The sequence below is a fragment of the Ruminococcus sp. 1001713B170207_170306_F1 genome (assembly GCF_015668065.1).
Lineage (GTDB): Bacteria > Bacillota > Clostridia > Lachnospirales > Lachnospiraceae > Blautia_A > Blautia_A faecis.
The window spans coordinates 1-57,671 of sequence record NZ_JADPEX010000008.1; the positions used below are offsets into that span (position 1 = coordinate 1).

Here is a 57,671-nt window from a genome sequence, read left to right on the forward strand (position 1 = left end):
ATTGTGGACAGGTTATGTTCCTGGCATAAAGTGTCGCTGAGATTTCGTATTTTCCAGTAATTCTTTTTACAGTCATGATAATGAGAAAAAGTGATATTATCTGCAGAACAGAAAATTAAATGGTTATGTACATGACCTTTATCAATATGTGTTGTCAGGACATAGGAGTATTTTCCATCCAGTAAGCGATCCGCAAGTTCTTTGCCTATTTGATGGGCTTCCTCATAGGAAACTTCATCAGGGGAAAATGCCTGAATCAGATGAAATGCCTTATTTGTATTGTGCGGATCTCTGCAATCATGTGTATGATCCAAAGTGTATTTAAAATCAAGAGCGGCTGTTTCGGGAGAGCAGGCAAAGGAAGAAATATATAGATTCTGGTCTGTTTTATCTGGATTACAGATGTATTCTATTGCTTTATCAACGGTTGTTTTGATACCATGGATTTTTGTAACTGCCATATTTTTTCCATTAACTCCTTTATATCGTCCAGGTCCTTTGGGTAAACTGTATTGGTACTGTTTATACGATGGGTGATCTGATTCAAATTGCTGCTGATATTGCCCAGCAGGGTATTCATTTTTCGGATATGAGAGTAGTCTACTTCATATACAAATCCATATAAGATCATTTTCCGTAGAAAGGCAGATTTGCTTTTCATCCTGGAAAGACGATATTTTTCTTCTAAAATGTATTGTTCGTCATCATTCAAATAAAATTGTACGGGATGAATTCTGGTACGTTTGCTCATTGAAATCCTCCAATTCGTTTTTTCTATAAAAAAGAGTACAAAAAAACTGTCTAACCAGTTCGGCTATGACAGTTATGGTACTTGGTTTTTTGTTGGTTTGGACAGATGTATCTGTAAGTTATTTTAACAGGACTGGGTGAAAGCGTCAAATTAAGAAATTATAAAATATGAGAGGGCCAGGGATACTCCCTGATACATTTTGGTAGAATGAACCGGAAAGGGAATTTGACAAAATGAGCCAGTTGTCATGACACTGGCAGTGCTTGCTTCTTTTGGGGTGTAGCCTGCAAAGCAGGCTATGCAAAAGCTATAAAACATAAATGGAACTGTGAGAAGTGGTTGAGAATATAATCCTGATAGCGTATAATCAGAGCAAGAAATCGTAAGTGAGGGATAAATTTGAAACGTGAGGAAATTTTTCAATATGTGAAAGAGCAATATGGAACGGAACCGGAATATTTATGGAAAAAAGATCCTGATTCTGCGGTGCTTCGACATAAAAATGGAAAATGGTATGCTATAATTATGGCAGTGGAAAAGAAAATACTGGGATTAGAAGAAGATGGAAACATTGACATCCTGGATGTAAAATGTGATCCTGATCTGGTTGGGATGATTATTCAAACGTATGGATTTTTACCGGGGTATCATATGAATAAGCAACACTGGATTACGATTCTTTTGGATGAATCTGTTAGTGAAGCTAAGACGCTAGATTTTCTGGATATGAGTTATGATTTAATTGACAGTGGGAAGTAATTAAAATTAAAAAGGAAGCCTTTCAGAAAAATCTCTGATCGGCTCCCAGGTATTCATTCTGGATATGTATAAGTTGATCTTTGCAACAGGATATTTTCCCAATCTCGTTCATGGCGCAACACTCGGAGAATATGAATCTCTTTTGTTTCTTCCATTATAATATAAAAAATAATAGATGGCGGAAAAGATCTTTTATGTATGGAATATCCTCTGTACAGAATTTGAGTTCGGGGAAAGGCAGTACTGAACTGGCCTAAATTCTGCATTTGTTCTTTCAGATCAGATTGAAAACGGTCAGCACGTTGCTGGCCGAATTCTTCTTCAATATAATCTGCAATGTCTGTGACATCGTAAATTGCTTCCCAGGTTAAAATAATTTTATATTCTTGCATTTCTTCGTGCATCCCTTAATTCTGTGATTTTGCGAAAAGCATCTTCCAGTGGCAATTCACGACCAGCTTCCATATCATCAATTCCCCGGTCTAACATGCGGAGAAGATGATTGTTTTCCTGGTTTTTATCGGTTGTAGGGACTTTTTTTGTTAATTCCATGAAATCACTCCAATCATACGGTTTATAAATAGTGTATGTTGTTCAGAAGTATCTATCCATAGTTTAGCATAGAATGGGCAGCAATACAATTGAATTATTTTGCAGGAGCGTCCGTCAGACCAAGAAGATATTCACAGGAAACATTAAATACTTCGGCCAGTGCGACAACTTCGTAGTCGGGAACGAAACGTGTGCCTTGTTCAATTCGCAGGATTGCCAGATCATTAAAATCATATCCTGCAAGTTGTAATTTGGCAGCGAGTGTTTTCTGAGTAAGATTATGAGCCTTTCGTAATTCTTTTACCCGTTGTCCTATTCTGTTTTTACTGTTCGTTTTTTTATCCCAATAAATAATCATTCTGATCCTCAAAAGTTTCTAAAGATGAAGTATTATTATTGATTTTAAGGAAAAATATTGTTACTATACTTCTAAAGATGAAGTTTTTGGAAAGTTTATTTGATTTTTGAAATAAGAAAATGATAATGCTGCCTGTAATGAGAAATAATTCTAATGAGAGGTGGAAAGAAGATGAATGAATTTTATGAAGCAGTATCGAATTTATTTGAGGAATTGCGCTGTGACTCCGGAGAAAGAGAATATACAGTACAGCCGGAAGAATGGAAAGAAGCAGAGAAGAATTTGAAACAAATACAAAAGAAGCTGCCACTACATCTGGAAAAAATCCCAGAGCGTGAGCAGAATTTCTGGAATAAATATCTGGATCAGTTAGAACATTTCCATTATGAAGAGGAGCAGCGGGCTTATTACCAGGGAATGATGGATGTAGTTGAGTTTCTTATTAATATAGGGGCAATAAAGAAATCCACGAATGTTAAGAGAATGATAGAAAAATATGCACGTTAAGAGTGGCGGTATGGGAAACCATACCGCTTCTTCAGAATAATTCAGATAGAATTCAAATGAATTTCAGGGATCTTGTTTATCGTGGTCTGTAGGAATTTTGTATGTGCGCAGGTATGCTTCTACGATGGCAAGGATAGCGGTAATTTGCTCATCGTTGCATTTTGACAGGTACATGAGCAGGCGTTGATAATCAAGATTATCTGTATGATTGTTTGGATAAAACAATGGTTCAGGAGGAACATTTAAAGCGCGTACCAGTTTTCTGATTTTATGAAAACTGGGAACTCGGCCCCCATTTTCAATTTCCTTTAAATATCGGCTGGACATTTCTGCTTTTTCAGCTAATTCTTCATAAGTCAATTTTTGCTCGTGTCGGGCGTTCTTAAAAAACAATCCCAGTTCTTTATCTGTTTGTTTTGGCATATGATACACCTCCATGTTTAGTGTATAGTTCCCTTTATTGAAAGAAAATGAACTAATATTTCACTAAAAAAGAGGGTGATATTTCACTTTTTAAAAGACATATAAAATTCTAAATTTCCGTAAAACAGATCCGGAGTATTGGAAAAATTAAGAATTATATTGTCTGGTATCATATCCGTCATTACGTGACGGATTGATTGCTGAAGCACTGCAGACACTTACTGAAAAGAAAAGGAATGTTGTGTTATTATCATATTTTATGGATATGAGTGATGCAGACATTGCCAGAGAAATGAATCTTGTACGCAGCACAATTAATGAGCATCGTAGACGATCACTGGAACTGATGAGAAAAAATATGGAGGAATCTGCAAATGAAAAAAAGTAAAAAACAGAAATGCACATTTGATTTGCTGCCATTCCATGTTATTGAGGCAGCATCAACTGGTGATACTGAGGCAATCCAGGCAGTGTTGAAGCATTATGAAGGGTACATAACAGTTTTGGCTACCAGAAAAATGTTTGACGAATTTGGACAGGTGCATTACTGTGTAGATGAAACTCTGCGTCAACGCCTGGAAGCAAAACTGATTACTAAGACCTTGGGATTTGATACGAAATCATATGTAAGGAAAAGTAATCAGTAAAGGGAGTATTTAATATAGATTCCTTTTCCCCTTCAGGAATTTTTGTACCTTGAAAATTGTATATTGTTTTACATACAGGACGTGAAGATATGTAGAGCCACTAGGTAAATCCGCCATGATATATCTGCTCTGTTAATGGAGTAAATACGAGGAAATGCTGAAATATAACATTGAAGTAAAGGTATGGAGCGAGAAGAATTTGACAAAATGTGTAGCAGCTGCACAGGGCGACGAAGCATATCTGTGATAATGATACTTCCAGAAAAAATCTGGTCATATTTAATGACGGTGCAAAACCGATGTGGGCAGAGTACTGAACTGCCACCTGTATTGTAATTTTATCTGCCGATGACAGTGTATAAAATTGTAAATTGTCATGGGCAGATAAAAATGTTTTGTCCAAAGAGAAAAGGAGGAGAGAAGAGTGGCGATTAAAATTGAAAAAGGTAAGATTCCAATTTGGGAAAAATATATGCTTACGGTGGATGAAGCAGTGCAATATTTTGGAATAGGTGAAAAGAAAATAAGGATGCTTATTTCGGAACATCTAAATTCAGAATGTTGCTTTACAGTCCAGGTGGGGTGTAAGTCGTTGATTAACCGTAAGAAATTTGAGGCCTTTCTGGATCAGACTACGTCTTTGTAAAAAATATACGAATAATTTAGTGCTTTAAAGTGGAAATGTTAGCCCTGGTATGATATAATTCCTATATCGTGCTAGAGCCTGTTTGAAAAATCATTCCCGCAATCTGCACGCCCCACTTTGCGGGAGATTTCACCCGAATTCGGTTGCCGTAGCCCGCTACGGCGCCCTCATCCGAGCGAAATCTCCCACAAATTGTGACGCACATCTTGCAGAAAGCCTTTTTCAAACACGCTCTAGGAAGAGATGAATAGGATTGCAAAACCGGCATAGTATGATAAAATAATAGAAAAAAATTAAAAATAATCTGATTATAAGGTTCTTAGGAAGCCTGTTTTCCAGGCTGGTTATTACTAAGAAGTTACTAAATTTGGATAAGAAAATATACGAATTTATGCTGTGATATACAGGAAAATGACAGGATTGAAGATTATCGGAAAATGCCTGTAAACAGCGTGAATACAGCATTTCAAGGAGTTTTAAGCAATGATAAGAGTGTTATTTGTCTGCCACGGCAATATCTGCCGCAGCCCAATTTCTGAATTCGTTATGAAGGATATGGTTACGAAACGAGGCATCAAGGCTAAATTTTACATTGCGTCTGCAGCCACTAGTACAGAGGAAATCTGGAATGGAATCGGGAATCCGGTTTATCCGCCGGCAAAGCGGGAATTGGCAAAGCATGGGATTTCCTGCGAGGGGAAAAGAGCGGTACAGATCACCAAAGCAGATTATGGAAAATATGATTATATTCTGGGAATGGAAGAGAGAAACATTCGGAATATCTTGCGAATTGTAGGAAAGGATCCGGAAGGGAAAGTGAAGCTCTTACTGGATTATTCAGATAATCCCAGAGATATTGCTGATCCGTGGTATACGCGGGATTTTGAATCTACTTATAGAGATGTAGTAGAAGGCTGCGAAGGATTTCTTGCGTATCTGGAGAAAAATGAGAAGATATAGGTTGGAAGAGTATACGCAATATGATAAACGTAATGATGAAATAAAAATAGTAAAAACAAAAAAACAATGCAAAAATGTGCGTTTTGAACATTTTCTATTCCCTATTCTAGTGACAATTTATTCAACAGGACTACAATAACCTCAATCTAAGAATTTCGCAATGACGCTCTAATGCAATAAAAATATCATTAGAAAACACGTCTCATAAAATGTCAGAGGCGTGTTTTCTATATGATAAAACTTTAACAAAAATACAAAAAAACGGAAAATTGTGTTGATTTTATCCCTCAGATATGTATAATATAGGATAAGGAAAAAGGGAATCAATCCGGTTCCATTCCTTTGGTTTTGTACCATAGAGGCTGTGACCGCAGGTAATATTCTTTGATATGTATTACGGTGAGATGCGGACTGAAGCTATAAATCTGCATTCGCAGATGAATTCCATTTTAGAGAAAAGAGGTTAAGTGTAAGATGGCAAAAATCGATTTAACAAAGTATGGTATTACCGGAACTACAGAAATTGTTTACAACCCCTCTTATGAAATGTTATTTGAAGAGGAGACCAAACCAGGTCTTGAGGGCTTTGAAAAAGGACGGGTCAGCGAGCTTGGCGCTGTTAACGTTATGACAGGTATTTATACCGGACGTTCTCCTAAAGACAAATATATCGTAATGGATGAGAATTCTAAAGACACCGTATGGTGGACATCTGACGAATATAAGAATGATAACCATCCTGCATCACAGGAAGCATGGGAAGCAGTGAAAGAGATCGCTAAGAAAGAGCTCTCCGACAAGAGACTTTTCGTAGTTGATGCATTCTGCGGTGCTAACAAAGATACCCGTATGGCAATCCGTTTCATCGTTGAGGTTGCTTGGCAGGCACACTTTGTAACAAACATGTTCATCCAGCCTACAGAAGAAGAACTGAAAGACTTCGAGCCAGATTTCGTTGTTTACAACGCTTCCAAGGCTAAAGTAGAGAACTACAAAGAATTAGGTCTTAACTCTGAGACAGCTGTAATGTTCAACATTACAAGCCGTGAGCAGGTTATCGTCAATACATGGTATGGCGGAGAGATGAAGAAGGGTATGTTCTCCATGATGAACTACTATCTGCCGCTTAAGGGCATCGCTTCCATGCACTGCTCTGCAAATACAGATATGAACGGTGAGAACACCGCTATCTTCTTCGGCCTTTCAGGAACAGGTAAGACTACACTTTCCACAGATCCTAAGAGACTCCTTATCGGTGATGATGAGCACGGCTGGGACGACAATGGAGTGTTCAACTTCGAGGGCGGTTGCTATGCTAAGGTTATCAACCTTGACAAGGATTCTGAGCCGGATATTTACAATGCAATCAAGAGAAATGCTCTTCTTGAGAACGTTACACTTGACGCAGAAGGAAAGATTGATTTCGCTGATAAGAGCGTTACAGAGAACACTCGTGTATCTTATCCAATCAACCACATTGAGAAAATCGTTCGCCCGATTTCTTCCGCACCGGCTGCTAAGAATGTTATCTTCCTTTCCGCAGATGCATTCGGAGTACTTCCTCCAGTATCTATCCTGACACCAGAGCAGACTCAGTACTACTTCCTGTCTGGATTCACAGCTAAACTTGCTGGTACAGAGCGTGGAATCACAGAGCCTACACCTACATTCTCAGCTTGCTTCGGACAGGCATTCCTTGAACTGCATCCGACAAAATACGCTGAAGAGTTGGTTAAGAAAATGGAGAAGAGCGGAGCAAAAGCATACCTGGTTAATACAGGATGGAATGGAACCGGAAAACGTATCTCCATCAAAGATACTCGTGGTATTATCGATGCAATCCTCAGTGGCGCTATCTTAACAGCACCGACTAAGAAGATTCCATTCTTTAACTTTGAGGTTCCTACAGAGCTTACAGGCGTTGACACAGGTATCCTTGATCCTCGTGACACATACGCTGATGCTTCTGAGTGGGAAGTTAAAGCAAAAGATCTTGCAGATCGTTTCGTTAAGAACTTCAAGAAATATGAAGGAAATGCAGCTGGTAAAGCACTTGTTGCAGCTGGTCCTCAGGCATAATCATTTAAGATTATTTATGGGTCTGCCGTATTTACGGCAGGCCCTTTGTTGTTTATACTGGCAATATTTATAAAATGTTTTCCATGAATGAAGAAAACAACCACCACAGCTTGTTGCTATTCACTGTTAACGTCCCGCGAGGCGTTTTTTTGGTGAACAAAGTTTAAAGCAAATACGAGAATTACAGCGCGAAATCATGTGAACATGATTTCTGTGCATCGCGAAGCGTGCTGCTGTGAAGGTCGTGAACAGTAATAACAGCTTTTATTGCAAGGGAAAATTGTCGATAGAAAATCCTTTACAAACACATTCATATCTTATATACTATCCATACAGCAACTCAAATGGAAGCCTTATCTATTTCTAAATATCTGCTTCCATCTTTTATTTCAAATACGGATCATTTGCAGTGCACAGCAAGGTCAGTATTCGTTAGGGCATTTCGCCCGTTTTTATCAAGAAAGGAATTATATATGAGCAGAGAGTATGAGGTATTTGTGGAGAGTCTGCGCCAATCTCTAATGGAACGGCTTGGACTTAATGAGAAACAGATTTACTTTGAAGAACGGGACGAAAATGGCATGACACCAAACGGCGACCGGCTGTTTGTAGAGTGCAATGCGTCTTCAGTGGGAAAAGAAGTCTGCGGAATTCACACGGAAGAGCTTTTTGAGGATTATGAGGATGGTGTTTCACTGGAACAGATTGCAAAAACAGTGGAAAGTGAAATACGTAAATTAAAAACAGCTGGATTTTTTGAGAAAACCAAAAATCTGAATAACTACGAAAAGGTGAAAAATGATCTTTTTATCCGGGCACTTAATGTAGAACGCCATGAACGGGAACTGTCGAAGGCAGTATACCGTGTAGTGGGCGATATTGCACTTGTGCTATACATGCAGGTGGGAAATTTGGATGGCCGGATCAGCAGCATGAAAATACGCACGGATAACATAAAAGAATGGGGAAAGGATGAAAAGACAGTTTTTGACGCAGCTCTTCTAAACACGTATTTTATTTCGCCGCCCAGAATTTTTTATTGGGAAAAACTGGTCTACAATCCAGATTATGATGGAGAATGCTTCATGGATCTGAACCATGAATTCTATCTGACAAGGGACAGCATCGGAAGCTGTCTGAGCACTGCCAGAAGGACAAACGGAGCCGTTGCAATATTCTTGCCAGGCGTGGCCAAAAGGCTTGCAGATCTGATGGATGCAGATTTCTATATGGTTTTTACGAGCATTCATGAGGTGATGATCCACAACGCTGATCATTCCTATCCGGAGGATCTTGAAAATGTTTTGAGAGAAACTTTGCGGGAGGCAACTCCGGAAGAAGATTTTCTCACGGACAAAATATACAGATATTGTAGAGAGACCGGAGATTTTCTGATGTATAAAGGCACCGTATTTATTGATTTAAACAAGTTGAAATCTGACAGTGAAGAGAACGGATAAACAGATAGAAACAAGTGTAGTTACGTCATTTTCGGACTTTTTGTACAATGGGTGTTTTCGGCAGAAATTTTGATTGCAAAAAAGAACTGCAGTCAGATTGTAAACCAATCTGCTGCAGTTTCTAAAAACCAAATTATGAATTTCTATCCGAGAATTGCGGAATCGTTGGAGAACTCTTCTCCGCTGGCTTCCTCAAATTTATCAAGAAGCTGTTTTACGGTAAGCTTTTTCTTTTCTTCTCCTTGGATATCAAGAATGATTTTTCCGTTCATCATCATGATCAGGCGGTTGCCGTGAGCAATGGCGTCCTTCATGTTATGTGTGATCATCAGTGTAGTAAGGTGATCGCGGTTGACAATCCTGTCTGTGATATCCAGCACCTTGGCAGCTGTTTTGGGGTCAAGGGCTGCGGTATGCTCATCAAGAAGGAGAAGCTTTGGCTTCTGAAGGGTTGCCATGAGAAGCGTAAGTGCCTGTCTCTGACCTCCGGAAAGAAGACCCACCTTAGAGGTAAGACGATCTTCAAGACCAAGATTCAGAATCTTCAGAAGCTCTTTGTACTCTTCTCGTTCGGCTTTTGTAATACCAGAACGAAGAAATCTTGTTTTTCCGCGGCGTTTTGCAAGGGCAAGATTTTCTTCAATACCCATGGTAGCAGCAGTTCCGGTCATGGGATCCTGAAATACACGTCCCAGATAAGCTGCTCGCTTGTACTCGGAAAGTTTGGTGACATCTGTTCCGTCAATGATGATCTGTCCCTCGTCTACTGGCCATACACCGGCAACTGCGTTCAGCATTGTGGATTTTCCGGCACCGTTGCCGCCGATGACAGTAACAAAGTCGCCTTCATTTAATTTCAGGGAAAGTCCGTTCAGAGCCACCTTTTCGTTGATGGTTCCTGGATTAAAGGTTTTATATATGTTTTTGATCTCAAGCATTGTTCTTACCTCCGCGTTTTGCTGGTTTTGCGAAATATTTTCCCTTCCAGTAAGGCACTGCCAGGAAGACAGCAACTACAAGTGCAGACAGCATTTTCAGAAGGTCAGTGTCGATACCCATCCAGATAACAGTCTGGAGAACCAGATAGTAGAGAATGGAACCAAATGCTACGGCCAGAAGACGGAGCGCGAAATTGCGGAAAATACGGCTGAAAATCGCTTCACCGATAATAACAGCAGCAAGTCCGATTACGATAGCACCACGTCCCATATTGACGTCTGCAAATCCCTGATACTGTGCAAGCAAGGCGCTGGAAAGAGCAACAAGTCCGTTGGAAATCATAAGTCCAAGTACTTTGCAAAAATCAGTGTTGATACCCTGTGCACGGGACATGTTTGGATTGCATCCGGTAGCACGGAGGGAACATCCAAGCTCTGTTCCGAAAAACCAGTAAAGAACTGCGATGATCACAACAATAAATAAAGCGACGATAAGAATTGTGTTCTGAGTGATCGGTACATTTTTTATACGGCGTAAGGAAATCAGAATCGGGTATTTATCAACGTTGATAGCCTGGTTTGCTTTTCCCATGATTTTCAGGTTAACAGAGTACAGGGAAAGCTGTGTCAGGATTCCAGCAAGGATGGCCGGGATTCCCATAAAGGTATGGAAAATACCGGTAACAAGACCAGCTGTCATACCAGCCAAAGTGGCAACTAAAAGAGATACCCATACGTTATGTCCGCTGGTCATCATCATGACGCAGACAGCACCTCCGGTACACATGGTACCGTCTACGGTCAGATCGGCGATGTCAAGGACACGGAATGTAAGATATACGCCAATAGCCATAATACCCCAGATCAGACCCTGGGCAGCGGCACCCGGAAGTGCCATGATTAAGTTTGCAATTTGCATGTCTTTATCCTCCTGCATGCGTGATTTGTTTGCTGGAGCGTGTTTGAAAAAACATTTTCGCAATTTGTACGCCCCACTGTGCGGTATATTTTGCCTGAATTCGGTTGTCGTAGCCCGTTACGACGACCTCACCCGGACAAAATCTCCCACAAATTGTGACACACATCTTGCAGAAAGCCTTTTACAAATACACTCTGGTGTTCACTGTGTGAACATCAACATTTGTTTTGTGGACAAATGTTTGAAAAAGACAGTTACTGGAATCTTTATAGTGTTTTGTATGTGGAGTAACTGGCTTTTTGTTATTTACGTAAACAGAAATATTCATTTTGGAAGAAATGCTATTTTATGCATAATTATGCATAAAATATACTTAAAAATACATTCCTTCAGAAACGACACAAACAGCGAGAGAGGCTTCCCTTCCCGCTGTCTGTGTTGATTACTGTCAGAGTCTTTTGACAAGCTCTAAAAGCAACTGAATGTCTAAATTAACTGTCAAACAAATATGAAAATTTTTATTGTGCATTACTGCATATGTTATAAACCAGTAATTATTCTGCGTCAGCACCGATTGCAACATAGTCATCCGGAACTTCAATTCCCAGCTCAGCACAGATGTCTGCATTGTATTCTTTTGTGAAGTTTGGTGCATATTCGATTGGCATTGTAGAGATATCTTCACCATCTTTCAGAATTTTAACTGCCATTTCACCAGTTGCTTTTCCAAGATCATAGTAGCTGATGGAAAGTGTAGCAACACCGCATCCGGAGCAGATTCCTTCTTCACCTGCGATTACCGGAACCTTTGCCGGAAGGCAGATGTTGTTGATCAGCTCTGTGTTGGAAGCTGCTGTGTTATCGGTAGGAACATAGATAACGTCACTGTCTGCAACTGCATTTGTTACAACAGAAGAAATATCGTTGGAGTCAGAGAATGCGTAGTATTCGCAAGTGTATCCAAGATCTTCAAGAGCTGCCTTCACCGTATCAACCTGATACTGGGAGTTTGGTTCTGCGGAGCAGTACAGAAGTCCTACAGTCTTAGCATCCGGGAAAAGTTCATTCAGCATTGCTGCCTGCTGGTCGAGAGGAGCAAGGTCTGAAGTACCGGAAATATTGCCGCCTACAGTACCATCAAAATCTGTAAGGTCAAGAGCTACGCCATACTCTGTAACTGCAGTTCCAAGAATCGGGATATCGCTTGTTCCGGCAGCAGCTGCCTGAAGAGAAGCAGTAGCATTTGCAAGGATAAGGTCTACGTTACTGGATACGAAGTTGTTGATGATCGTACTACATGTTGCGGAATCACCCTGTGCATTCTGCTCATCAAATGTTACGTTTTCTTCGCCAAGACCTTCTTTTACTGCATCTTCAAATCCCTGTGTTGCTGCATCCAGTGCTTCGTGCTGAACTAACTGGCAGATACCAATATTGTATGTTTTCTGCTCTTCAGCGTGTACGGTTACTGTACCTGCAAGACCTGCTACCATAGCTCCGGTCAGAATTACTGACAAAACCTTTCTTTTCATATTTTATTTCCTCCTTAAAAAGTGTTTTCGTGTTTTAAAGTGCTTTTTCTGCTTTAAAGTATTGCCTGCACAAAATAATACCGCTTTAAAGCGTAAAAGTCAAGTCGCTTTTGTAATTTTTTCACATATCCTAATAGAGAAATAGTATTTGAAAAGGAAATTTTGACATGCCATATTCTATTATGATTGACGCCGGGCATGGCGGCAACGACCCGGGAGCGGTATATAAAGGGCGCAGAGAGAAAGATGACAATTTTGCTCTGGCTATGGAGGTTGGAAGAATTCTGTCTGAAAACGGAGTTGATGTTTTATATACAAGAACTACAGATGATTACATTTCTCCTTTTGAGCGGGCAAGGCTGGCAAATGAGGCAAAAGTGGATTTTTTTATCTCTTTTCACAGGAACAGCAGCCCTGAGGTGAATCAGTATAATGGTGTAGAAGTGCTGGTTTATGATAAAAACGGAATTAAGTATGAAATGGCACAGAATATTGTAGGTGCTCTGGGCGAATTGGGATTCCGTGAAATTGGAGTTCAGGCAAGACCGGGCCTTGTTGTGCTGCGAAAAACAAAAATGCCGGCGTTGCTTATTGAAACTGGATTTTTAAATTCTGACAAAGATAATCAGCTTTATGATGAAAAAAATGCTGAGATCGCGCAGGCTATTGTCGGGGCGATTCTTGGAACTCTGGATCAGCAGCAGGGTGAAGAACCTTTGTATTACCGTGTACAGACTGGAGCTTTTCGCAAACGGGAAAATGCGGATCGAATGCTTTACTTGCTTCAGGAAAAAGGTTATCCGGCATATATTTTGCAGGATGGAGAACTTTATAAGGTTCAGGTAGGTGCATTTTTACAGCTGGATAATGCTATCCGTATGGAACAGAAATTGCGGGAGGATGGGTACTGTACGTTGATTGTGACGAAGTGAAAAGAAAGTAGAAAAAAGCAGGAAAAAAAGTTATAATGGAAAATCATAAGTGCAGGGGAAAGTCCTCTGGCAGAAAGAAGGAACAAAAGCGTGAATTATAATGAATTTATGAAAAATGTGGAGGAGTTTGTTTTTGCCGAGAGCCAGCCGGAAAAAGCAGATATCATTTTCGTGCCGGGAAATGGTTTCCCGGATATGGCAGAAAAAGCAGCTTCTTTATATAGAGAAGGATATGCCCCCTATATTTTGCCAAGCGGAAGATACAGTATTACACTTGGCAAATTTGCAGGTGTGCAGTCAAAAAAAGAAATATATGGTGGAGATTATGAGACGGAATGGGAATTCCTGAAAAATGTACTTTTGAAAAACGGAGTTCCGGAAGAGGCTATTCTGAGAGAGGATCAGGCTACCTTTACCTATGAAAATGCAATTTTTTCCAGGCAGGTGACAGACCTTCACAAAATTCAGGTGAAAAAAGCGATTCTGTGCTGCAAAACTTACCATGCCAGAAGATCATTGATGTATTATCAGCTTTTATATCCGGAGACGGTAATTATGGTATGTCCGGCCTGCCCGGATGGAATTACCAGGGAGAACTGGAGAGAGACAGAAACTGGTGTGGAGGCTGTTACCGGCGAAATAGACAGGATTGTCAAGCAGTTTTGTTTAATGCTGGGAAATCGGTGAGATAAGAAAAATCCGAATGATCCGTTTTGGAAACATTCGGATTTTTACAATTGAAATCTACCGGAAATACAGGCATTTGCAGGCTTGCAGATTATGAAAAAATCAGCAGTATGACAGATTTATTTATGCGTCAGCAGCTTCTGGATTTTCTTTATGCTCTGGCAGCCAGATATGCACCAGTTCAATACGGTTCTTATCCAGTTCATCTACAACAAGATGCATGCCGTCTTCCAAAGTGACAGATTCGCCCTCGCGTGGGAGGCAGTCAAGCTGTTCAATAATATATCCGCCTACAGAATCGTAGTCCTCTGATTCAAGTTTGGTACCCAGTGCTTCGTTGACATCATCCAGTTTGGCAGAACCAAGAACTTCATACTCCCGGCCAGGCTGAATCTCACGGATCGGTTCTTCCTCATCTTCGTCATATTCATCACGGATTTCACCTACGATTTCCTCCAGAAGATCCTCAAGAGTGACAAGACCGGCAGTGGAGCCGTATTCGTCGAGAACAATTGCAAGGTTTACGGAAGCTTTTCTCATTTCCATCATAAGATCTGTGGTACGCTTATATTCATAAGTGAAATATGGCTCACGGAGAATCTTGCGGATAGAAAACTGTTCATTTTCCGGATAGAGAAGAAGATCCTTAATATTGATAATTCCAATTACATTGTCTGTGTTATCCTCATAAACAGGAAAACGGGTGTGCATATCTTCTTTAAAAATATCCATAAGTTCCTGATAAGTGGAATCCACGTCAATAAAAGTCATGTCAATTCTGGGAATCATTACATCTTTGGCAGCAGAATCACCGAAATCAAACACATTGTAGATCATCTGCTTTTCTTCCCTCTCAATAACACCGTTTTCCTGCCCTGCATTTACCATAGAACGAAGCTCATGCTCTGTGATGGTGTCCTTCTTCGCATTGGGATCAACACGAAGGAGAAAAAGAATGCCGTTAGCCAGTTTTCCCACAATGTAAATAACCGGGGTCAGTACTGTCATAAGCGCATATATAGGTCTGGCATAGGTGAGCGCCAGATCATCCGCTTTCAGTGTGGCAATGGTCTTCGGGGTAATCTCGCCAAACAGAAGTACCAGTAATGTCATAACGCCGGTAGCCACGCCGATATACATGCTCCCAAATACTTTCATGGTAAAAGTGGTAGCAAGGGAAGAGGCTGCAATGTTTACAATGTTGTTTCCGATTAAAATTGTGCTGAGCATTTTTCCAGAATTGGAAATTATTTTCTCCAGGATAATGGCTCGCTTGTTTCCCTGTTCAGCCAGGGAATGGATCCGAATGCGGTTGGCAGCCGTCATGGATGTCTCCGCAGAGGAAAAGAAGGCGGACAACAGCACCAGAATCAGTATGGTGACCGCCTGTATAGGGACACTTGAATCCAAACTATATTCACTCCTTTTTTTATGTATTAAAAAGAATATACATGATTCAGGCTTAAAATGCAAGGAAAAAGTATTTGAGTTTATGGATTGCGAAAAGTAACGAAAAAAGTGGAATTGGGGGTGTCGAAAAAGAAAGAACTGTGTTATAATTCAGTTCGGTAAAAAAATAAATTATTACAAAATGTTTACAAAAGAGTAAAGATTTGATATAGTGTAGATTAAGGGCTGAATAAATAGCTACTGTGAATCACAGTGTGAAAATTCACCTGTTTATAATTTGAGATTGATTTTGGACAGTTGTACTGCCTTTGGATTATATAGATTTTATGATTGATGTGGATTTGGCTAGAGTGTGTTTGAAAAAGGCTTTCTGCAAGATGTGCGTCACAATTTGTGGGAGATTTCGCTCGAATGAGGGCGCCGTAGCGGGCTACGGCAACTGAATTCAGGTGAAATCTCCCGCAAAGTGGGGCGTGCAGATTGCGGGAATGATTTTTCAAACAGGCTCTAGGGATATGGGCAGTTACATTTAATATACATATTACGACAGAGGTGCCAGGATGAAAAAGAAGAAAAACGTTATGTACAGAAAAAGCGTATCATTACTTGCGGCAGCTGCGATGACAGCAGTACTTATGACAGGACAGGTTTATCCAGTAGTTGCATGGGGGCAGAATACAGAGACCAGACTTGAGAAATCCAGTCTGATTCCGGATAATATCACAATTGATCAGCCGATTGCTCTTTCGGAGGTGACATTGCCGAAAAGTGATTATGGAACGCTTTCCTGGGCGGATGATTCTTATATACCGGATAAAAGAGTGCAGACCTGCGAAGTAGTATTTAAACCAGCAGCAGACGTGGATCTTTCTTATATTTCCGGATGGGATTCTGAGAAAAAAGTTGTGAAAGGTAAGATCACAGTTGTTGTCAGCAGCATAGAAGAGAGTTCTGAAGATCAGCCTTCTGATACTGCTGCAGAGGTGGAAACAGGTGATGAGAGCAGTGAAGCATCTGTCCCGGATGACACAACTTCTGACAATAAAGATACAGATATAAAATCTGATGATGAGGCAGTTCCAGGTGAGAATCAGCAGAATGATTCAGAAACTTCAGGGAAGACAGAAGATCAGACTGAGAATGCGGAAAACAAGCAGAACAGTGAAGCAGATAAGAAAGAAGAAACCATCGAGAGCACTCCTGCTTCTAATGAAGCAAAATCTGAAGACAACACCGAAGCTGCTGCGGGAATTACAACCCCGGCAGAAAAAACAGAAGTAGCGGCTCCTGCAATGGAAGAAACTGTAGATTCTGAAGATATTCAGGAGGAAGCTGCAGAAGAGTCAAAAGCTGATACAGGTTCAGATACAGCCGCAGATAGCATAGAGAGTACAAATTCTGATAATGGTGAGGATGCAGCATCTGACAATGTGCAGACCGCAGATTCCTCAGATGATACTGGAAAACTGAACGAAACTTTTGGTGAGGTGATGCCTGGTGCTACCATTCTTGATGGTACAGGGGATTCTGTGAAAAATGAGAACACAGAAGAGAAAAAAGATACTGCAGATACAACGAACACCACGGATGTAAAAGACACAACAGACCCTACAGAGGATGACCAGAAAAATATATTTGATAATCCTCTTGACTTTACCACAGCGGATACAAGACCGGCAACTGCTGAGGACGATCTCACAGAAGAAGAGCAGGCTGCAAGGGCTGCTCAGAATCATAGTTGTGAGGGAATTTCTGTATCAGGCATAGATCTTCCCTGGTATGTCCAGTTCCAGGTGACCAGTGGTGAAAATTACGAATTTAAAAATGAAGATAATGCTACGATCTTCCAATCCTATGAATTTAAATTATGGGATCTGAAGAATAATACAGAGTATGAAATTCCGGATGGACAGTATGTAAGCGTAACGATTCCTGTCAAAGAAGGATATAAATATTCGATTGAGCATCTTCTTGATAATGGTGCGACAGAGACCATTATTCCCAGTGTAAACGGAAGCACCATGGTATTCAGCACACATTCTTTCAGCCCGTTTGGAATTGCAGGTTTTCGTCCAATCGTAGGAGAGGACATTGCAAATGGAGCGTATGGCGATGGAAGTACACCAACTCCTACACCTACTGTGACGATCAGTGGAACACCTACCCCGTCTCCATCTGTGACCGGAGCTGGTACGAATGGAACAAATGGATCCGGAACGGGTAAAACGGATAGCAATAGCGGAAATGAAACTGGTGGAAATACAGGTGATTCAAATGGAATCAGCAATGGAAATACAAATGGCTCTTCCAATGGGACTTCAGGAACCGGAAATGGTGGTTCTTCATCTGGTACCGGAAGCTCTGACGGCAGTGACAATTCCGGAACCAGCAATACACCAGGTGTGGCATCTGATGGAACTATAAATTCTGGCACAACAGATGGCAGTTCTTCAAATGGAACAGGTTCCAGTACAAATGCGGGACAGACTGCAGGAAACACTACAGGCAACACTGTAGGAAATACGGCTGCTACCTCAAACGGAAATAACGGTCAGAGTCAGACCTCAAATGCAGTAAAAACTGGTGACAACACCATGATCCTTCCCTTTGTGATCCTTGTGATCACTGCAGCCGCTGTGATCATTATTGTGATTATTGTCCGCAAAAAGAAAAGATAAAGCAGACAGGATAATTAAAACGGACATTCATAATCCATGAATAACGAAGCCAGCCCTTCCATATATTACATATGGGAGGGCTGTTTTTATGAAAGTAAAAGTCATTTTAAAATCTTTACTTTTTTCCTATGCAGTTACCGGAGCGTTTCTTTTGCTTCTGGCATTCCTTTTATTCCAGTTTGACCTGGGAGAAAAGCCTGTGTCAGCAGGAATTGTAGCTGTGTATATTTTGTCCTGTTTTTCAGGAGGCTTCATGTCAGGAAAAATTCTGCGCAAAGATAAGTATTTATGGGGAATTCTGGTAGGGGCTTTTTACTATTTGCTTTTGATTACAGTATCTTTTGTAGTGCAGGGAAAATGGGAAATGAGTCTGGTACATGCAGTAACTACTTTTTTTATGTGTCTGGGTGGTGGTGCTCTTGGTGGGATGTTGTCTTAGAGCGTGTTTGAGAAATCATTCCCGCATTTTTTGAAAAGATTCGCACTCTGTCCAATAAAAAATGCTTTAAAAATAAAAAAAAATATGATATACTAGGCAAAGATTATATACATAAGGAGGCTAATACTATGCAGCATATCAAAACATTAAATACAAAGAATCTGCAGAACACTGTAAAGAAAGGCGGCTGCGGCGAGTGCCAGACATCATGTCAGTCCGCATGCAAGACATCCTGTACAGTAGGAAACCAGAGCTGCGAGAACAAATAAGTCGGGCAACTGGAAACGTATGTAAGCAGCGGTGTAAAAGCCGCTGCTTATTCATGCAATAGGAAAGAACGAAAGGATATACTAACATGAGTCTGATTCACCGTTATCAGAACAATGGCTATAACATCGTGCTGGACATCAACAGCGGATGTATCCATGTTGTGGATGAAGTGACCTACGAAGTACTTCCTTATATGGAAGAAGGTCTGGATACAGCTGCCATTGTAGGAAAACTGGGAGATCAGTTTTCAGAAGAAGATATTAAGACATCAGTGGCAGAGTGTGAGAAGCTGAAAGCCGATGGCATGCTTTTCACCAGAGATGTATATGAGAATGCTATTGATACATTTACCAAGAACCGTCAGACAGTGGTAAAAGCGCTCTGTCTGCACATCGCCCATGATTGTAACCTTGCCTGTCGCTACTGCTTTGCAGAAGAAGGAGAGTACCACGGAAGACGAGCTCTCATGTCTTTTGAGGTAGGGAAGAAGGCACTGGATTTCCTGATCGCTAATTCAGGCTCCAGACACAATCTGGAGGTGGATTTCTTTGGCGGCGAGCCGCTTATGAACTGGCAGGTTGTTAAGGACCTGGTAGCATACGGCCGTGAGCAGGAGAAAATCCACAATAAAAAATTCCGTTTTACCCTTACTACCAACGGTGTTCTGCTGAACGATGAGGTAATGGAATTCTGCAACAAAGAGATGGGAAATGTGGTCCTCAGTATTGATGGCCGTAAGGAAGTTCACGATTTTATGCGCCCATTCCGCAAAGGGGCAGGAAGCTATGATCTGATTCTTCCGAAGTTTCAGAAATTTGCAGAGTCCCGTAACCAGGACAAGTATTATGTAAGAGGAACCTTCACTCATCATAATCTTGATTTCTCCCAGGATGTTCTTCATCTTGCAGACCTTGGATTCAAGCAGATTTCTGTAGAGCCTGTAGTGGCAGATCCATCTGAGGAGTACGCACTTCGGGAGGAAGACTTGCCGAAGATCATGGAAGAATACGACCTTCTTGCGAAAGAGATGATAAAACGCGAGAAAGAAGGCAAAGGTTTTAATTTCTTCCATTTCATGATCGACCTTACCGGTGGCCCTTGTGTATACAAGAGACTTTCCGGATGCGGAAGCGGCACAGAATATCTTGCCGTAACTCCATGGGGGGATTTCTACCCATGCCACCAGTTTGTTGGGGAAGAAGAATATCTGATGGGAAATGTGGATGAAGGGATTACGAGACCTGACATCCAGAAGGATTTCGGATGCTGCAATGTTTACACCAAGCCAGCCTGCAAGGATTGTTTTGCAAGATTCTACTGCAGTGGCGGATGCGCAGCAAACGGATATCATGCCCATAAGGATATCAGAAGCAATTATGAAATCGGATGCGAGCTCCAGAGGAAGCGTGTGGAGTGCGCCATCATGATAAAAGCTGCACTGGCAGAAGACTGATAGCACTTCGCCAGCTGCGAAGATTTCTGTCAGTCCCTGCTTTTGCGAAAAACAAAAAAGAAGGGACAGAACAATGAAAAAATCAAGAGGTATCTTAGTCCTGATCCTGACTGCCATCGTTACCGTATTCTTTTGCTATACGGCTGCTGTAGGTATTGGTCCTACAGGAACCGGTGCCATGAAGAATATCAAGACCGGACTTGATCTGGCTGGTGGTGTCAGCATTACATATCAGGCAAAGGACAGTAACCCAAGCAGTGAAGACATGAGCGATACTGTGTACAAGCTGCAGAAACGTGTTGAGCAGTACAGTACAGAAGCTCAGGTATATCAGGAAGGCTCTGACCGTATCAATGTAGAGATTCCTGGTGTAACAGATGCAAATGCTATTCTGGAAGAACTTGGCCAGCCAGGTTCCCTGTGCTTTATCACACAGCAGGATGAGGATGGAAACGCAAATTTCCAGGCAGATTCCAGCAGCGAGACCGGATACTCTCTGGCAAGAAGTCTTGACGAGATCCGTGCAGCCGGCTCTGTGGTTTTGGAAGGTACAGATGTGGCAGATGCTACAGGCGGTGCAATCCAGCAGCAGAATTCCAGCAGCAGAGAGTACGTGGTAGATCTGACTCTTACAGACGAGGGAAAAACAAAATTCGCAGAGGCAACTCAGAACAATGTTGGAAAACAGATCGCGATTATCTATGACAACGGCGTATTAAGCGCTCCAAGAGTAAATGAAGCCATCACAGGCGGTAAGGCACAGATCAGTGGTATGGAAAGTGTTGAGAGAGCACAGGAGCTTGCTTCCTATATCCGTATCGGATCCCTGAGCCTTGAACTGACAGAGCTTCGTTCCAGCGTTGTAGCTGCACAGCTCGGTGAAGAAGCAATCTCCACCAGCCTTATTGCAGGTCTGATCGGTCTGATCATCGTAATTCTGTTTATGATCATCGCTTACCGTGTACCTGGTGCAGTTGCAGGCCTTTCCCTGATTTTCTACACAGCGACCATTCTGCTTACCTTAAATGCATTTGACATTACCCTTACGCTTCCGGGTATTGCAGGTATCATCCTTGGCATTGGTATGGCAGTAGATGCGAATGTTATTATTTATGCACGTATCCGTGAGGAAATAGGTACAGGCTCTACCGTAAGATCCGCGATCAAAGCTGGTTTCTCCAAGGCTTTTTCCGCAATCTTTGACGGAAACATCACAACCCTGATCGCAGCATTCGTTCTGATGTGGCTGGGTACTGGTTCTGTTAAAGGATTTGCATATACACTGGCACTTGGTATTGTGATTTCCATGTTTACAGCTCTGGTATTTTCCAGACTTGTGATCAATGCATTATATGCAGTTGGCGTTCGCGATGAGAAATTCTATGGAAAGACTGAAGAGAAGAAAGTCATTAACTTTGTTGGAAAGAGAAGATTATGCTTCACCCTTTCCATTATCCTGATCCTTGCCGGACCAGCCACTATGCTGATCCACAAGGCTACAGGCGGAAAAGCCCTGAACTACAGCCTTGAGTTTTCAGGTGGTACTTCTACCAATGTCACCTTTAACGAAGATATGGACATTAAGACCATTGATTCTGAGGTTACACCTGTAGTGGAAGAGGTTACAGGAGATAAGAATGTACAGCCTACTAAGGTTGTTGGAACAAATCAGGTTATCATCAAGACACGTTCCCTGAATCTTGACGAACGTGAGGCACTGAATAAGGCACTTGTTGACAAGTTTGGTGTAGATGAATCCCTGATCCAGGCAGAGAGTATTTCCTCCACTGTCAGCAACGAAATGAGAAGAGATGCTGTAGTAGCCGTTTTTGTTGCCACTATTTTCATGCTTCTTTACATCTGGTTCCGTTTCAAGGATATCCGTTTTGCAGGCAGCGCAGTACTTGCACTTCTTCATGATGTTCTGGTTGTCCTTACATTCTATGCGATTTCCAGAATTTCCGTAGGAAATACTTTTATCGCTTGTATGTTGACTATCGTTGGTTATTCTATCAACGCCACGATCGTTATCTTCGACCGTATCCGTGAGAATCTTCACGGAAGCAAGCGCGTAGATGAGCTCGAAGAAGTGGTAAATAAGAGTATTACACAGACACTTACCAGAAGTATTTATACTTCCCTTACTACCTTTATCATGGTAGCTGTTCTTTATATCATGGGTGTATCTTCCATCCGTGAGTTCGCAGCTCCGCTGATGGTTGGTATTATCTGCGGTGCTTATTCTTCTGTATGCATTACCGGAGCCCTCTGGCTGGTAATGAAAAAGAAAATTGGTGGCGGACAGGCTCAGACTGTAAAAGCTACAGCTGGTGCTGCTCCGGTTAAACAGTCTGTTTCAAGTGCAAAGGCACCAAGTGCTCCAGCTGCAAATGGACAGACCCAGCCGAAGAAGAAAAATCGTAAGAGAGTTCAGGAGCGTCTTGCAGCCCAGGAGGCGGCTAAGAATGCTGAGAATGGTTCTTCTGAGGAAGACAGATAATTAAATGAACTTAAGCCAGGACAGGTGGAAACATCTGTCCTGGCTTGCTTTTTATGTAAAATTCTATTACTATTTAGTGGGTTGAAAAGTTCTTTAGGAGGGACGCATTTGGACAATGTGTATTACTCACTCGCCGGCGCAACGCTCCGATGAACTAATCGCTAACTGCGACTAATGCGTTCGGGAGAGCCCTCACGCATAAGTCTCCGTAAGCGCTGGATTTCATCTGCGCTAAAAACGCGCCTGAAATGGCTCGCTGGAGTAATACACATTGCCCAAATGCTGTGTGTCGGCTGGGACTGATTCTATTTAGGAACTTTTAACGAGGAAGAGGGGGAGTGATTGGTTTTCTGATACTTTCTTGGCAATGATGGATTAGAAAAAAACAATAAAGCTGCGAAGTACCAACCATCTAAATGAGGTATCGAAGACACATATAATAATATGTCAAGTTCTTTGTTTGCAAAACAGCCCTAAAAATGTGCAAATACTTCATAGAAATTGTAAAAGCCGCTAATTTCCGGCAAGATTTCCATAAACTTTCGTTTCCGATATAGTATATGGAAGCCAGTCACTCACCCTCCCCACCTGTTGAAAGTTCCTATGTACAAATAAGTCCTAGCCAGTACACAGCATTCGGGCAATGGTGATTGCTCCAGCGAGCCATTTCAGGCGCGGTTTTAGCGTAGGCGAAATCCACTGCTTACGGAGACTTAATCGTGAAGGCTTTCCTGAACGATTTAGTCGCAGTTAGCAGTTAGTTCGCTGGAGCGTTGCGCCGGCGAGTGAGCAATCACCATTGTCCGAGTGCGTCCGCCTTGAACAACTTTCAACACACTAAATAGCAATACAATTTACAACAGGAGACAAAGCATGGAAAAATGGGTATTAGCGGCGAAAAGAGCTGATTTTCAGAAGATTGGCCGGAAGTATGGAATAGATCCGGTGATCGCCAGGATTATTCGGAACAGGGATATTACAGAAGATGCAGAAATTAATCAGTATCTGAACGGAACCCTGGATGACATTCCATCCTGGAAAAGTCTGAAGGATATTGACAAAGCTGTGGAAATTATTTCGCAAAAAATAGATCTGGGAACCAGGATGAGAATTATAGGAGATTATGATATTGACGGTGTAACTGCAACTTATATTCTGTTAAAAGGATTTAAACGCCTGGGGGCGAATGTAGATACCTATATTCCGGACCGCATTGCAGATGGATATGGAATTCATAATCATCTTATAGAGAAAGCAAAAGAGGATGGAGTAGATACGATCGTGACCTGTGACAATGGAATTTCGGCTGCAGATCAGATTGCATTTGCAAAAAAAATGGGCATGACAGTGGTAGTGACGGATCACCACGAGGTCCCTTTTGAAGATACAGAAGAAGGGCGAAAATACAAGCTTCCTCTGGCAGATGCAATTATCAATCCAAAACAGTCTGACTGTACGTATCCAAATAAAAATATCTGTGGCGCAGTGGTTGCAATGAAACTGGTTTTTGCATTGTATGAAAAATATGGAATCCCGGAGAGTGAGAAAGAAGATTATCTGGAACCTGCGGCTATCGCTACAGTTGGAGATATTATGGACCTTCAGGGAGAAAACCGTATTCTTGTAAAAGAGGGACTTTTACGTCTGCCTCATACAAAAAATAAGGGACTGAAAGCTTTGATAAGAGCAATTGGTCTGGAAAATCAGAAAATCAGTTCCTACGATATTGGTTTTCGCCTTGGTCCGTGCATTAATGCCAGCGGAAGACTGGATACAGCCATGCGCTCCCTGTCCCTATTACAGTGTGAAGATGAAGAAGAGGCTGCAAAGCTTGCAAACGATCTGAAAGCATTGAATGACAGCCGTAAGGCACTGACGGAACAGGGTACAGAAGCTGCCTACAAGCTGATAGAGGGCAGCAATCTGAAAAATGACAGAGTAATGGTTGTATTTTTGCCGGATTGTCATGAGAGTCTTGCAGGAATCATAGCAGGAAGAATCCGTGAAAAATATCACAAGCCTGCTTTTGTTCTTACAAGAGGGGAAAAATCGGTGAAAGGCAGCGGCAGATCTACAGAAAATTATTCCATGTATGAGGAGCTTGTAAAATGTGACAGTCTGTTGCTCCAGTATGGTGGCCATCCTATGGCAGCAGGTCTTTCTATAGAAGAAGCAAATGTGGAAGCATTTCGCCGTCAGCTCAATGAAAACTGCACCTTGACAGAGGAAGATATGATCCCAAAAATCGTGATCGATGTACCAATGCCCATTTCTTACATAAACGAGAATCTGATCCGTCAGCTCTCTGTTCTGGAACCCTTTGGAAAAGGAAATGCGAAGCCTGTTTTTGCCCAGAAAAATCTCCGCGTTTTAAAAACCGGAATATATGGAAAGACTCAGAATACAGTGAAATTGCAGCTGATGGACGAATCCGGCACGGTGATGGATGGGGTTTACTGGGGCGAGGCAAAGGAGTTTGCAGAGTTTGCAAGGTCTCATGGAACTATTTCTGTAACCTATTATCCGAAGATCAACTCCTATATGGGAAGAGACTCTTTGCAAATTGTCATACAAAATTATTGCTAAAAAGGGGATAATCATGTAAAACCACGAAAAATGCAGTATTTCCAGTGAGCCTGTCGGTTTTGCGTTGATTCCCGATTTAAAAAGTGTTATACTAAAAAATATTTATGATGCTAGAGCATGTGTGAAAAAGGCTTTCTTTTTTTAAACACGCTCTGGGGTGGCTGAGGCTTTCCCCACAACATCCATTAATCTGAGGAGGCTATTATGAAAAAAATAGAAGAATATATAAGAAGTATACCTGATTTTCCAGAACCAGGCATTATTTTCAGAGATGTTACCAGTATCCTTCAGGACGCAGACGGACTGAAGCTTGCAATTGATTCCATGCAGGATTGTCTGAAGGATGTGGATGTGGATGTAATAGTGGGAACAGAATCCCGTGGATTCATTTTTGGAATGCCAATTGCTTATAATCTTCATAAGTCTTTTGTACCAGTACGTAAGAAAGGAAAACTCCCATGTGAGACCGTTTCTGCAAGCTATGATCTGGAATATGGCAAAGCTGAGATTGAGATTCACAAGGATGCCATTAAGCCAGGACAGAAGGTAGTTATCATTGATGATCTGATCGCAACAGGCGGTACAGTTGAAGCTGCAGCGAAACTGGTAGAGCAGCTTGGTGGAGTGGTAGTGAAGATCGTATTTCTGATGGAACTTGCAGGTCTTGAGGGGCGTAAGAAACTGGAGAAATATGACGTTGCTTCTGTAATCCGTTATGAAGGTAAATAAAGGATGTGTCTGTTTCGCCAGATTCCCCCGGGAAAACAGGTGGGCGGATGCTGACGCAGATAGTATTTAAACAGGCAGGTGTGAAATATGGCTGATATTGTTAACGAGCAGGGCAAGGAGCCTGAAGTATCAAAAGAGGATATGGAGAAGCTGGAGTCTGTGAAGAAAGCAGATGCAGCTGTAAAATCCATGCACGACTTTACAAGCCCTGAAGTATTATATAATGAGCTGATTGCCAGCATAAAGAAATATCATCCTTCTACGGACATAACCATGATCCAGAAGGCATACGAGACTGCAAGGGAAGCCCACAAGGATCAGAAGAGAAAGTCCGGGGAACCCTACATTATTCATCCTTTATGTGTTGCCATTATTCTGGCGGATCTGGAACTGGACAAGGAGACCATTGTAGCAGGCCTTCTTCACGATGCTGTTGAAGATACCTGGATGACCTGTGATGAGATCACCAGAGAATTTGGTCCTGAGGTTGCGCTTCTGGTAGATGGGGTAACTAAGATCGGTCAGCTGTCCTATTCCAAGGATAAAGTAGAGCTACAGGCAGAGAGCCTTCGCAAGATGTTCCTTGCCATGGCAAAGGATATCCGTGTTATTCTGATCAAGCTTGCAGACCGTCTTCATAATATGCGTACTCTTCAGTACATGACTCCTGAGAAACAGAAGGAGAAGGCAAGAGAGACGATGGACATCTATGCGCCTATCGCACAGCGTCTTGGTATTTCCAAGATCAAAGTAGAGCTGGATGACCTTTCCCTGAAATATCTGAAACCAGATGTTTATTATGATCTGGTTGAGAAAGTAGCACTTCGTAAAAGCGTCCGTGAGGAATTCGTAGGGAATATTGTCAAGACTGTGCATCAGCATATGGTAGAAGCCGGAATTAAGGCACAGGTTGACGGTCGTGTAAAACACTTTTTCAGTATCTATAAAAAGATGGTAAATCAGAATAAGACGATTGATCAGATTTACGATCTGTTTGCAGTGCGTATCCTGGTAGATACAGTGAAGGACTGTTATGCGGCACTTGGTGTGATCCATGAGATGTATAAGCCAATTCCAGGACGTTTCAAGGACTATATTGCAATGCCCAAACCAAATATGTACCAGTCTTTGCATACCACGCTGATCGGACCGAATGGACAGCCTTTTGAAATTCAGATCAGAACCTTTGAGATGCATAAGACTGCCGAGTACGGTATTGCTGCACATTGGAAATATAAAGAGGCTTCTGACGGTAAGGCTTCCTCAGGCAATCGTGAGGAGGAGAAGCTGAACTGGCTGCGCCAGATCCTGGAATGGCAGAGAGACATGTCTGATAATAAAGAGTTCATGAGTCTTCTGAAAAATGATCTGGATCTGTTTGCAGACAGTGTATACTGCTTTACTCCGCAGGGAGATGTGAAAACCCTTCCTAACGGCTCCACCCCCATTGATTTTGCATACAGCGTGCACAGTGCTGTAGGAAACAAAATGGTAGGTGCCAGGGTAAATGGCAAACTGGTGCCCATTGAATACCGGATCCAGAATGGTGACCGTATTGAAATCATTACTTCCCAGAATTCCCAGGGACCAAGCCGTGACTGGCTGAAGGTGGTCAAGAGCACACAGGCCAGAAATAAAATCAATCAGTGGTTCAAGAAAGAACTGAAGGAAGATAATATTCTGAAGGGCAAGGAAATGCTTGCCCAATATGCCAAGAGCAAGGGCTTTAAATTCGCTAATTACACCAAGACTCAGTATCTGGACGCAGTCCTTCGTAAATATGGTTTCCGTGACTGGGATTCTGTACTTGCCGCCATCGGACATGGCGGACTGAAAGAGGGACAGGTATTTAATAAGCTTGTAGAAGCTTATGATAAAGAGAATAAAAAGAATCTCACAGATGAAGAAGTTCTGGAGGCAGCAGCCGCAGAGAATCAGGATAAGAAGCATCATATCAAGAGCAAGAGCGGCATTGTAGTACGGGGCATTCATGACGTTGCAGTACGCTTCTCCAAATGCTGTAATCCGATTCCCGGTGATGAGATTGTTGGATATGTTACAAGAGGCCGTGGTGTTACCATTCATCGAACTGACTGTGTAAATGTGATGAATATGTCTGAAATGGACAGAAGACGTCTTCTGGAAGCAGAGTGGCAGGATCCGGAGATCAAGCCGGATGAGCATTACATGGCTGAGATCAATGTATATGCTAATAATCGTACCGGTCTTCTGGTTGATATTTCCAAGATCTTTACAGAGCGTAAGATTGACATCCGAAATATTAACTGCCGAACAAACAAGCAGGAGAAGGCCACTATTTCTGTAAGCTTTAACGTCAGCTGTAAGGATGAACTGAATTCCCTTATCGAGAAGATACGTCAGCTGGAAAGTGTTTTGGATGTAGAAAGAACTACAGGCTGAGAAACAATGGAAATGTGAACTGGTTGGAGATATACAGTACGTTGAGCATTGGATGGTATGTTACCGGTCAGGACACGGACAATAACGGAATAATAACATAAATGGCATATCAGCTGCCATGAAAGGATAATCTATGGGAAAACTTGAATTACAGCAGATGGTTCTTGGCCCTGTATATACCAATTGCTACTTTTTAAAAAATAAAGAAACCGGTGAAGCGCTGATCGTTGATCCGGCAGATTCACCGAAGAGAATTTTTCAGAAGGTGGAAGATATGGGTGCAAAGCCGGTAGGAATCCTTCTGACTCATGGCCATTTTGACCACATTATGGCAGTACAGGCTGTGAAAGCTGAGTATCAGATTCCGGTTTATGCCTGCCGCCAGGAAGAAGAAATGCTTCGGGAGCCTTCTGTGAATATGACTGACCGGATGCATAAACCATGTTCTGTGCGTCCTGATGTTTTTCTGGAGGACCTGCAAGTATTTGAAGCTGCTGGATTTTCTATTCAGATGCTCCACACTCCAGGACACACGAAAGGAAGCTGTTGCTACTATCTGAAAGACGAAAGGGTTCTGTTCAGCGGGGATACATTATTCTGCGGTTCTGTTGGAAGAACGGATTTTCCAGGCGGCAGTTCCCGTGAAATCCGGGAGAGCCTTCATAAGCTGTTAAATGCCCTTCCAGATGAAACAAATGTTTATCCGGGGCATGATACATCTACAACTATCGGTTACGAAAAGAGGTACAATCCATTTGTGTAAAATAGGAATCCTGCTGCTTGACAGGGATTTCGAGCATGATATATATGAATTAATAAAAGCATTTTATCCGGAAGGAGATATCCACAGCCTCTACGAAAAAGACGAAGAGGAGTACGATATCTTCTTTACTGTGAAAAAAGAAAATGACAATTTTGTTATAAAATATGAGACGAAGGATCAAAAAGGTGTTGCCAGCGCAGAGGTGATCCGGGGGGCAGACGGGGATTCCAGTCAGGAAACTCATGAGAAACTCATGGATGCCCATGAGCTTCGTAAAGCCAACAAGGACAGTCTGAAATATGCACTGTACAATGTTCTGGTGAAGCTTACCGGCAGAAACCTTCCATGGGGGAATCTTACGGGAATCCGTCCGGCCAAGCTTGCCATGGGGATGATCGAGAGTGGTATGAAAAATACCGAGATCGCACAGGAAATGCGGGAGCGTTATCTGGTAAGCGCAAAGAAAACTGCTCTTGCCATCACCATAGCAAACAGGGAGCGGGCACTTCTTCAGGATATTGATTATGAGCATGGTTACAGCTTATATGTAGGTATTCCCTTTTGTCCAAGTATCTGTTTGTATTGTTCCTTCAGCTCCTACCCTTTGAAGCTCTGGGCAAAAAGAGTAGATGAATATCTGGATGCTTTATGTCTGGAAATTCGCGAAACGGCCAGGATGATGAAGAACTACAAGCTGGATACGATCTATATCGGCGGAGGCACACCTACCACGTTAGAGCCGTATCAGCTGAAAAGGCTTCTTGAACAGCTGGGAGAGTCCTTTGGTTTTGATGGACTTGTAGAATTTACCATTGAAGCTGGCAGACCAGACAGTATTACAAGGGAGAAGCTTGAGACAATTAAAGAATTTCCTGTGACCAGAATTTCTGTTAATCCCCAGACCATGAATCAGGATACTCTGGAAATCATTGGAAGACGTCATACTGTGGCACAGACCATAGAAGCTTTCCATCTTGCCAGAGAACTGAATTATAACAATATTAACATGGATCTCATTGTAGGACTGCCTGGAGAGGATATTTCCAAGGTGAAATACACATTGGAGAAAGTAAAAGAGCTTTCCCCGGACAGCCTTACCGTACATTCTCTGGCTGTGAAGCGTGCAGCACGCCTGAATATGTTTAAGGACAAATATCAGGAGATGACATTTGAAAATAACCAGGAGATCATGGATCTGACACAGCAGACTGCATATTCCATGGAAATGGGACCTTACTATCTGTACCGTCAGAAGAATATGAAGGGAAATTTTGAAAATGTAGGCTATGCAAAGGTTGACAAAGCCGGGATTTACAATATACTGATTATGGAAGAAAAACAACCGATCATTGCTCTTGGAGCAGGCGGTTCTTCCAAACTGGTCTTTGACCATGGCAAACGTATTGAGCGGGTGGAGAATGTGAAAGATGTCACAAGCTATATTGCCCGTATTGATGAGATGATTGAAAGAAAGCGAACAGGAATTGGAACCTGGTTGTAGGAGGGAGGGAAAATTCTTGGAAAAGCTTTCCAGTGAACAGTCAGAAACATCCGACAGAGTTCTGGAATTTGATTTATCAGCAGAGTTAAGGCATGGAATCGCAGTGAGTAATCTGGCGTACGCGTTAAGTAAGGAGCTTGGACTTCCTCATGAGCAGTGTTACGATCTTGCAATTGCAGGAATGCTTCACGACATAGGAAAGCTGAAACTGAGAAGCTATATCAACGGGCAGGAAAGTAATCCCATGGTAATTGAGGAATTGAAATATGTCCGCATGCATTCTACACTTGGCTATGAGGAACTGAAAGACCAGGGCTATTCGGATTTTGTTCTTGAGAGTATTCTTTATCATCATGAAAATTACGATGGAAGCGGTTATCCGTCCAATCTGGCAGGGAAGGAGATTCCCATTGGTGCCCGGATTCTTCGTGTATGCGATGTATTCTGTGCATTGAGTCAGGAGCGGTCTTACCGCAAGGCTTTTGATAAGCATACTGTGATGGAATTGATGATAGATGAAATAAAAAACTTTGATCTGGAAGTATTTCTTGCATTTCAAAGAGTAGTACACGCCAGCCAGGCTGGTAAATAAGGAGGACACATGGCATTAAAGAAGAAGCCGGTTACCGGCATGAAAGATATTTTACCAAAGGAGATGGAAGTCCGTAACTACGTTACAGGACTGATCCGTGAGACATATGGTTCCTTTGGATTTACTTCAATTGAGACTCCGGGAGTGGAGCACATTGAGAACCTGTGCAGCAAACAGGGCGGTGATAACGAGAAGCTGATTTTCAAAATCTTAAAAAGAGGTGAGAAGCTGAAACTTGACCAGGCAAAAGAAGAAGCTGATCTTGTGGATTCAGGTCTTCGCTATGATCTGACAGTACCTCTTTCCAGATATTATTCAAATAACTCTAATGAACTGCCTGGACCATTTAAGGCACTTCAGATGGGATATGTATGGAGAGCTGATCGTCCGCAGAGAGGACGTTTCCGTCAGTTTATGCAGTGTGACATTGACATTTTAGGTGAGCCTACTTATATGGCAGAAATCGAGCTGGTACTTGCGACTACTACACTTCTTGGCAAGCTTGACTTCCATAATTTCACTATCCGTATCAATGACCGCCGTATTCTGAAGGCTATGGCTGAGTATAGCGGATTTCCGAAGGAAAGCTTTGATACTGTATTTATCATTCTTGACAAAATGGATAAGATTGGTCTTGAGGGCGTAGCGAAAGAACTGGAAGAGGAAGGCTTTGCAAAAGAAAGCATTGATACTTATCTTGCGATGTTTAAAGAAATCAGCTCAGATATCCAGGGCGTAAGATATTGCAAGGAGAAACTGGCAGATGTTCTTGATGAACAGATCGCAGCAGATCTCGAGACGATCATTTCCACTGTGGAAGCTGTGAAGACTGCTGACTTTAAGATGGCATTTGATCCTACACTGGTTCGCGGCATGTCTTATTACACCGGTCCGATCTTCGAAATTTCCATGGATGAGTTTGGCGGCAGCGTTGGCGGCGGCGGACGTTATGATGAGATGATTGGTAAATTTACAGGAAACAATACAAGTGCATGCGGATTTTCTATTGGATTTGAGCGTATTGTTATGCTCCTTCTTGAAAGAGGATATCAGATTCCTACAGCAAAGACTAAGAAGGCATATCTTATTGAGAAAAATATGCCGTCAGACAAGCTGATTGAGATTTTCCGTCAGGCAGAAGAAGAGAGAAAGACCGGAGTTCAAGTCAATATCTCTATTATGAAGAAGAATAAGAAATTCCAGAAAGACCAGATGACAGCTGAAGGCTATACGGAATTTGTGGAATTCTTTAAACGCTGATAAAGAGATTTAACGTGTTGTTTTTGAAAAACAGCCGTCAATGATATTTTATGGATTATTTAAAGCAATACAGCTGAATGGTTCATAATCTGAGAAAGCTGGGGGAAACCCCATAGAATAAGGAGGCGCCTTAAAATGGCTGAGAGTATGCAGGGACTGCACAGAACCTGTCGATGTGCAGAAGTGACCACACAGATGGTAAGCAGCGAAGTAACACTTATGGGATGGGTTCAGAAAGCAAGAGATAAAGGAGGAATCATTTTCGTAGATTTACGTGACCGCAGTGGTATTATGCAGCTGATCTTTGAAAATGGTTCCATTGATGAGGAAGGCTTTGCCAAAGCCGGCAAGCTGAGAAGTGAGTTTGTGATCGCAGTTACCGGAACCGTTGAGAAACGTGGTGGTGCAGTAAATGAGAATCTTGCAACAGGTGAGATCGAAGTGAGAGCAAAATCTCTCCGTGTTCTTTCCGAGGCAGAAGTTCCGCCATTCCCGGTTGAGGAGAACAGCAAAACAAAAGAGGATGTACGTCTGAAATACCGTTACCTTGACTTAAGACGTCCGGATCTCCAGAGAAACCTGATCCTGAAGAGCCGTGTAATGCAGCTGACAAGATCCTTCTTTACAAACGAGGGATTCCTGGAGATTGAGACTCCTATGCTTGGAAAGAGTACTCCTGAAGGTGCAAGAGATTATCTGGTGCCATCCCGTGTACATCCTGGCTGCTTCTATGGTCTGCCGCAGTCACCGCAGCTGTACAAACAGCTTCTGATGTGTTCCGGATATGACAGATACATCCAGATTGCAAGATGCTTCCGTGATGAGGATCTTCGTGCTGACCGTCAGCCGGAGTTCACACAGATCGATATGGAGCTTTCTTTCGTAGATGTAGATGATGTAATCGATGTAAATGAGAGATATCTTTCCTACCTGTTCAAAGAGGTTCTTGGTATCGATGTGAAACTTCCAATCGAGAGAATCACATGGCAGGAAGCAATGGATCGTTTCGGTTCTGATAAACCGGATATGAGATTTGGCATGGAGCTTCATGATGTAAGCGATATTGTGAAGAACTGTGGATTCTCCGTATTTACAGGTGCTCTTGAAGCTGGTGGAAGCGTTCGTGGTATCAACGCAGAAGGCCAGGGCAGCATGCCTCGTAAGAAAATTGATAAGTTAGTAGAGTTTGCCAAGGGATATGGTGCAAAAGGTCTTGCATACATTGCAATCGCAGAAGATGGCACCAGAAAGTCTTCCTTTGCCAAGTTTATGACAGATGAGGAGATGGATGCTCTTGTAGCTGCTATGGACGGTAAAGCAGGTGACCTGCTTCTGTTTGCAGCGGATAAGAAGAAACTGGTTTATGATGTTCTTGGCGCACTTCGTCTGGAGCTTGCAAAACAGATGGATCTTCTTGACAAGAACGAATACCGCTTCGTATGGGTAACGGAGTTCCCGCTTCTTGAGTGGAGCGAGGAAGAAAACCGTTTCACAGCTATGCACCATCCATTTACAATGCCGATGGATGAGGATATCTCGCTTCTCGACACAGATCCGGGCGCTGTTCGTGCGAAGGCTTACGATATTGTACTGAATGGTAACGAGATCGGCGGCGGCAGTGTTCGTATCCATCAGGATGATATTCAGGAGAGAATGTTTAAAGAGCTTGGATTTACCCCGGAAGCTGCCCATGAGCAGTTCGGATTCCTTCTGGATGCATTCAAATACGGAGTTCCGCCTCACGCCGGACTGGCTTATGGTCTTGACCGTCTGGTTATGCTCATTGCCAAGGTTGACAGTATTCGTGACGTAATTGCATTCCCGAAGGTAAAAGATGCATCCTGTCTGATGACTCAGGCACCGCAGCGCGTAAGCGAAGCACAGCTGGACGAGCTGGGACTTGAAGTTGAGAAAGAAGCTGCTCCAGAGACTGAGGAATAAGAAAAGAAATACAACAAGAGATAACTTAGTTTATAACTTGGAATAAGCTGACTGAAAAATCCTGCCTGCAAAAATGGGTGGGATTTTTCTTATGGAAGAATGTTGTCACGCTCTGGCAGGCATGGACTTTGGGTTCGCTGTCAGCACAAATAAAAACGCCCCTGCACAAGTTTGCAGAGGCGTAAATTTTAACTATATCATCCGTTGGTTTCCTGCTTGTCTTCTACCGGGCTGGAACTTAAAGTTCCAAACAATGCCTGTCCGAACACAGTTCCTGCGTCTTCCAGTTTCCAGGAAGCACCGTCGTTGATCAGTGTGAAAGTCGTTTCCACTGTTTTAGTAGCTGTATTTTCTTCAATATATTCAAGAAGCAGACTGTAGGACTTTTCATATCGTTTTTGAGCACCGTCGATAACAGCATCCACAGAGGCAAGATAGGTATCCAGCTCCTTCTGATAATTTTCCAGAATAGCATCGCTGTCAAAGGTGGTAATATTGGCTGTAACTGTGGCTGTATAGCCGGAAACAGTGGTTTCCCCAATAGAATAATCAAAGGTGGAGTGAACCTGTTTTACCAGTGCTTCTGCCAGACTGATCTTTGCAGGATCTTCTGTGCTGATAATGGAATCTGCATTTAAATAATTGCCCAGTTCCTCTGTTGACATATTTTTCAGGGTATTCAGATAAACTAAGATTGTGTCTTCCGGTGATAAAATATCCGGGTCTGTGAGATTGTTCATAAGACCGCCGACAAGGTCGTTTTCCAGTGTATTGGTGCGCCGGATCTCCCAACTGGTTTCGCCGTCTTTATCTGAGGCGTCTAAGGAGATGGTGCAGTTACGCTCCACAGTCTGATAGTCATTACTCTTAAGCAGTTCATCCAGAAGCATGTAGCGTTCTTCAAGGGAAATAGTCTGTTCTGTGGCTTCCTCAGAAGAAGCGGACTGGGAAATTTCATGCTTCAGCTGCGCCTTGGAAAAATCCTCAGCAAGCGCATGGGCATCCAGAGTGACCAGCCTGAGATTCGCCTGTGCGGATTGTCTGTCCTTGTCTACGTTAACATCCAGAATTTTATAGTCAAAATCCTGGAAAAAGAGAGAAAAGACTTCTTCAATATCAGAAGAAATAGCGATATCTTCGGGTTCACCGGGGAAAAGCTCCTGGTAGGAGATGTATTTCTGTGTGGTAATGGAATCCAGATTCTTTAGCTGATCCAGTTCCTGCTTTACTGCGTCCTCGATTTTTTTCTCCTCTTTGCCGGTACAGCCGCACAGTGAAAAAGTGCAGAGAAGCAAAAGAAGAGGAAGCAGAAATCTGACTGACTTCATACAGGGTTCTTTCCTTTCAAATTATTACGTAAAATGTTTATAAAACTTTTTTATTATACCATTTTTTTTCATAAAAGTCAAAAATGCCTAAAATTTAGACGATATTTCTAAAAAAAAAGTGAATAAATTGTGAAAAATGCATTATCAGCTTAGAACACTTTTCTTTTGAGGCTGAATCTGTTATTATAAACAGGGTAAATGCAGATGACAGATGTGGAAATATATCTGTTATAATTGCAAAAGATATTGAAAAACCATTGAGTTATCGTATAGGAGGTAACCATGAAGAAAAAAGGTTTTGTCATCGGAGGGCTGATTATTCTTGCTGGAGCAGCTGGTGCCGGTGGCTGGTATTACTATAAAGAAAATTATGGGGATTCTGCAGCGGCTTCTGGTGAAGTTGCATATGTGACTAAGATCAGCACTCTTCTTGGAGAAGATTCCGGAGTGCTGAACCGGTTCGCAGGCGTGGTAGAACCTCAGGAGACGGTAAAGGTAAATATTGAGAACAATCGGACTGTTACCGAAGTAAAGGTGAAGGTTGGAGATGAGGTAAAGAAGGGACAGTTGCTTTTTGAATACGACCTGAGCAGTATCCAGGACAGCCTGAAGGAAGCGCAGCTGGCTCTTGACCGGTTGAAGAATGAAGCCCTCAGCCTTAATCAACAAATTTCCACTCTTGAGAAAGAGAAAAAGAAAGCCAATAAGAACAGCCAGCTTTCTTATACCATTGAGATTGAGACGAATAAGATGAATCTGAAGAAGAACGAATATGACCAGGTGAGCAAGCAGGCAGAGATTGATAAGCTGCAGGCAGCTACCACCAATACAGAAGTACGAAGCGAAATCGACGGAGTCATCCAGAAAATTGATACCAGTAAGCTGGGAAGCGATGATGGAGATACTCTGGATGACAGCATGGGAGCTGATTCCGGAAGTGATTCTTCTGATAATTCTTTTATCACTATTCTCAGTACAGGTGCTTACCGTATTAAGGGGCAGGTAAATGAGCAGAACCGTAATACGGTTGTTCCAGGCTCAGCAGTTATTGTGCGTTCCAGAGTTGATGAGAATCAGATCTGGCATGGAACTATGGGGGCTGTGGACGAGCAGAATTCTACGAACAGCAGTAGCAGTAATTCCTATTTTGGAATGTCCAGCGGTGATGATACTACAAGTTCCAGTACCTATCCTTTCTATGTGACACTGGATTCCTCAGAGGGGTTAATGCTGGGTCAGCATGTATACATAGAGATGGACGAAGGACAGGAAGACCAGAAGACAGGCATCTGGCTGGGAGACTACTATATTGTAGATGCAGATACAGAAAACCCATATGTGTGGGCTGTAGATTCCAAGGGAAGGCTGGAGAAGCGCTCCGTTGTTCTTGGACAGCATGATGATGATCTTTCAGAATATGAGATCGCAGATGGCCTTAAAGAAGATGACAGTATTGCGTTCCCATCAGACAGCCTGGCAGAGGGAATGCGGACAAAGGACGTATCTGAGATGACAGATGAGGATCTGGAGGCTGTTGATATGGAAAGTAACCTGGATGGCAGTGAGTACTCAGACGGGGATACCATGGAGCCTATGGATGGAGACTATTCCAGTGCGGACTTTGAGACAGGTGTTTCTGATGAAAGCATGGATGCAGCCATTGATGGTGATTATACAGACTTTTCAGAAGATTCCTCAGATGAAGATTTTACAGAGGATGATTCAGAAGATTTTACTGATGAGAGCATTGATGAGCCTGGACAGTATGGTTCTGGTGATACGGAGGCCGCAGGATGATACTTGAACTGAAGGGGATTTATAAAGATTACCAGCAGGGAAAAATGATTGTCCCCGTATTGAAGGACGTAAACTTTTCCATGGAAGAGGGCGAATATGTAGCCATTATGGGACCTTCCGGTTCTGGTAAATCTACATTGATGAATATAATCGGTTGTCTGGATCAGGCAACCAAGGGAACTTTTTTCCTGGATGGGCAGGACATCAGCAAATGTTCTGAGAATGAGATGTCAGATATCCGTCTGAACAAGATTGGATTTGTATTTCAGAGTTTTCATCTTCTTCCGAGGCAGTCTGCTATTTCCAATGTGGAAATGCCGCTGAACTATGCTCATGTGCCGAAGAAGGAGCGACGCGAGCGCGCTTTTGCCGCACTTGACCGGGTTGGGCTTGCAGACCGTGTGGATTTCAGACCCAATCAGCTCTCAGGGGGACAGATGCAGCGAGTTGCCATAGCCCGTGCCATTGTAAATAATCCAAGACTTCTTCTGGCTGATGAGCCTACCGGTGCACTGGACAGTAAGTCTGGCAGACAGGTTATGGAGCTTTTCCAGAAGCTGAATGATGAAGGTGTTTCTGTTCTTATGATCACTCATGATCCGGATATTGCAGCACATGCCAAGCGGGTAGTTATGATCCGTGACGGTGAGCTTCAGGAAAAGAGGTGATCCTATGGGAAAAGCGAAGAAAATTATAATAGGTGTGGTAGTCACAGCCCTTGTAGGAACCGGTATTGGCGGCGGACTGATGTATGTACGGAAAGGAAGCCAGAAGGAAGTGCTGGTGGCAAGCGTCAGTGATCTGGCAGGTGAGAGATATGATTCCGATGCTACATTGAGTGGAACTGTATATGCCAATGCAACACAGAGGATTTCCGTAGAGAAAGACATGATAATCCAGGAAGTTTATGTGAGCAAAGGGGATGAGGTAAAGCCGGGAGACAAGCTGATATCCTTTGATATGACTCTTGTGGAAATGGAACTGAATATTGCCAAGCTGAAGCTTCAGAAGCAGCAGCAGGATCTTGCTGCTGCAAAGAAAAGACTTGCCAGCCTGCAAAATGGCGGACCGATTCTTGATTCCGATTCTTCCTCCGCAGACAATCTGATTGATTCAGGAAAGGATTCTACAGAAGATGACAGCTCAGATTCTATGGGAGATGATGAACTGTCTTCCGCAGTAACTGCTTCTGATCATTATCTGGCAGCTGTTTTGCAGCCAATGCTTCTGGCTGCTGTGACAGATGGATTTGCAGACGCTCAGGCAGTTGGAAATGGGGAAATTACTTCTGCAGATACCCAGGAAACGGGAAGCGGAGATATTGGTTCTGCAGATGAAATGACAAGCGGTGACACAGGAGATATTTCTGTTGATACAGAAGCTGATTCCGGAGATGATTCTGAAGATGATTCAGAGGATAGTACCGGCGATCCGGGTACTGCTTCCGGATTTTATGATGAACCTTCCAGTGATGGTTTTAGCAGTGATATTTCAGACACGAATCAGGGAGGATTTTCAGATGGAAGCAATTCTGGTTCCGCACAGAATAATGCTACCGTTGGAAATGACGGATTTGTAGATGGAGAGGAACCTTTTTACCTGACTCTGGATTATGATACAGAACCTTATCAGGGAACAGGAACCGAAGAAGATCCTTATCTGTATCTTTGTTCCAGTGCAAAAGGCAAGGTTAATGTAACCGGGGCTTTTCTGAATAAGATGGCTGGCTATAATGCTGACGGAACCATTCTTCTTCATCCGGGCGGATACTGGTATCTGCTGGAATTCCATAAGAAGGATACCATTGCTGATTATACCAACAGAAAAGGATCCTGTACCGGATACTATCTGGTCGATGGAAATATGCTCAGCAATCCGGTTGACCGTTTTGCAGAAATGGATTTTACCCTTGACGGGGCTATGCAGTATGATAATGGAGATGACGAGCCGGATATTCCTGGTGATGGAGGCAGTGGTGGCGGAAGCTCTTCCCTGTCCCGTTCTGAGGCCATTAAGATCCAGAAGAACCGGATTGCCAGTCTGGAACTGGATGTGCAGGAGAGTGAGATCAGTATCAGTAAGCTTCAGAAGAAAGCTGCCAGACAGCTGATCACCAGTAAGCTGGATGGTATTGTAACCACTGTGGGAGATGCAGCTACAGGTACCAATTCAGAATCTGATTCCTTTATGATCGTTAAGAGCAAAGACGGCTATTACGTACAGGGAACTGTAGGGGAACTTATGCTTGACCAGGTGAAGGAAGGCACAATTTTGAACTGTAATTCTTATGGTGAGAATGGATATATGAATTTTGAGGCTGAGGTGATCCAGGTTTCTGATTATGCAGTTGATGGAGACAGCTCCTATTATTACTATGGAGACAGCAATCCAAATGTTTCTTCTTATAATTTTACTGCCAAGATCACAGATGACACCGTGCAGGTAAGTGTTGGAGACTGGGTGGATATCCAGCTGGAACAGCAGGCGCAGAGTACTGACGGCATTGTTCTTTCCAAGGCTTTTGTCCGTACGGAAGACGGCGTAAGCTATGTGTACAAGGATGACAATGGTGTGCTGAAGAAACAGATCGTTAAGGTAAAAGAGAATGTAAACGGTGGTGCTTATGTATTGGTAAGCGGCGGCTTGTCCATGGATGACAAGATTGCATTCCCTTATTCGAAATCCATTAAAGAAGGTATGAAGACAAAGGAAGGATCGCTGGATACGTTTATGGGATATGATTCCACATCATATGGCGGTCTTGGTTAAGGAGGGATTTCATGTTTGAAAATATACGTCTGGCATTCCAGGGAATCTGGTCACACAAGATGAGATCTTTCCTTACAATGCTGGGTATTATTATCGGTATTGCATCTATTATTGCCATTGTTTCCACGATTAAGGGAACGAGTGAGCAGATTAAGGATAACCTGATCGGTTCTGGAAATAACACGGTAAATGTAACTTTGTCACAGGGTGACAGTGCTTACAATGTGGATTATTATGATGGCAGTTCTTCCGGCTCTACACCGATCCTCAGTCAGAGCCTGAAGGATGAAGTGTTAAAAACAGACCATGTGGAGAATGCAACATTTTTTTACAGCAGAACAGACTACAACAGCAGTGTTTACTATGAGAACAGCAGTTTTTCCGGTGGTAAGGTCTATGGCATTGATACCAATTATCTGAATACCTGCGGTTATCAGGTTCGTTCCGGAAGGGGATTTGTACAGGCTGACTATGATAATTTCCGCAAGGTGGCACTGGTGGACAGCTATGCTGCTGATACCATGTTTCCGGGAGCGAATCCGGTGGGAAAAATCATTGAGATCGGTTCTGAACCCTATACAGTTGTAGGAGTTGTACGCCAGTCGGCTGACAGCCTGCCCAACATGGATACACCGAGTGATTTCAACAGCTATTATGAAAATGTAATTGGAACCGTAATGATTCCAAATAAATGCTGGCCGATTTCTTACAAATTTGATGAGCCTGAGAATGCGATCGTCAAAGTAGACAGCACGGACAACATGAGTGAAACAGGTTCAGCTGTGGCGAAAATCCTGAATAAATCTATCAGCAGCACTGGCAGTGGAAGCAGCGGCTTCAAGTATAAAGCAGATGATGTTATGCAGCGGGTAAAGGATCTTCAGGATTTAAGTGAGAGCACCAACTCCCAGCTGATCTGGATCGCAAGTATTTCTCTTCTGGTTGGAGGTATTGGTGTTATGAATATCATGCTGGTATCTGTAACCGAGCGTACCAAGGAGATTGGTCTGAAGAAGGCAATTGGTGCCAGAAAGAAGGTGATTCTGGGACAGTTCCTGACGGAGGCAGCAGTACTTACCAGTGTTGGAGGTATTATCGGAGTTGTTCTTGGAATCGGACTTTCAAAAGTAGTATCCAAGGTGGCAGGCTCACCTACAGCCATCAGCGTTCCGGCGATTATAGGCTCTGTAGTATTCTCTATGCTGATCGGTATCATCTTTGGTCTGCTTCCTTCTGTTAAGGCGGCCAACCTGAATCCGATTGATGCACTTAGAAGTGAGTAATGGTTAATATTTTGCAATAAATGTTAATATTGTTATAAAAACGAACGGCTGAAAGCATAAATTAGATGATTTGTGCTAACGGCCGTTCTTTTTATGAGTCAATTCATGTGTCCAAGTATGTTTTTTTGTTATTTGGGTAAAGTGGAGTGTGCAGATTGTGGAAATGCTTTTAGGACAGGCTATAGACAATGTTATGTTTCGTCGGTTATAATTTTGCAAAATATAAGGGGAAACATGATATACTTGTTTAGAGATTACATAGAGATTCCTTTGGTAGGATTATTGCATACCACTGGAAGGAGATTTTTAATATGCAAAAATATAAAAAATGGAAACAAGTTCTGTCTGTTTCTACAGCAGTATGTCTGAGCATTGCGGGAGCGGGAAGCCTGATGGGCTGCGGCAGTACTGACAGAGGGAAGGACAAGGCAGATTCCGTGGAATCCAAAGCAATGGGACGGTATCTGGAGAATGAACTGTCTGTGCCGGAAGGATGTATGGAGATTGTGGATTTGCAGGTTATGAAAGAGGGAAGCCTGAAAATGCTTGCAAGAAACAGTGACTACGAATTGATGCTCTACCAGTCCTCTGACAAGGGCAAGACCTGGGAAGAAGGGAAGAAGGTTGCCGGTTTTTTCGGTGTGGAAGGGGAATCCATTTATAAAGCAGCGCTTGGAAGAGACGGAAGTATTCTGATTGGCGTGTATATAGAATCTGAAGATGAGAACAGCATGGGAAGTATGGACTATTATTATTGTCCGGCTGACGGTAAAGGAAAGAAGATTGAAATTGGAGAAGCTTTGGATGAAACCATGGCCTGGAGTATAGAGATTGGGGAAAATGGCAATCTGTTTTTGCAGATTTCAGGAAATGGAATCAGGGAAATCAATCCTGTTGACGGGGCAGTGGTTCATGAGTATGAGAAGGGAAAAACCACAGATTATATGTGTGTGACTTCTGAGTATCTGATCGTGATTGCAGATGGAGATGTGCATTATTATGATGTGGCTTCCGGTAAGCCGGCAGGTGGAGGTGATGCACTGACTGCACAGCTGAAAAAGACTCCTGCAAATCTGGAATTTGGAAATTCCTCCGGTACTGCTTTGCTGTTTTTGGATGGTGATGAGAAAAACACCATATTCTATGTGGATCAGACTGGTTTATACCGCTATGCATTTGGCGGCAATGTAATTGAGCAGGTAATTGATGGAAGCCTGAATTCCATAAGCTCTTCGAATAAGGCATTTAACTGTATGGCAATGGATCAGGAAGGCGTGTTTTACATTGGGGAAATTGATTACAGCTCCGGTTTAAATTGCGGAAGGCTGGTTTCTTATAAGTATTCTGCAGATACTCCAACTGTACCGGATACAGAGCTCACCATATATTCCCTGGAAGAGAATTCCGGTATTCGACAGGCTGTTGTTATGTTTCAGAAGAAATATCCGGATATTTATCTCACACTGGAAACCGGAATGTCTGGAAACGATGGTGTAACACGTACAGATGCGTTAAAAACACTGAATACGGAAATTATGGCAGGAAAAGGACCGGATATTCTGATTCTGGACGGAATTTCTTCCGAAACCTATGCAGAACAGGGAATGCTGGAGGATTTAAGTGGAATTCTGAAAGAGGCAGGATTACTGGACAACATAGAAAGTGCTTATACAAAAGAGGATGGAAGTATCTATGAGATGCCAGTGAAATTTGGAATTCCTATGATAGAGGGAAACAAGGAGGATGTGCAGGCAGTGACAGATCTGGCTTCTCTTGCTGATGTGCTCACGAAGCACAAGGATGAATATGGACTGACTTCGGAAAACATCTATAAGCTGCCCTTACTTTATTCCATGTATCCACAGGCACTTCTGGAAAAACTGGCAGATAACAATTCCGCAGCATGGATGAAGGCGGATGGAACTCTGGACGAAGAAAAGATCAAGGAATTTCTGGAACAGTCCGAAAGAATTTATCAGGCTGGAAAGGATGCTATGGATGAATTAAAGGCTGCTTATCCACAGGCTTTTGATGACAGTGAACAGCCAGTATATGAAAGAGCTGGCAGTATTTCGGGAGAAACTGCCGTGCTGCTTTCCCGAAACTGTGAATTTGCTTTAGGTGATATTTTTTCGCCTTTGGATTTTGCATTTGTAAATTCTATGGCAGAGATAGATACTTCCTTGGCCTATGCACTTTGGAATGGGCAGATGGCAAATTGTTTCATTCCGGTCAGCCGAATCGGAATCAGCTCCAGAGCTTCCCAGAAAGCTGCTGCTGAGAAATTCGTGGAATATTTATTTTCCGAGGAAGGACAGATGCTTTCCAGAGAAGATGGTTTCCCTGTAGTGGAATCTGTTTACAATGGAGAGGACTACTGGAATCAGGGAGAGGCTGGAAACGTGTTAGTTACTGGCGGCAGCAGTAACAGCGAGAACGGTCAGGAATTGGTATACAGTATAAAAGTTCCGTCCGCTGATAAGGTAAATGAATTAAAACAGCTTGGAAAAATGCTTACAACTCCGGTTTTGGATAATACAATCATTACCAGTGCTGTCTGTGAAAACGGAGTGCGTTACCTGAATGGGGAAATCAGCCTTGATGAGGCTGCGAATGCAGTCATGCAGCAGGTGAACCTGTATCTGGCAGAATAGAAGGAGTAAGAGATGTTTAAAAAGCTTCACAGGCAAATGACCATATTTGCATCACTGATCACAAGCGGAATACTGATTCTGATGGCAGTTTCCTGTCTTGTGATCTCCGAGAGGGGGCTTACCCATAATACTTACGAGAGATTTTTAAATAATGGAAATTCCTGTGTGGCTTATCTGGAAAATCAGACTGTGCTTTCTCACAAGTGGATATTGGAAGCAAAGCAGGAATACAAAGTGGAATTTCGCATTCGGAATAACGGAAAAAAGCTGTATTTTGATAAGCTGGATACAGAAAGCCAAAATCAGGATAAAAAGGAAGAGGATCTGAGCTCTGTAGAAAATATGCTGACAGAGGCTGCCAGAATTTCCCGGGAAGAGCAGGGGCTTGATGTGGACTATATGGGAAGCCTCTCTCTTTCCAAAACGGTTTATTTTGAAACTTCAGATTTTTATGCCTGTACAGCCTTGATTCCTAAGGGAAGCGGCGTGTTAAGCCTGGTGTTGGTATATCCTCTTGATGGGTTGAAAACACAGATCTTTCATCAAAGAGTCTGGTTTGGAGGTATGGTGCTGCTTGCAGTTCTGGCTTTGGTTACATTTTCCTGGTTTTTTACAGGAAAAATGCTTCGCCCTCTGGAAGAGAATCAAAGGAAACAAACCCAGTTTATTGCTTCGGCATCCCATGAACTGAGATCTCCGCTGGCTGTGATATTGTCAAGTGTACAGGCAATGGAATCTGACTGGGAAAATGCCGGCAGATTTTTGAAAACCATAAAAAGTGAGGGAGACAGGATGTCCCGGCTTATCGGGGATATGCTTTCTCTTGCAAATGCGGACAATAAATCCTGGAGTATTATGAAGACAGATTGTGAGCTTGATACCTTGCTTCTGGATACATATGAGAAATACCAGCCTATTCTGCATGGGAAAAAGATTTCCCTGAAAGTAGTTCTGCCAGAGGAGCCTCTTTCTATCTGTAAGTGTGACAGTGCCAGAATCAGTCAGGTACTGGAAATCCTTTTGGATAACGGGGCAAGCTATGTGTTGGTCGGTGGCAGGATGGAAATGGGAGTAAAAGAAAATGAAAAATATTTTCAGCTTTATGTACAGGATAATGGTCCGGGAATTTCGGATGAGAATAAGGAGGCTGTATTCCGAAGATTTTACAGGGCTGATCCGGCCAGAAAGGAGAAACAGCATTTTGGACTTGGACTTTGCATTGCCAGGGAAATTGTGACGTTACATAAAGGGAGTATCCGTATTCTGGATACTCCGGGTGGCGGAAGTACATTTGTGATAAGATTACCGAAATAAAATGAGATTTCTGTTTACTGGCAGACCTCCAACTGATAACCTATCCCGCGTATGGTTTTGAGAACCAGTGTGCTTTCCACAGATTTCAGGCGGCGACGGAGAAAATGTATGTAGTTGTCAAGATTTCCTTCTTCTACGTCGGATTCCATGCCCCATACGCGGGAGAGAAGAAGGTTTCTGGGAAGAACCTGACCGGGATTTCGGAGAAATACTTCCAGAAGGGCACTTTCGCGGCCGGAAAGAGTGCATTCTTTTGCACCCTTGGTAAGGCGCCCGCATTCAGGATCAAAAGCAATATCTCCCAGCTTCAGAAGATTTAAGTCACCCCATTTTCCGGGACGGCGCATAATGCTGTGGATTCTTGCAAGAAGCTCTTCAAAGGCGAAGGGCTTTACCATGTAATCATCTGCTCCGCAGTTCAATCCGTTGACTTTGTCCTGTAATTCGCCAAGTGCCGTAAGGAAAATAACAGGGGTTGAGATGTTGGACTGTCTGGCTTCTTTCAAAACCTGGGTTCCATCCATGGAAGGAAGCATGCGGTCCAGAAGTACCAGATCATACATATTTTCCTGCATATAGTAAAGACCTTCCGCACCATCCAGACATATATCTACCGTGAAATTTTCTTTTTCAAGTGCAAGCTTTGTAAGCTGCGCCAGATCTTTGTCATCTTCTATTATTAAGATTCTCATAAGAAACTCCTCTTCTTATAATCTGTTATCCATTATATACGCAAATCTCTAAAATTTCTCTAATTAATTTTAAAGCCTGTTTGAAAACCGGACAAAATCTCCCACAAATTGTGGCGCACATCTTGCAGAAAGCCTTTTTCAAACACGCTTTAGAGAAAGAATAGAGATTTCTTTGCTATTTTTATAATGTTGAATGAAAGGTAGAAAAGAGGAAATTTTTTGAAAAGAAAACATGCCCTGAAAGGGATTTTATTTATTCTCCCTAGCTTTGCAGGAGTCTGTGTATTCTGGCTGCTTCCTTATGTGGATGTGATCCGCAGATCTTTTTTTGGAGCTGTAAATGGAGTGTTTACTGGATTTATGAATTATCAGATGATATTTTCCAATCAGGCATTTCTTCTTGCCGGGAAAAATACCTTGCGGTTTTTCGGAATCTGTATTCCGTTACTGGTGGTTTTGTCACTGGCAGCTGCTGTCCTGCTAAATGGACTTGGAAAAAATCAGAAGCAGCTGATGAAAACCGCATTTCTGCTTCCAATGGCCATTCCAGTTGCTTCTGTGGCAATTTTATGGAAAGTACTCTTTAATGGACAGGGGCTTTTGAACCATTTTCTGGAAATGTTGTCGTTGAAAAGTATAGACTGGTTGAATACAAAGGCTACCTTCTGGGTGCTGGTGATCAGTTATATTTGGCGAAATTTAGGGTATGACATTGTACTGTGGCTGGCAGGCCTTTCCACAATTCCGGAATCTCTTTATGAGGCAGCAAAGGTGGATGGAGCAGGTGCCTGGAAATGCTTTACCAGGATTACCTGTCCCAATCTTTTACCCTCTCTTTTTACCATTGTAGTTCTGTCGCTGCTGAACGGCTTTAAAGTATTCCGGGAGGCTTATCTGGTCGCAGGAGATTATCCACAGGAGAACATGTATCTTCTGCAGCATCTGTTCAATAACTGGTACAGAGACCTGGCCATGGATAAGATGGCGGCTGCGGCAGTGGTTACTGGAATTGCGATCATGGTTCTGGTACTTTTACTGCAAAAAGCATGGGAAAGAGAGGATTAAGAAGTGAAAAAGATAACTTGTTTTTTTCTTGTACTTTTAGCTTTGGTCTTTATATTTCCTGTTTTATTTCTGGTAGTTGGTTCTCTTATGGGAAAAAATGAGCTTACAGATCTGCTGTTTCCAGTGCTGCAGGAGGGGGCGAAAGGATATGCTTCCTGGAAGTTGTTTCCGGAATATCCGACTCTGAAACATTATGTGGAAGTATTGCTGGATTCACCGGAATTTTTCGTAATGTTCTGGAACTCGGTGAAGATTACGGTTGGTGCCCTCGCTGGCGGGCTTCTGGTTGGAATGCCTGCTGCATGGGGATTTGCCAAATTTGATTTTCCAGGGAAAAATATATTGTTTACTTTGTATATTGCACTGATGATGATGCCGTTTCAGGTTATGCTTCTTGGCAATTATCTGGTGTTGGATAAAATTGGGCTTCTTGACTCGCTTTTGGGGATTATTTTCCCGGCGGTTTTTTCTACATTCCCCATATTTATTATGTACCGCTTTTTCAAAGGGATTCCTCTGGCGTTTCTGGAAGCGGCAAGACTTGACGGTGCAGGTGAGCTTAAACTGTTTTTTATAGTTGCCATCCCCTTGGGCTCACCTGGCGTCATTTCTGCCATTGTTCTGGGCTTTCTGGAATACTGGAATCTGATCGAACAGCCGATGGCATTTTTGAAAACAAAAGAATTGTGGCCGTTGTCTTTGTACCTGCCTAATATTGAGTTGGAGCAGGCAGGGTTTGCATTTGCGGCCTCTGTGGTGGCGCTGGCCCCGGCAGTTCTGGTATTTTTGTCCGGACAGGACTACCTGGAGCAGGGAATTGTCTCTACGGCGGTAAAAGAATAAAAAGAGAAACAACTGGAAAGTGACGATAAAAAACGACAGTTTGATAAAATATATTGTCAATGGAATTTAAAAGAAATAGTTAGAATGCAGAGTGTTTTACAAATATGTTCAGGAACAGAATGGGAGTTTGACATGAAGAAAAAATTAATTCAGGCAACTTGCCTGTTTTTTGTAATGATGCTGATTTTTACCATATTGTCAAGAGTTTCGGATTCTGTAAATGTGATACAGATCCAGACTAAGAACCCGGCAAATCAGATGATCACTCATGAGGTGAAAGGCTCTGGAAAAGTGGAGGGCAGTCAGGAAGTGGCGGTGTTTGTACTGGAAAATCTGCAAGTGGAGCAGGTGATGGTACATGCAGGGCAGACTGTGAAAAAAGGGGATATTTTATTGAAGCTATCCCAGAACAGCATTCAGGCGGCTTTGAAGAATCTGGACGATAAAGTAAAAACTCTGGAAGGGCAGGCAAAGGATCTGGAAAGCCAGAAAAAGGTGAACAGCCAGAAGCGTGCAGCGGAGCAGACATGGGCTGGAAATTCTTATGATCTGGCTGTGCAAAGCGGAAATGTTTCCGTGGATAATGCAAGGGCGGAAGTTCAGATAGCCCAACAGCGGCTTGACGAATTTTACAGGGAAAAGGAAGCAAAGACTTCCGGGGATGATTTAAGTGGCTTCACAGATGGAGAGGAAGGATTTAATGATGGTGAGACCACTGTAACACAGGAGGATGATTCCGCCACAGAAACTGCCCTTCAGGATGATCTGCGAGCCAGACAGGAAGCATTAAATGAAGTGATCGCGGGAAGAAACCAGGCTCTGGCAAGTGCTGGAAAAGCGGTGTCCGATGCCAGTACGCCGGAGGCTTCAGACAGTACCTTGGAGAACGTACAAAGAGAATTGGAAAATGCCAGAGCAGATATGGAAAAGGTTACAGTGCTTCAAAGTACAGAGGGAGTGATTTCGTCTCCTTCTGACGGTGTGATCAAAAGTCTGTCCGTGCAAACCGGAGACCTTACAGGACATACTGCAGCAGTAGTTTTATATTCAGCCGATGGTGCTGTTCGAATGACTGGTACCATCTCAAAAGATGATATAAAATATGTATCTGCCGGCGCAGATGTGAAAATCACAGATAATAACAATAATGATATTTCTGGAGCAACAGTGGAAAATATAACAGAAAATAAGGAGGATAATGATATTCGTGACCTGTCCATCATAATGCCGGCGAACAGTCTGTCCATCGGTCAGAGCGGAGATTTTTCCATATCAAAAGATGCTGGACCTTATTCCTGCTGCGTTCCGCTTTCAGCGCTGTACCAGGAGAATGGGAAGGTTTATGTGTATGTTACAGACACAGAAAATACAGTGCTTGGAACGGTAATGGTTGCAAGAAAAGTGGAAGTTACTGTGCAGGATAGAAACCAGACAACTGCTGCATTGGGTGAGGGAAGCCTTTCTACGGATCAGGCTGTGATCGTCCAGGCAGACAGGGAACTGAAGGATGGAAGCAGGGTGAGGATTTCTGAAAATTAGCATGGAAAGTGAAAAGAAGAATTACTGTTTCAAATATCTGAAGGTTGTTATGGCAGTATTGCTGGCCGCAGCTTTATTTTATTCTGGAATGAAAGATTATGTGAAGGTGGGAAAAACAGATACAGCGGTGGTTGAACTGTATGGAGATTATCCTGCAGTAAACCTGGCGAAGCAGATCTGGGAAAATTATCAAAGTAGTGATGAGATTACAGATTTCTGTTTTGTGTGGAATGGAGGAGTTCAGGTGGTTACGAATCCAGAGGATTTCAGACAGACAAATGCCCGGGTGACAGGCATTGTGGGAATGGCTGCTTTGTATGACCGACAGGCTGCTTTATTAGAAGAGAATGATGAAACCGGATGCGTGATCGATAAAGACACAGCCCTGGAGCTTTTCGGCAGTGAAAATTGTGCGGGAAGTCAGTTGACTGTGGGAGAGCAGATTTACGAAGTGCGAGGTGTGGTATCCTGGAATCAGCATACGATGCTTATCCGTCCGTCACGAAAAAATCAGGTTTGTACTCAGGTTCTGATCAGAGGGAAAAAAGGTCAGAATCTGGAGGGTGCTGCATCTGATTTTCTCGTGGGAAACGGACTATCCGGAATATTAGTGGATGACAGCTGGCTGGAAGTGATTTTGCCCTGGTTTCCAGTGGCTTTTCTTGTAATGCTTATAAGAACTGTTTCCAGGTGGCTGTATGAGATGGAGCACGGAACCTGGGAAAATGGAATTCAAAGAAATAGAGAAAAGAAAATTGATTTTAGAAAATGCAGTTGCTTTGTTATTAGAATTTTACTGTGGGGAATCGGCCTTTTTTTTTGCGTAAGGCTTTTATCCCATATTCCCCAGAGCTGGCTGCCGGACAAATGGTCAGATTTTTCTTTCTGGCCTGCGAAGATCCGGAAAACAATGGAAGCTTTCCGCTGGTACATCATGTTCCCGAAAACTATGGCGCAGGCGGAGCGGCTGATGAGCGGAATTGGCTGTATTATAAAATGTGGGGCAGCAGTACTGCTTATAGGGGCGGTGTAGGCTGTCTTTTTTTCTTTTTTGCCAAAAGAATTTTATAGATGAAGAAATATTTTGGTACATTTTTTTCGAGACTTTTCTTTAAAGTGTTTGCCAGACTGGAGCGCAGGTATTATAATAAACTTTAAGACCCTGAATAGGGAAAGAAGATTTACAGTCGCTGTTTACTGGGAAAAAAAGAACCAGCTGCCAGAAGAAAAGGCAGGACGGCGGCAAGTTTGTTACTGTTCATTGGTAAGGTTCGCGAAGCCTGTTGCTGTGAACGAAGTGAACAGGAACATGAGTTTTTATGAGATAAGGAGAGATTGAATGAGTAAGATTGCCATTGTAACGGACAGTAACAGCGGCATTACACAGGAGGAAGGACGCAGACTTGGAGTGTCTGTTATTCCTATGCCTTTTTTTATTAATGAGAAAATGTACCTGGAGGGAATTACCCTGAGCCAGGATGAATTTTATCAGTGGCTGAAGTCGGATGCTTCTATTTCCACTTCCCAGCCAAGCCCGGGAGAGACTATGGGATTATGGGACAACCTTCTGAAAGAGTATGATGAGATTGTACAGATCCCCATGTCAAGTGGTCTCAGCGCTACCTGTGCTACTGCAATGGGACTTGCCCAGGAGTATGAGGGCAGAGTGCACGTGGTAGATAATCAGAGAATTTCCGTAACCCAGCGTCAATCTGTGGTGGACGCGATTGCCCTTCGGGATGCAGGTAAAAGCGGAGCTGAAATTAAGAAGATCCTGGAAGAAGAGAAATTTAATTCCAGTATTTATATTACCTTGGAAACCCTGAAATATCTGAAAAAGGGCGGCAGGATCACACCTGCTGCAGCTGCAATAGGTACCGTTTTGAATCTGAAGCCGGTGCTGCAGCTCCAGGGTGAGAAGCTGGATGCTTTTGCCAAGGTAAGAGGCAAGAAGCAGGCCAGACGTACTATGCTGAAGGCTATGAAGGCAAATTTTGAGGGACGCTTTGCACCGTTTGTCCAGAATGGAGAAATGTGTCTTCAGGCTGCTTACACAGGTAATCCGGAAGAGGCAGAAGAGTGGAAGCAGGAGATGCAGGAAACCTTTCCTGGTATGGAAATCCATATGGATCCGCTGTCACTTAGTGTGGCATGCCATATTGGATATGGTTCTCTTGCAATCGCATGTTCTAAGAAAGTGACTGCATAGAAGCTAAGAAATGGCTATAGTTTATAAACATTAGTTTTGGATGTCACCTATAGATAGTAATTGAAAAGAATTGATTTTTTTAGAAAAGATTCCGAAATAGAATATATATTTTCGGAACGAATTCAGAAGAAAACAGAAGTATTCTCTCTGAGAAGAAAATTTAGGAGGATTTATGAAAAAACTTACAGACTACATGGCAGAAGAGCTTTCTGCAGCATTTGAAAAAGCAGGATACGATTCATCCTACGGTAAAGTAGGCGTTTCCAACCGTCCTGACCTTTGCGAATACCAGTGCAATGGTGCCATGGCGGGAGCTAAGGCTTATAAGAAAGCACCATTTATGATCGCAGATGACGTAGTGGGCAATCTGGCAGATTCCAAAGTATTTTCCATGAAAGAAATGGTAAAGCCCGGATTTATCAACCTGAAAGTCAGCGAAGAGTTTCTTGCAGATTATCTGAAAGAGATGGAGAAGGATGAGAAGCTTGGTGCAGACACAGCCAAAGAGCCGAAGACCATCGTAATCGATTACGGCGGACCGAATGTTGCCAAACCTCTTCATGTAGGTCATCTCCGTTCTGCAATTATTGGTGAAAGTATTAAGAGAATCGGTCGTTTCGTAGGCCATAAGGTGATCGGTGATGTTCATCTTGGTGACTGGGGACTTCAGATGGGACTGATCATTACAGAGCTGAAGCACAGACAGCCGGAGCTTGTATATTTTGATGACAGCTATACAGGTGAATATCCTGCAGAGGCACCTTTTACTATCAGTGAGCTTGAGGAGATTTATCCATGTGCAAGCGGCAAATCCAAGGAGGATGAGGCATACCGTCAGGAAGCACTGGAGGCAACTCATCTTCTTCAGCAGGGTAAGCCGGGGTACATGGCTCTCTGGAACCACATTATGAGTGTTTCTGTTACAGACCTTAAGAGAAACTATGCGAATCTGAACGTATCCTTTGATCTGTGGAAAAAAGAGTCTGATGCGCAGCCTTACATTCCGGACATGGTAGAGATGATGAAGGAAAAAGGCTTTGCATATGAGGATCAGGGAGCGCTTGTTGTAGACGTTAAAGAGGAGACCGATACCAAGGAAATCCCGCCATGTATGCTTCTGAAATCAGATGGAGCATCTCTTTATACTACTACAGACCTTGCCACAATTGTAGAGCGTATGAAGCTGTTCCAGCCAGATGAGATCCTTTACGTTGTTGACAAACGTCAGGAGCTTCATTTTATTCAGGTCTTCCGTTGCGCAAGAAAGACAGGTCTTGTGAAAGAAGACACAAGGCTTTCCTTCCTTGGCTTCGGTACTATGAATGGAAAAGATGGCAAACCGTTCAAAACAAGAGAGGGCGGTGTTATGCGCCTTGAGAACCTGATTGCCGATATTGATGAGGAAATGTTCACAAAGATCGTAGAGAACAGAAGTGTCCGTGATAAAGATGCAAGAGATACTGCTAAGATTGTAGGTCTGGCAGCAATTAAATATGGCGATCTTTCCAATCAGGCTACCAAGGATTATATTTTTGATGTAGACCGCTTCACCTCTTTCGAGGGAAATACAGGTCCGTACATCCTTTATACAATCGTTCGTATCAAATCCATCCTGAACCGTTATGTGGAAGCAGGCGGAAATCTTGAAGCAGGTGAGATCCTTCCGGCATCTAACGGCAGCGAGAAGAACCTGATGCTTCAGCTCAGTGGATTTGGAAGTATGATCGAGAGTGCATTTGAGGAAAAAGCTCCGCATAAAATCTGTGCATATATTTATGAGGTTTCCAATGCATTCAACAGCTTTTATCATGAGACCAAGATCCTCAGTGAAGAGAATCAGGCGCAGAAGGAATCCTATATCCGTCTTCTGCAGCTGACCAAGAGAGTGCTTGAGACAAGTATTGATCTTCTTGGATTCGAGGCACCGGATAAGATGTAATAAAATAATAAGCAGATTATGAGGGCATGGTCTGTGGTATGGAGCTGCGGCACTTTCTGGAAAAGCTGGAAGTGAGCGGCTCCTTTTTTCTTTACGCAAGCGACGTGACCAGGTTCATGCCTGCATGAGACGTTGACGGCTGCTGCGATAAGAGGTAAAGCTTACATAGTGTGTTTTGTCTCATTTTTGTATCGTTATGCTTTAAGGCAGAAAGGAAATGTCAGATGAAAGCGAAACATCATACAAATTTTCTGCCGGACAGGGTGTTTTCCTATTTTCAGAAAGAATGGAAAGTGCTTCTGGCAGTGACTATATCCGGTTTGATCTATAATATCGGCCTTCTGGCAGGTCCCTGGTTTGAGGGGAAAATGACCGGCTGCCTGGTGGATATCCTGAAAGGGGCTGACCAGTTTTCAGATATGCTGGTTCTGGTGCTGGGCTATGTGACCGCCATTGCAATTGTCCAGACTGCCAGATATATCAAGAGGTTTTATGTGCGGCGTTTTGCCAACAATGTAAATCGCAGAATGAAAGAAATCCTGTATGCCAGTCTGGTGCGGAAAAGTCGTGCAAGCCTTCGGGAAGAGGGGGAGGGAAGCATTATGACCAAGGCAATACTGGATGTGGATGACTGCGTAGAGGGAATGCGCAAATTCACTACGGAGATTTTTGATACAGGAGTTGCCCTGGCTGCTTATGCAGGAATGCTTTTGTGGTATGATTTCAGGCTTGCCTTGCTTTGCATGATTTTCCCGCCGGTTTCTTATATGACGGCGGAAAAAATGAAAAAAATGATCCAGATAACCGGAACTGCATACAAAGAGCAGTCTGGACATTTAAGTACAGCGACTCTGGATCGGGCGGAAAATGCTGTTACATACCGTGTTTTTGGATGTGAAGAGGATCGCCGCAAGGCATATGAAGAAAATCTTACCGCTTATGAAAAGTCAGCAGTAAAAGCGAATATCTGGAATTCCATCATGCCGCCTTTGTACCGGATCATTTCCATGACCGGGGTACTGTTTATCCTGTATTTTGGACAGAAAAATGTTCTGGGAACAGGCTGGAGCACATGGACGATTGCATCTTTTACTACTTTCCTGGCATGTTTTGTGAAGCTGTCCGTGAAGTCATCCAGTGCAGCGAAGCTGTTTAATGCAGTGCACAAGGCGCAGATTTCCTGGAAGCGTATTAAGCCGCTTTTGACAAAGCAGGAAGAAATTCCAAAGAGTGAGAAAAATGTGTCTGGAATTCTGGAAAATGGGAAAGTGGAAAAGATCGAAAATGTGTCTGCTAAACATGCAGAAGAAACATTGTCGCAGAAGGAACTATCTCAGCTAGAGATAGCCCAGTCAGAAATTCGTTACAGGAACGTAAAACAATTGCAGGTCCGTCATCTGAATTTTGCTTATCCGGATGGGAAACAGATTCTGAAGGATATTTCCTTCAAGGCTGAAAAAGGGCAGATAATCGGAATTACCGGACCAGTGGCCTGCGGAAAGTCTACTTTGGGAAAAGTATTTTTGTGCGAGTATCCATATGAAGGTCAGATTCTTGTGGATGGCAAAGAGCTTCAGAATATGCCCCAATCCTGGCAGACGAATATCATAGGCTATCTTGGTCATGATCCGGAGCTGTTTAACGACAGCGTGGAAAACAATGTGCTTATGGGTGAACAGAAAAAGACAGAGGATTTCCTGAAAATGGTTTGCATGGCAGAAGAAGTAAATGAGATGGATGATGGTTTACAGACTCTGGTAGGAAATGGTGGCGTACGTCTTTCGGGCGGACAGGGAAAACGTCTGGCTCTTGCAAGAACTCTTTGCCACAAAAAGCCAGTTCTGGTTCTGGATGATCCTTTTTCGGCTTTGGATAAGAGCACCGAGAGACAGATTTTTGCCAATTTGAAAGCACAGGCGAAAGAGAATATTGTGCTGCTGATTTCCCACCGTCTGTATCTGTTTCCGCAGATGAATCAGATCATCTGGATGGAAGATGGAAAAACAGTGGTGGGTACGCATGAAGAATTACTTGTGAAGGTACCGGAGTATAAGAAATTATTTACTGAGGAAGGAGGTGCAGAGAGTGAAGACAGACAGAAATAAGAACAACGTGAAATCAGAAGAAAATATGATTTTGGAAAAGAGCAGAAGGTCAGATGCAAATGTTTTTCCGGTAGAAAACAAGGGAAAAGGGAAAATTGCAAAAGCGAAAAAAAGACAGGTAAAAGGTGTGATCTGGAAAACAGTTCTGCAGCAGAAATGGCTGTCTATGGGTATTGTCTTTGCTGTAGCAGGCGCAGTGGTAACGGCTCTTATCCCGCCGCTGATCCTGGCAAAAATCGTAGATACAGTCACAGCGGGAAAAGCCGTGACATTCTGGGTGATTTTCCTTTATTTTGCAATGCTTGCACTTACCGGATTCATGGAATCTGCCAGGGAAGGTCTGCTTACCGTATTTGGGCAGAAAATCACACATGCACTTAGAAGCAGCCTTATGGAAAAATTCATATGCCTTACTTCTGACAAACTGACAGGGCTGGAACCTGGAACTCTGGCTTCACGCTTTGTTGGTGATGTAGATACTGTGGAAAATCTTTTTACCTCAGGGATCATCAGTATGTTTGCTGACGCCTGCAAGATTATCAGTATTCTGGTGGTGATCTGGTTTGAAAATAAGGGTCTCGCTGTGGTGCTTCTTGTAATACTGCCATTTCTTTTCTGGTTTACCAGACATGTGCAGAAAAACATGCTGGCAGCCCAGATCGAAAACCGTAAGGCTGTGGGAAGAGCCTCTGGACATGTGCCGGAAACCCTTCATAATATCCGTACCATCCATTGCCTTGGCAGGGAAAAATATATGGAAGAGCGTTACGACACTTACATCGGTGAAAGTTACCAGGCAATGGAGAGAACCAATTTTTATGATGCAGTATATTCACCGGTGATCTTGATTTTAAATGCAGTCGTGGTTGCAGCTGTGATGCTGCTTTCAGCATCTGGAAATAAGATGGTGCTCACGTTTTTTGGAATGTCTGCGGGAACTGCAGTGGCTGTGATCAACTATATTTCACAGATTTTTTCGCCGGTGGAAAGTCTTGGAATGGAGATTCAGACCATCCAGTCCGCGGTAGCTGGAATCCATAGGATTAATGAATTCTTTGGGCTGGAGGAGAAAGAAAATGGCGCACAGGAGAATGGAGATACCGAGAAAACCTGGAATAATCCGGCAACAAAAATAGAAGAAAACAGAAATGAAAAGATTAGCCGAAAGGAAGCGATGGCTGATATGGAAGAAAGGCACAGACTGGGAGCTTCTGACAGTAATAGTTTGCCGTTTGTAGAATTCCGGAATGTAACCTTCGGCTATGATGAGCATGTGGTGCTGGAGCATCTGAATTTCAAGGTGATGGATACCGATCAGGTGACTCTACTCGGACGAACTGGTGCAGGAAAGAGTACGATATTGAAGCTGCTTCTTGGACTTTATGAGCCGGATCAGGGGCAGGTACTGCTCCACGGCATTCCGGCAACGGCTGTGAGGGCT

Annotated in this window: 51 protein-coding genes and 4 pseudogenes (1 of these 55 running past the window's edge); 40 read left to right on the forward strand and 15 right to left on the reverse strand. The window is 42.9% G+C overall.

The genetic code is table 11. From position 1 onward, the window contains the following. A partial coding sequence (locus I4V84_RS06785; RefSeq protein ID WP_195991466.1) for a relaxase/mobilization nuclease domain-containing protein occupies nucleotides 1-461 on the reverse strand: 461 nt, incomplete at its 3' end. Beyond that, nucleotides 410-751, reverse strand: a complete 342-nt coding sequence (gene mobC, locus I4V84_RS06790; protein ID WP_005426517.1) for a plasmid mobilization relaxosome protein MobC — start codon at nucleotides 749-751, stop codon at nucleotides 410-412. The genes mobC and I4V84_RS06785, both read right to left, overlap by 52 nt. 399 nt (nucleotides 752-1,150) lie before the next feature. Between mobC and I4V84_RS06795 the strand changes: the two genes are divergently transcribed. Continuing rightward, nucleotides 1,151-1,510, forward strand: coding sequence for an MmcQ/YjbR family DNA-binding protein (locus I4V84_RS06795; RefSeq protein WP_118576224.1), 360 nt, complete (start codon nucleotides 1,151-1,153; stop codon nucleotides 1,508-1,510). A gap of 53 nt (nucleotides 1,511-1,563) precedes the next feature. On the opposite strand, the gene I4V84_RS06800 is transcribed toward I4V84_RS06795, so the two are convergent. The 3 genes from I4V84_RS06800 to I4V84_RS06810 all read right to left on the reverse strand — a co-directional run bounded on the left by I4V84_RS06800 (nucleotide 1,564) and on the right by I4V84_RS06810 (nucleotide 2,420). After that, nucleotides 1,564-1,914 carry a type II toxin-antitoxin system RelE/ParE family toxin gene (locus tag I4V84_RS06800; RefSeq protein WP_242858909.1) on the reverse strand — a complete coding sequence of 117 codons (351 nt, stop codon included), beginning with the start codon at nucleotides 1,912-1,914 and terminating at the stop codon, nucleotides 1,564-1,566. Beyond that, a complete protein-coding gene (locus I4V84_RS06805) occupies nucleotides 1,889-2,062 on the reverse strand; it encodes a hypothetical protein (protein ID WP_005426514.1) in 174 nt (57 codons plus the stop codon). Before I4V84_RS06805 ends, I4V84_RS06800 begins: the two co-directional genes overlap by 26 nt. A gap of 94 nt (nucleotides 2,063-2,156) precedes the next feature. Beyond that, nucleotides 2,157-2,420, reverse strand: a complete 264-nt coding sequence (locus I4V84_RS06810) for a helix-turn-helix transcriptional regulator (RefSeq protein WP_015541275.1) — start codon at nucleotides 2,418-2,420, stop codon at nucleotides 2,157-2,159. A 171-nt stretch (nucleotides 2,421-2,591) separates the two neighbouring features. On the opposite strand from I4V84_RS06810, the gene I4V84_RS06815 reads away from it, so the two are divergent. Continuing rightward, nucleotides 2,592-2,927 carry a hypothetical protein gene (locus I4V84_RS06815; protein WP_005426510.1) on the forward strand — a complete coding sequence of 112 codons (336 nt, stop codon included), beginning with the start codon at nucleotides 2,592-2,594 and terminating at the stop codon, nucleotides 2,925-2,927. A gap of 63 nt (nucleotides 2,928-2,990) precedes the next feature. Here I4V84_RS06815 and I4V84_RS06820 read toward each other — a convergent pair whose 3' ends face one another. Continuing rightward, nucleotides 2,991-3,350: a helix-turn-helix transcriptional regulator gene (locus I4V84_RS06820; RefSeq protein ID WP_015524620.1), complete on the reverse strand. Its 360-nt coding sequence runs from the start codon at nucleotides 3,348-3,350 to the stop codon at nucleotides 2,991-2,993. A gap of 241 nt (nucleotides 3,351-3,591) precedes the next feature. On the opposite strand from I4V84_RS06820, the gene I4V84_RS06825 reads away from it, so the two are divergent. The 3 genes from I4V84_RS06825 to I4V84_RS06835 all read left to right on the forward strand — a co-directional run bounded on the left by I4V84_RS06825 (nucleotide 3,592) and on the right by I4V84_RS06835 (nucleotide 4,643). After that, on the forward strand, nucleotides 3,592-3,738 hold the full coding sequence (locus tag I4V84_RS06825; RefSeq protein WP_330655682.1) for a hypothetical protein: 147 nt from the start codon (nucleotides 3,592-3,594) through the stop codon (nucleotides 3,736-3,738). Further along, complete coding sequence (locus I4V84_RS06830; protein WP_059085550.1) at nucleotides 3,725-3,997, forward strand: helix-turn-helix domain-containing protein; 273 nt, start codon at nucleotides 3,725-3,727, stop codon at nucleotides 3,995-3,997. The genes I4V84_RS06825 and I4V84_RS06830 overlap by 14 nt, the downstream gene beginning before the upstream one ends. Nucleotides 3,998-4,421: 424 nt before the next feature. After that, nucleotides 4,422-4,643 (forward strand): excisionase, encoded by a 222-nt coding sequence (locus I4V84_RS06835; protein ID WP_021650362.1) that lies wholly within the window; start codon nucleotides 4,422-4,424, stop codon nucleotides 4,641-4,643. A 61-nt stretch (nucleotides 4,644-4,704) separates the two neighbouring features. On the opposite strand, the pseudogene I4V84_RS20360 reads toward I4V84_RS06835, so the two are convergent. Continuing rightward, nucleotides 4,705-4,809, reverse strand: a pseudogene (locus tag I4V84_RS20360) (DUF6783 domain-containing protein); the annotation flags it as partial. Here I4V84_RS20360 and I4V84_RS20365 point away from each other — a divergent pair. The 4 genes and pseudogenes from I4V84_RS20365 to I4V84_RS06850 all read left to right on the forward strand — a co-directional run. Then, nucleotides 4,786-4,890, forward strand: a pseudogene (locus I4V84_RS20365) (DUF6783 domain-containing protein); the annotation flags it as partial. The pseudogenes I4V84_RS20360 and I4V84_RS20365 overlap by 24 nt on opposite strands. 236 nt (nucleotides 4,891-5,126) lie before the next feature. Beyond that, entirely contained in the window at nucleotides 5,127-5,603 is a 477-nt protein-coding gene (locus tag I4V84_RS06840) for a low molecular weight protein-tyrosine-phosphatase (protein ID WP_148461931.1), read from the forward strand. A gap of 474 nt (nucleotides 5,604-6,077) precedes the next feature. Next, a complete protein-coding gene (pckA, locus tag I4V84_RS06845) occupies nucleotides 6,078-7,682 on the forward strand; it encodes a phosphoenolpyruvate carboxykinase (ATP) (protein WP_148461930.1) in 1,605 nt (534 codons plus the stop codon). A 473-nt stretch (nucleotides 7,683-8,155) separates the two neighbouring features. Beyond that, the gene (locus tag I4V84_RS06850) at nucleotides 8,156-9,142 is read left to right on the forward strand and encodes a DUF5688 family protein (RefSeq protein ID WP_118578494.1); all 987 of its coding nucleotides are present in this window, start codon (nucleotides 8,156-8,158) and stop codon (nucleotides 9,140-9,142) included. A 143-nt stretch (nucleotides 9,143-9,285) separates the two neighbouring features. Here I4V84_RS06850 and I4V84_RS06855 read toward each other — a convergent pair whose 3' ends face one another. From I4V84_RS06855 to I4V84_RS20370, 3 genes are read right to left on the reverse strand one after another with little or no spacing between them, the layout of a single operon-like run. Next, nucleotides 9,286-10,080: an ABC transporter ATP-binding protein gene (locus I4V84_RS06855; RefSeq protein ID WP_118578495.1), complete on the reverse strand. Its 795-nt coding sequence runs from the start codon at nucleotides 10,078-10,080 to the stop codon at nucleotides 9,286-9,288. Further along, complete coding sequence (locus I4V84_RS06860) at nucleotides 10,073-10,999, reverse strand: ABC transporter permease (RefSeq protein WP_118578496.1); 927 nt, start codon at nucleotides 10,997-10,999, stop codon at nucleotides 10,073-10,075. Before I4V84_RS06860 ends, I4V84_RS06855 begins: the two co-directional genes overlap by 8 nt. A 4-nt stretch (nucleotides 11,000-11,003) precedes the next feature. Then, nucleotides 11,004-11,165, reverse strand: a complete 162-nt coding sequence (locus I4V84_RS20370; protein WP_306467811.1) for a DUF6783 domain-containing protein — start codon at nucleotides 11,163-11,165, stop codon at nucleotides 11,004-11,006. Between I4V84_RS20370 and I4V84_RS20375 the strand changes: the two genes are divergently transcribed. Further along, nucleotides 11,094-11,441 carry a DUF6783 domain-containing protein gene (locus I4V84_RS20375; RefSeq protein WP_319017311.1) on the forward strand — a complete coding sequence of 116 codons (348 nt, stop codon included), beginning with the start codon at nucleotides 11,094-11,096 and terminating at the stop codon, nucleotides 11,439-11,441. The genes I4V84_RS20370 and I4V84_RS20375 overlap by 72 nt on opposite strands. Before the next feature lie 112 nt (nucleotides 11,442-11,553). Here the strand turns inward: I4V84_RS20375 and I4V84_RS06865 are convergent, their stop codons facing one another. Then, nucleotides 11,554-12,531: an ABC transporter substrate-binding protein gene (locus tag I4V84_RS06865; protein ID WP_173715881.1), complete on the reverse strand. Its 978-nt coding sequence runs from the start codon at nucleotides 12,529-12,531 to the stop codon at nucleotides 11,554-11,556. 167 nt (nucleotides 12,532-12,698) lie between these two features. On the opposite strand from I4V84_RS06865, the gene I4V84_RS06870 reads away from it, so the two are divergent. After that, the gene (locus tag I4V84_RS06870) at nucleotides 12,699-13,463 is read left to right on the forward strand and encodes an N-acetylmuramoyl-L-alanine amidase (protein ID WP_195991467.1); all 765 of its coding nucleotides are present in this window, start codon (nucleotides 12,699-12,701) and stop codon (nucleotides 13,461-13,463) included. Nucleotides 13,464-13,553: 90 nt separating this feature from the next. Beyond that, entirely contained in the window at nucleotides 13,554-14,150 is a 597-nt protein-coding gene (locus I4V84_RS06875; RefSeq protein WP_330386275.1) for a YdcF family protein, read from the forward strand. A gap of 123 nt (nucleotides 14,151-14,273) precedes the next feature. Here the strand turns inward: I4V84_RS06875 and I4V84_RS06880 are convergent, their stop codons facing one another. Further along, nucleotides 14,274-15,560, reverse strand: coding sequence for a hemolysin family protein (locus tag I4V84_RS06880; protein ID WP_195991468.1), 1,287 nt, complete (start codon nucleotides 15,558-15,560; stop codon nucleotides 14,274-14,276). Nucleotides 15,561-15,778: 218 nt separating this feature from the next. Then, nucleotides 15,779-16,000, reverse strand: a pseudogene (locus I4V84_RS20380) (DUF6783 domain-containing protein); the annotation flags it as partial. Between I4V84_RS20380 and I4V84_RS20385 the strand changes: the two are divergent. The 14 genes and pseudogenes from I4V84_RS20385 (at nucleotide 15,938) to aspS (ending at nucleotide 34,693) form a co-directional block, all read left to right on the forward strand. Next, nucleotides 15,938-16,093, forward strand: a pseudogene (locus tag I4V84_RS20385) (DUF6783 domain-containing protein). The pseudogenes I4V84_RS20380 and I4V84_RS20385 overlap by 63 nt on opposite strands. A 27-nt stretch (nucleotides 16,094-16,120) precedes the next feature. Beyond that, the gene (locus I4V84_RS06885; RefSeq protein WP_195991469.1) at nucleotides 16,121-18,238 is read left to right on the forward strand and encodes a hypothetical protein; all 2,118 of its coding nucleotides are present in this window, start codon (nucleotides 16,121-16,123) and stop codon (nucleotides 18,236-18,238) included. 88 nt (nucleotides 18,239-18,326) lie between these two features. Further along, complete coding sequence (locus I4V84_RS06890; RefSeq protein ID WP_118584282.1) at nucleotides 18,327-18,677, forward strand: TIGR04086 family membrane protein; 351 nt, start codon at nucleotides 18,327-18,329, stop codon at nucleotides 18,675-18,677. A gap of 128 nt (nucleotides 18,678-18,805) precedes the next feature. Then, nucleotides 18,806-18,946, forward strand: coding sequence for a six-cysteine ranthipeptide SCIFF (scfA, locus tag I4V84_RS06895; RefSeq protein ID WP_021926839.1), 141 nt, complete (start codon nucleotides 18,806-18,808; stop codon nucleotides 18,944-18,946). 92 nt (nucleotides 18,947-19,038) lie between these two features. Continuing rightward, complete coding sequence (gene scfB / locus I4V84_RS06900) at nucleotides 19,039-20,400, forward strand: thioether cross-link-forming SCIFF peptide maturase (RefSeq protein WP_118584284.1); 1,362 nt, start codon at nucleotides 19,039-19,041, stop codon at nucleotides 20,398-20,400. A gap of 73 nt (nucleotides 20,401-20,473) precedes the next feature. After that, complete coding sequence (secD, locus tag I4V84_RS06905) at nucleotides 20,474-22,900, forward strand: protein translocase subunit SecD (protein WP_187566047.1); 2,427 nt, start codon at nucleotides 20,474-20,476, stop codon at nucleotides 22,898-22,900. An 873-nt stretch (nucleotides 22,901-23,773) separates the two neighbouring features. Beyond that, entirely contained in the window at nucleotides 23,774-25,486 is a 1,713-nt protein-coding gene (recJ, locus tag I4V84_RS06910) for a single-stranded-DNA-specific exonuclease RecJ (RefSeq protein WP_173718302.1), read from the forward strand. Nucleotides 25,487-25,690: 204 nt separating this feature from the next. Continuing rightward, nucleotides 25,691-26,215 carry an adenine phosphoribosyltransferase gene (locus I4V84_RS06915; RefSeq protein WP_118579390.1) on the forward strand — a complete coding sequence of 175 codons (525 nt, stop codon included), beginning with the start codon at nucleotides 25,691-25,693 and terminating at the stop codon, nucleotides 26,213-26,215. Nucleotides 26,216-26,356: 141 nt separating this feature from the next. Continuing rightward, the gene (locus tag I4V84_RS06920; RefSeq protein ID WP_334285875.1) at nucleotides 26,357-28,636 is read left to right on the forward strand and encodes a bifunctional (p)ppGpp synthetase/guanosine-3',5'-bis(diphosphate) 3'-pyrophosphohydrolase; all 2,280 of its coding nucleotides are present in this window, start codon (nucleotides 26,357-26,359) and stop codon (nucleotides 28,634-28,636) included. A gap of 133 nt (nucleotides 28,637-28,769) precedes the next feature. Further along, nucleotides 28,770-29,399 (forward strand): MBL fold metallo-hydrolase, encoded by a 630-nt coding sequence (locus tag I4V84_RS06925; protein ID WP_148461921.1) that lies wholly within the window; start codon nucleotides 28,770-28,772, stop codon nucleotides 29,397-29,399. Beyond that, nucleotides 29,392-30,900 carry a coproporphyrinogen dehydrogenase HemZ gene (hemZ, locus tag I4V84_RS06930; RefSeq protein ID WP_330608485.1) on the forward strand — a complete coding sequence of 503 codons (1,509 nt, stop codon included), beginning with the start codon at nucleotides 29,392-29,394 and terminating at the stop codon, nucleotides 30,898-30,900. Before I4V84_RS06925 ends, hemZ begins: the two co-directional genes overlap by 8 nt. A 16-nt stretch (nucleotides 30,901-30,916) precedes the next feature. Beyond that, nucleotides 30,917-31,492 (forward strand): HD domain-containing phosphohydrolase, encoded by a 576-nt coding sequence (locus I4V84_RS06935; protein ID WP_118579396.1) that lies wholly within the window; start codon nucleotides 30,917-30,919, stop codon nucleotides 31,490-31,492. A gap of 9 nt (nucleotides 31,493-31,501) precedes the next feature. Beyond that, nucleotides 31,502-32,752 carry a histidine--tRNA ligase gene (gene hisS, locus I4V84_RS06940; RefSeq protein ID WP_118579399.1) on the forward strand — a complete coding sequence of 417 codons (1,251 nt, stop codon included), beginning with the start codon at nucleotides 31,502-31,504 and terminating at the stop codon, nucleotides 32,750-32,752. 135 nt (nucleotides 32,753-32,887) lie between these two features. Beyond that, a complete protein-coding gene (gene aspS / locus I4V84_RS06945) occupies nucleotides 32,888-34,693 on the forward strand; it encodes an aspartate--tRNA ligase (protein ID WP_187566048.1) in 1,806 nt (601 codons plus the stop codon). A gap of 197 nt (nucleotides 34,694-34,890) precedes the next feature. On the opposite strand, the gene I4V84_RS06950 is transcribed toward aspS, so the two are convergent. Beyond that, complete coding sequence (locus I4V84_RS06950) at nucleotides 34,891-36,021, reverse strand: hypothetical protein (RefSeq protein WP_187566049.1); 1,131 nt, start codon at nucleotides 36,019-36,021, stop codon at nucleotides 34,891-34,893. Nucleotides 36,022-36,303: 282 nt separating this feature from the next. Here I4V84_RS06950 and I4V84_RS06955 point away from each other — a divergent pair, with 282 nt between their 5' ends. From I4V84_RS06955 to I4V84_RS06980, 6 genes are all read left to right on the forward strand, one after another. Further along, nucleotides 36,304-37,818: an efflux RND transporter periplasmic adaptor subunit gene (locus I4V84_RS06955; RefSeq protein ID WP_187566050.1), complete on the forward strand. Its 1,515-nt coding sequence runs from the start codon at nucleotides 36,304-36,306 to the stop codon at nucleotides 37,816-37,818. Further along, nucleotides 37,815-38,486, forward strand: coding sequence for an ABC transporter ATP-binding protein (locus tag I4V84_RS06960; protein ID WP_148461915.1), 672 nt, complete (start codon nucleotides 37,815-37,817; stop codon nucleotides 38,484-38,486). Before I4V84_RS06955 ends, I4V84_RS06960 begins: the two co-directional genes overlap by 4 nt. A 4-nt stretch (nucleotides 38,487-38,490) precedes the next feature. Beyond that, the gene (locus I4V84_RS06965) at nucleotides 38,491-40,587 is read left to right on the forward strand and encodes an efflux RND transporter periplasmic adaptor subunit (protein ID WP_187566051.1); all 2,097 of its coding nucleotides are present in this window, start codon (nucleotides 38,491-38,493) and stop codon (nucleotides 40,585-40,587) included. Nucleotides 40,588-40,598: 11 nt separating this feature from the next. Then, the gene (locus I4V84_RS06970) at nucleotides 40,599-41,870 is read left to right on the forward strand and encodes an ABC transporter permease (RefSeq protein WP_195991470.1); all 1,272 of its coding nucleotides are present in this window, start codon (nucleotides 40,599-40,601) and stop codon (nucleotides 41,868-41,870) included. A 311-nt stretch (nucleotides 41,871-42,181) separates the two neighbouring features. Continuing rightward, on the forward strand, nucleotides 42,182-44,524 hold the full coding sequence (locus I4V84_RS06975; RefSeq protein ID WP_195991471.1) for an ABC transporter substrate-binding protein: 2,343 nt from the start codon (nucleotides 42,182-42,184) through the stop codon (nucleotides 44,522-44,524). 12 nt (nucleotides 44,525-44,536) lie between these two features. Continuing rightward, nucleotides 44,537-45,838 (forward strand): HAMP domain-containing sensor histidine kinase, encoded by a 1,302-nt coding sequence (locus tag I4V84_RS06980; protein ID WP_195991472.1) that lies wholly within the window; start codon nucleotides 44,537-44,539, stop codon nucleotides 45,836-45,838. A gap of 14 nt (nucleotides 45,839-45,852) precedes the next feature. Here the strand turns inward: I4V84_RS06980 and I4V84_RS06985 are convergent, their stop codons facing one another. Further along, complete coding sequence (locus I4V84_RS06985; protein ID WP_118579423.1) at nucleotides 45,853-46,530, reverse strand: response regulator transcription factor; 678 nt, start codon at nucleotides 46,528-46,530, stop codon at nucleotides 45,853-45,855. A 219-nt stretch (nucleotides 46,531-46,749) separates the two neighbouring features. Between I4V84_RS06985 and I4V84_RS06990 the strand changes: the two genes are divergently transcribed. From I4V84_RS06990 to I4V84_RS07025, 8 genes are all read left to right on the forward strand, one after another. Beyond that, on the forward strand, nucleotides 46,750-47,595 hold the full coding sequence (locus I4V84_RS06990) for a sugar ABC transporter permease (RefSeq protein WP_173770078.1): 846 nt from the start codon (nucleotides 46,750-46,752) through the stop codon (nucleotides 47,593-47,595). A gap of 87 nt (nucleotides 47,596-47,682) precedes the next feature. Next, nucleotides 47,683-48,438 carry a carbohydrate ABC transporter permease gene (locus I4V84_RS06995; RefSeq protein WP_195991499.1) on the forward strand — a complete coding sequence of 252 codons (756 nt, stop codon included), beginning with the start codon at nucleotides 47,683-47,685 and terminating at the stop codon, nucleotides 48,436-48,438. A 132-nt stretch (nucleotides 48,439-48,570) separates the two neighbouring features. Next, nucleotides 48,571-49,977 (forward strand): biotin/lipoyl-binding protein, encoded by a 1,407-nt coding sequence (locus tag I4V84_RS07000; protein WP_195991473.1) that lies wholly within the window; start codon nucleotides 48,571-48,573, stop codon nucleotides 49,975-49,977. 1 nt (nucleotide 49,978) lies between these two features. Further along, entirely contained in the window at nucleotides 49,979-51,010 is a 1,032-nt protein-coding gene (locus I4V84_RS07005) for an ABC transporter permease (RefSeq protein ID WP_195991474.1), read from the forward strand. 306 nt (nucleotides 51,011-51,316) lie between these two features. Continuing rightward, nucleotides 51,317-52,186, forward strand: a complete 870-nt coding sequence (locus I4V84_RS07010) for a DegV family protein (RefSeq protein WP_195991475.1) — start codon at nucleotides 51,317-51,319, stop codon at nucleotides 52,184-52,186. A gap of 172 nt (nucleotides 52,187-52,358) precedes the next feature. Next, nucleotides 52,359-54,125: an arginine--tRNA ligase gene (argS, locus tag I4V84_RS07015; RefSeq protein ID WP_118579438.1), complete on the forward strand. Its 1,767-nt coding sequence runs from the start codon at nucleotides 52,359-52,361 to the stop codon at nucleotides 54,123-54,125. Nucleotides 54,126-54,349: 224 nt separating this feature from the next. Next, nucleotides 54,350-56,230, forward strand: a complete 1,881-nt coding sequence (locus I4V84_RS07020) for an ABC transporter ATP-binding protein (RefSeq protein WP_173718315.1) — start codon at nucleotides 54,350-54,352, stop codon at nucleotides 56,228-56,230. After that, nucleotides 56,211-57,671, forward strand: partial view of an ABC transporter ATP-binding protein gene (locus tag I4V84_RS07025; protein WP_330608487.1) — the 5' portion only. 405 nt of this gene lie beyond the right edge of the window; the window shows 1,461 of its 1,866 coding nt (coding positions 1-1,461); the start codon lies at nucleotides 56,211-56,213; its stop codon lies beyond the right edge, outside the window. Before I4V84_RS07020 ends, I4V84_RS07025 begins: the two co-directional genes overlap by 20 nt.

Bases quoted from the DNA above. Each gene is read 5' to 3' on its own strand.
- mobC (WP_005426517.1), bottom strand. From the start codon at position 751: ATGAGCAAACGTACCAGAATTCATCCCGTACAATTTTATTTGAATGAT.
- I4V84_RS06800 (WP_242858909.1), bottom strand. From the start codon at position 1,914: ATGCACGAAGAAATGCAAGAATATAAAATTATTTTAACCTGGGAAGCA.
- I4V84_RS06805 (WP_005426514.1), bottom strand. From the start codon at position 2,062: ATGGAATTAACAAAAAAAGTCCCTACAACCGATAAAAACCAGGAAAAC.
- I4V84_RS06810 (WP_015541275.1), bottom strand. From the start codon at position 2,420: ATGATTATTTATTGGGATAAAAAAACGAACAGTAAAAACAGAATAGGA.
- I4V84_RS06815 (WP_005426510.1), top strand. From the start codon at position 2,592: ATGAATGAATTTTATGAAGCAGTATCGAATTTATTTGAGGAATTGCGC.
- I4V84_RS06820 (WP_015524620.1), bottom strand. From the start codon at position 3,350: ATGCCAAAACAAACAGATAAAGAACTGGGATTGTTTTTTAAGAACGCC.
- I4V84_RS06830 (WP_059085550.1), top strand. From the start codon at position 3,725: ATGAAAAAAAGTAAAAAACAGAAATGCACATTTGATTTGCTGCCATTC.
- I4V84_RS06840 (WP_148461931.1), top strand. From the start codon at position 5,127: ATGATAAGAGTGTTATTTGTCTGCCACGGCAATATCTGCCGCAGCCCA.
- pckA (WP_148461930.1), top strand. From the start codon at position 6,078: ATGGCAAAAATCGATTTAACAAAGTATGGTATTACCGGAACTACAGAA.
- I4V84_RS06850 (WP_118578494.1), top strand. From the start codon at position 8,156: ATGAGCAGAGAGTATGAGGTATTTGTGGAGAGTCTGCGCCAATCTCTA.
- I4V84_RS06855 (WP_118578495.1), bottom strand. From the start codon at position 10,080: ATGCTTGAGATCAAAAACATATATAAAACCTTTAATCCAGGAACCATC.
- I4V84_RS06860 (WP_118578496.1), bottom strand. From the start codon at position 10,999: ATGCAAATTGCAAACTTAATCATGGCACTTCCGGGTGCCGCTGCCCAG.
- I4V84_RS20370 (WP_306467811.1), bottom strand. From the start codon at position 11,165: ATGTGTGTCACAATTTGTGGGAGATTTTGTCCGGGTGAGGTCGTCGTA.
- I4V84_RS06865 (WP_173715881.1), bottom strand. From the start codon at position 12,531: ATGAAAAGAAAGGTTTTGTCAGTAATTCTGACCGGAGCTATGGTAGCA.
- I4V84_RS06870 (WP_195991467.1), top strand. From the start codon at position 12,699: ATGCCATATTCTATTATGATTGACGCCGGGCATGGCGGCAACGACCCG.
- I4V84_RS06885 (WP_195991469.1), top strand. From the start codon at position 16,121: ATGAAAAAGAAGAAAAACGTTATGTACAGAAAAAGCGTATCATTACTT.
- I4V84_RS06890 (WP_118584282.1), top strand. From the start codon at position 18,327: ATGAAAGTAAAAGTCATTTTAAAATCTTTACTTTTTTCCTATGCAGTT.
- scfA (WP_021926839.1), top strand. From the start codon at position 18,806: ATGCAGCATATCAAAACATTAAATACAAAGAATCTGCAGAACACTGTA.
- secD (WP_187566047.1), top strand. From the start codon at position 20,474: ATGAAAAAATCAAGAGGTATCTTAGTCCTGATCCTGACTGCCATCGTT.
- recJ (WP_173718302.1), top strand. From the start codon at position 23,774: ATGGAAAAATGGGTATTAGCGGCGAAAAGAGCTGATTTTCAGAAGATT.
- I4V84_RS06915 (WP_118579390.1), top strand. From the start codon at position 25,691: ATGAAAAAAATAGAAGAATATATAAGAAGTATACCTGATTTTCCAGAA.
- I4V84_RS06920 (WP_334285875.1), top strand. From the start codon at position 26,357: ATGGAGAAGCTGGAGTCTGTGAAGAAAGCAGATGCAGCTGTAAAATCC.
- I4V84_RS06925 (WP_148461921.1), top strand. From the start codon at position 28,770: ATGGGAAAACTTGAATTACAGCAGATGGTTCTTGGCCCTGTATATACC.
- hisS (WP_118579399.1), top strand. From the start codon at position 31,502: ATGGCATTAAAGAAGAAGCCGGTTACCGGCATGAAAGATATTTTACCA.
- aspS (WP_187566048.1), top strand. From the start codon at position 32,888: ATGGCTGAGAGTATGCAGGGACTGCACAGAACCTGTCGATGTGCAGAA.
- I4V84_RS06950 (WP_187566049.1), bottom strand. From the start codon at position 36,021: ATGAAGTCAGTCAGATTTCTGCTTCCTCTTCTTTTGCTTCTCTGCACT.
- I4V84_RS06955 (WP_187566050.1), top strand. From the start codon at position 36,304: ATGAAGAAAAAAGGTTTTGTCATCGGAGGGCTGATTATTCTTGCTGGA.
- I4V84_RS06960 (WP_148461915.1), top strand. From the start codon at position 37,815: ATGATACTTGAACTGAAGGGGATTTATAAAGATTACCAGCAGGGAAAA.
- I4V84_RS06965 (WP_187566051.1), top strand. From the start codon at position 38,491: ATGGGAAAAGCGAAGAAAATTATAATAGGTGTGGTAGTCACAGCCCTT.
- I4V84_RS06970 (WP_195991470.1), top strand. From the start codon at position 40,599: ATGTTTGAAAATATACGTCTGGCATTCCAGGGAATCTGGTCACACAAG.
- I4V84_RS06975 (WP_195991471.1), top strand. From the start codon at position 42,182: ATGCAAAAATATAAAAAATGGAAACAAGTTCTGTCTGTTTCTACAGCA.
- I4V84_RS06980 (WP_195991472.1), top strand. From the start codon at position 44,537: ATGTTTAAAAAGCTTCACAGGCAAATGACCATATTTGCATCACTGATC.
- I4V84_RS06985 (WP_118579423.1), bottom strand. From the start codon at position 46,530: ATGAGAATCTTAATAATAGAAGATGACAAAGATCTGGCGCAGCTTACA.
- I4V84_RS06995 (WP_195991499.1), top strand. From the start codon at position 47,683: ATGGGAAAAAATGAGCTTACAGATCTGCTGTTTCCAGTGCTGCAGGAG.
- I4V84_RS07000 (WP_195991473.1), top strand. From the start codon at position 48,571: ATGAAGAAAAAATTAATTCAGGCAACTTGCCTGTTTTTTGTAATGATG.
- I4V84_RS07005 (WP_195991474.1), top strand. From the start codon at position 49,979: ATGGAAAGTGAAAAGAAGAATTACTGTTTCAAATATCTGAAGGTTGTT.
- I4V84_RS07010 (WP_195991475.1), top strand. From the start codon at position 51,317: ATGAGTAAGATTGCCATTGTAACGGACAGTAACAGCGGCATTACACAG.
- argS (WP_118579438.1), top strand. From the start codon at position 52,359: ATGAAAAAACTTACAGACTACATGGCAGAAGAGCTTTCTGCAGCATTT.
- I4V84_RS07020 (WP_173718315.1), top strand. From the start codon at position 54,350: ATGAAAGCGAAACATCATACAAATTTTCTGCCGGACAGGGTGTTTTCC.